We start from the raw sequence: 57,671 nt of genomic DNA, 5'->3' as shown, positions 1-57,671 counted from the left end.
CCCCAATTACTTCTTTCGTTCCCGTTTTCGCAATATTTCCGAGCGCCTTTTCTTCAATGGTCGACAAACCGCCGGCAATGTTTCCTTGCGTCGGCTGCGATCCTAAAAGATCAACACCCTTCGATTCAATTTCACCCACATAGTCATTGTAGATGGCCATAAATTTTTCTTTCAGCTCCGGTGTTGCCATTCGCTCGCGAATTAAGTGTTCACCGCCTGTCAATTCAGACGTTTCGCCGAAAAAGACGGTTGCGCCGGCATTCACTAAACGATCAACTGCTTGAGAAACAGTCGGGCAAGAACCGAGCCCTGTCGTCGTATCAGACTCGCCGCATTTAATGCTGATTGTCAAGTCTTTCAATTCAATTGGCTCGCGTTGCAATTCAGATGCCCACTGCACATATTCCTTCGCTTTCCATGAAGCTTGGCGAATTGTTTCTAAATCGCCGTTTCCTTCGATGGAGAAGTAAGAGACTGGTTTACCTGTTTCGGCAATGCCCTCGGCAATTTTCTTTGACCAGTTTTCTTCAATCCCGATAACGATAACAGCGGCTACGTTAGGATTGGAGCCTGTACCAATCATCGTTCTGAAGTGAAGATCTAAATCAGGACCGTATTGAAGACGGCCATATGCATGTGGAAGGGCCAATGTGCCTTGTACTTGTCTTGCTACTGCTTCACAAGCCGCGTTAGAAATATCATCAACTGGTAAAATAATGACATGATTACGAATGCCGACTTTCCCGTTTTCTCTACGATATCCAAAAAGTTGTTGTTCCATTTTTACCACCTCGCCGTTTTAATGTTATGAGTGTGAACATAATCGCCAACTTGCCATTCTGTCGTCGTCAAACCGATTTGGATGCCATATTTCAACACAGGCTCACCTTCGTTGAGAGACACTAACGAAATTTTGTGGCCAAGCGGAATGTCCCCGTTCGAAACTACTTCCACTTCTGAATTATCATCCATATAAATACCTACAACTTTTTCGCCTTCCTTAATAGGACTTGTCGCTACCCCAACATGATCGCCCTTATGATGAATTAAAAACTTATGAGTGCTTGTTGTGTTTAAATCTTCGGAGCTCTTTTCGGTAATCGTGCTTGTTTGACTGTTATTAACCATTTTAAAGCCTCCTTTATTGGTTGAGTGACCCAACCACCTCTTATATACTTATTAAATCACCGTTTCCTCTTTATGTCAATGGTGTTGTTTAAATTTTCTGATATTTTTTCTTTATACAGCGCAAAGGGACATTTCACCTTTTAGTACTTTTCCGACCTCTTTGGCCACAAGCAGCGATGTCCGTATTTGAGATTCTTCCGTCAACCCGGCAATATGAGGTGTTATGACAGCGTTTTCACAAAATAACAGAGGATTTGACTCTATAATTGGCTCGACTTCCAGCACATCTAAAAAGGCCTGGGCAATCGTTCCACTATTCAAGGCTACTGAAAGAGCAGGTTCATCAATGATGCCTCCGCGCGATGTATTAATAATCGATGCCGTCTTCTTCATTGACGCTAATTCACGACTGGAAACTAAATGCTTCGTCGCAGGTGTGAGCGGGACATGAAGGGACACAAAATCAGCCTTTGCCAACACTTCATCTAAAGATTCCTTCACTTCTACACCCGTTTCCGCTAAAATGTGGTCGTATTCGGTAATGAACGGATCGTAGCCGATGACTTTCATTCCGAACGCATTCGCTCTTTTCGCCACCCGATGAGAAATTTCTCCAAGGCCAATTAGCCCAATTGTTTTTTGATACAATTCTGATCCCGTGTACGTCTTTCGGTCCCAATTTCCTTTCCGAATGTCCGCATCAGCTAAATGGAGCGGGCGGCTTGTGCTCAGCATTGCCGTCATTACATATTCCGCAACCGATGTTGCATTCGCATGGCGGGCATAGACAACTTTCACACCCCTTTGCTTTGCAGCTGCAAGATCGATGTTATCCAATCCGACCCCTAGGCGGCCAACTACTTGTAAACGCGGACCTGCATCTAAAAGCGCTTCATCCACTTGCGTTTGATTCCTAACAATAAGCGCATCGTAATGTTTCACCTTTTCCATTAATGCATCCCGGTTTTTCCACAAACTGTCATCATAATCGACTTCCCACCCTTGCCTCATAAGCTCCTCAATGCCCTCTTGCCAAATGATCTCAGTAATCAATACCTTCATAACGACACTCCTTCCCCTTGTTTAAATACGCGGTTCCCCCTCCTGCTGTTCATAAGCTGTCACTCCACCAACTGGTTAGGTGACCCAACCAATTTCTACTTCTATTAAACCACTCGCATTCTCTTTAGTCAATATTTTTGGAATATTCAACCTTTTAATTCTACAAAAATAGGAAAAAGACCTTTAAGGCGTGAAGGGATGTATGGAGGAAATTTTTAATGACGAAACTTGAACACAAAAAAGCTGGATCGATCGTCCAGCTTTAGACTCATTTAACTACGTTTAGACGAACTAGAAAATCTATTGTTTGAAGTGATGAAGCATATGAGTTTTTATCCCACTACGTTCAGTTGAACTTCCCCCACTTTACCACCGATATGCTAATTAAAGTGAGAGATTCCTAAGTAATAAGATTCTATTGAATCCTAATTGATTAGGCTATCCCTGTCGTTCCAACAGTTAGAAGTCTTATAGCCTCATTTTTAAGATTGTGCCCTGCGTTAATATCCCTGTCATGGTGTGCACCGCAGGAAGGACAATCCCACTCACGAAGGTTTAGGTTCTTAACGTCTTTATTTCGATAGCCACAGCATGAACACAGTTGAGAACTTGCAAAGGTTTTAGATACAACCACTACATCTTTTCCATACCATTTTGCCTTGTACTCAAGCATTGTTCTAAACTTTGACCACGACACTTCACTTATGGCTTTGGCTAATTTATGATTTTTCATCATATTTGACACTTGCAAATCCTCAACCCCTATAACATCGTGGTTTTTGATGATGTGAGTAGAGATTTTTTGCAAATAATCTGTTCTTGCATTGGTGATACGTTCGTAGATCTTGGCAACCTTCATACGCTGTTTATTCCAATTTGAAGATCCTTTTGCACGTCTAGAAAGGATACGTTTTGCTTTTGCTAATTTTTCTTCTAATTGGACAAACCATTTCGGATTACGAAATACTTCTCCTGTACTCAACACAGCGAAATCTTTTAATCCAACATCCACCCCAACAGAAGAACCTGTTTTCGGTAATGGCTGCACTTCGGTTTCTGTAAGAATCGACACAAAATATTTTCCACTTGGATTTCGTCTAATCGTCGCATTCAAAATGCGCCCTTCTATTTCACGACTTTTTGCAAAACGAACAAGACCGAGTTTTGGCAATTTAACTTTATTGCCTACGATGGCAATATTCCCCTTCGTTTGCTTAGTTATATAGGACTGCACTCGATTTTTTTCGACTTAAATTTTGGTGCTTTGTTTTGCTTTTTAAAGAATCGAGTATACGAATCAGCCAAGTTTTTAAGTGATGATTGAATAGCAATGCTGTCAACTTCTTTTAACCAGACTAACTCTTTCTTTAATTGTGTTAATTGAAAAGAACAACTGTTATAAGTTAATCCTTTGCCCGTTTCTGTGTAAGTATTCCTCCACTTTGCAAGAAAGTAATTGAATACAAAACGTGAACAACCAATTGTTTTAGCAATGAATACTTCTTGTTGTTTGTTTGGATAGATTCGAAACTTATATGCTTTTTTGACTAACAATGATTTTCACCTCACTTCACGCCTTAATATATATCGTTTTTTCAATCTCTCTTTAGAAAACATTTCACTTCAGTTTCTACAACTTTATACGAACATATATTCTTCCACACTATTAAAATAACATAAAATTTACCATAAACAAACCCCCTTTACCATATTTAGTAAAGGGGGACGTTCATATTATTACACCTGCAACGATTGCTCTAACACCAATTTTTCACGGTATAGCTTGGCTGCCTGCACCATGACGCGGAGGGCGGCGATGGTTTCGTCGACTCCTCTCGTTTTTAGTCCGCAGTCGGGGTTTACCCAGAATAGGCGGTAATCGAGCGCTTGTAAGGCACGGTCAATGTTGTCAGTAAGTTCGTCTAATGTTGGGACGCGCGGGCTATGAATGTCATATACGCCGAGGCCGATTCCTTTTTCGTATTGGTAGTTTTCAAAGGAAGAAATAAGCTCGCCGTGGCTTCTTGATGTTTCGATTGAAATCACATCGGCATCAAGAGCGTCGATCGCTTCAATAATATCTTCAAAGCTCGAATAGCACATATGTGTATGAATTTGCGTTTCTTCTTTCACTGATGATGTGGACAGCTTAAAGGCTTGAACAGCTGCTTTCAAGTAAGCTTCGACTTTTTCTTCTTTTAATGGCAAGCCTTCTCGCAATGCTGGCTCATCTACTTGAATCATCGTAATGCCGCTCGTTTCCAATGCTTCGACTTCTTGACGAATCGCAAGCGCCAGTTGGTTCAATACGTCGACACGATCAATGTCACTGCGAACGAACGACCAATTTAAAATGGTCACAGGTCCTGTCAGCATCCCTTTCACAGGCTTCGTCGTCAATCCTTGAGCGTAAATCGTTTCTTTGACCGTCATCGCTTCTTCAAGGAATACGTCTCCAAAAATGACAGGCGGTCTGACACAACGAGAGCCGTATGATTGTACCCAGCCGAACGTCGTAATGGCGATACCGCCAAGCTTCTCTCCGAAAAATTCAACCATGTCCGTCCGTTCAAATTCGCCGTGGACCAGTACATCTAATCCGATTTCTTCTTGAATATCGATCCATTTTTTAATTTCAGCTTGAATGTACTGCTCGTATTGCTCTGTCGTTTGTTCACCTTTCCGCCATTTTAAGCGCTGCTGACGCACTTCTTTCGTCTGCGGGAAGCTCCCGATTGTCGTCGTTGACAGCAGCGGCAGACGCCAGTGGGCTTTTCGCTTTGAAGCTTCTACGCGAGATGTCGAGTAGCTCGCCAAATTAGCGAGAGCCTCTTTCACTGCCGGCACATTGCGAAGCGAAGAATCATTCAATAGATGAACAGCTTCATCATGTTTGGCCAACTGTTCGCGTGCAGCCGTCCCATTAGAAAATTTCGTGAGCAACACAATTTCATCGAGCTTTTCATCCGCAAACGATAACGCTTGTTTAACCGCTGGCTCAAGGTTCTCTTCATTTTTCACCGTCACGGGTACATGAAGCAGACTGCAAGATGGCTGAACGATAAGTCGCTCGCTGCCGACGATGTTTGTCAACGTGTGAATGAGTTCGGCTTTTTCTTCAAGACCGGCTTTCCACACATTTCTACCATCAATAATACCCGCTGCGAGTACTTTATCTTCTGGAAAACCAACTGTTTGAAGCTTTTGTAAGTTGCGGCCAGCATCATGAACAAAGTCAAGGCCGATAGCGGCAACAGGCAACTGAACAACCGCTTCATATTGGTCGACACTTTCATAGTACGTTTGCAAAATCACTTTAATCGTTGGAACTGCTTGTTGGATCGCTATGTACACTTCTTGAAACTCCTGTAAAAGCTCGTTGCTTACGTTTTTCACTAAAATCGGTTCATCGATTTGAACCCACTCTGCTCCCGCTTCCGCTAACTGCTTCAATACTTCAATGTAAAGCGGGACAAGCGCTTGCACCCACTGTGAACGTTTCGAGTCGTTGCTTCCTTTTGACAGTTCCAAAAACGTAATCGGCCCAAGAATGACCGGCTTTCCGTTAATGCCTAACTTTTCTTTTGCTTCTTTATATAAAGCTAAAGGACGGTTTTCGACTAACTCAGGTGTTACATCTTCCAATTCAGGTACGATGTAGTGATAGTTCGTATTGAACCATTTCGTCATCTCGGATGCGACTTTTCCTTTGCTGCCGCGTGCGACTTCAAAATAGCGTTGAAGCGGCTTTTCATCTGTTTGGAATCGTTTTGGAAGAAGGCCGAACATAGCCGCCGTATCCAACACGTGATCATAATAGCTGAAGTCGCCGACTGGAATTAAGTCAATTCCTTTTTCCTGTTGCTTTTTCAAATGTGACAAGCGGATTTTCTCCATCTGGCTATTGAATTGTTCTTCCGTAATTTCTCCTGCCCAAAACGTTTCCAATGTTTTTTTCCATTCACGATTTTCACCAATTCGCGGATATCCTAGATTTGAACTTTTAATATGCATGCTGATGCCTCCTAATTTGTATTGTGTCGTCTCCATGAAAAAAGCCTCCCTTTTCTTAAAAGAGAGACTGATGATAGACATAGTTAACTAGAGTCGAAACAACTAAAAGGCTGCGACATATGGCCATCACTCCTCCCTATTTCGCGTAGGTAATAAGCGCATACAACAGGCAGGTCTCCTGACTTAAGTTCACCGCTCTCCATCCCTTCCCGCTTCATGACAATATCCATAACGCAGTGGTTCATAATGGATTGCTCCCTCTTACAGTGGCGCGACCGTGCCGGATTTACACCGGACTTCCCTTTTCAGTTAAAAGCAGGGGTTTCCCGTTTTAACACCTATTGCTTGAACGTTATTTTATTTTTAGAATATTCCCAATAGAATATCGATTGAGATTAAGAGTATACTATCTTTCCTATTTTTGCAAGTTTTTTCGTGAATAATTTTCAGATGTTTTTTTGTAAGCCCTCTCATTCTTTTTCTAAAACCAATCTCATCCCAATCACTTTCATCATCGTTAGCGCTGCCAAAAAATAGACCAAACTATCAGTCGGTTTGTCCCTTTCAAACATGCTGCTTTTTTCATATACATAATGAACTTTGAGAATCTGTTCAACAAGAATGTTAACAGAGGCTACTTTTACAAGGAGGCTGTATTCTTTATGGCAAATGTTCTGCTTCTCACAACAGGTCTGATGAAAGTCCCTGGAAAGATAACGGGTGACTCAGTCGGAGGTCCCCCTGATGTCATTCACATTCTAATGAAAAATCCGACTGATACTGATATTTCTATACAATTATTTGCCGAAGTGTGTGACAGTACAGGAGTTGAGACTATGTTTCCAGATACTGTACAACCCATCCCTCAAAACAGCACTTTAACAAAAACATTTTCGCTTTCTTCAGTCGCTAAGCCTGGGGATACGCTTCGCTTTTTTGCGAAAGGAAATCTTGATGAACAGATGGAAAGACTTGAATTATCATTTGTCGGTCAACGGTCGTGTGATGAGATGAATGAACCGACCTTGCTTTTCCGTAATGCCGACCTGATCGAAATTGAAATTCAGCAAGATCTCCTCACTGCTTCCAAAGTCAATCCTTGGTCCAATTAAAAAACGAAGCCCATCACTTTTTGAAAAAGCAATGGGCTTCGTTTCATCTTATTCCATATAAAAATTAAAGAACGTTCAGTGTCACTTCCATATTGCCTCTTGTTGCTTTGGAATATGGGCATACTTGATGGGCAGCTTCTGCAAGCTCTTGTGCTTCTTCTTTGCTGACACCTTCTACTTTTACATCTAATACAGCTGCTAAACCGAAACCGCCGTCTGTATCTTTTCCGATTGAAACGTGTGCTGTTACGCTTGTTCCTTCTACTTTTACACGTTTTTGGCGAATCACAAGGTTTAAGGCACTATCAAAGCATGCTGAATATCCAGCTGCAAATAGCTGCTCAGGGTTTGTTGCTGCTTCTCCGCTTCCGCCTAGTGCTTTTGGCATTTTGACATCTAAATTGATAATGCCGTCTTCTGATTGTACTTTCCCGTTACGTCCACCTGTTGCGGTTACTGTCGCTGTGTATAATGTTTCCATTGTTCATTCTCCCTTTCGTAATTGAGTTGTAATTGCATTGAGTTGCGTAAGTAATTGTAGATAATCCTCTTTCGTAATGCCAAACGACGGCGCAATCGCTTTTGGGATGCATGCGGCCTGTTCCTTTAACGACTTTCCTTTATCTGTTAAAGAAATGGCTACTTTCCGCTCATCCTCTTTTAAACGAACTCGCTGAACGAAGCCGGTTTGCTCCATTCGTTTCAGCATCGGTGTGAGCGTCCCTGAATCTAAGTACAGCTTCTCGCCAAGCTCAGATACGGTCCGCTCATCCTTTTCCCAAAGAACGAGCATCACTAAGTATTGGGGAAAAGTTAATTCCAACTCTTCCAAATGATCGCGGTACAATTTCGTAATTTCTTTTGAGCAAGCATAGACCGCAAAACATAGCTGATTCTCCAGCTTTAAATATTGTTCTTCATCCATTAAGGTGGCCATCCTTTTTCTTTTTAAGTTGTGCACAATTTAATTTTAAACAATTAATAGAAAAAGTCAACTTTTATCCCTTATTAACGGATAGTAAGAACCTATCGATGAAAGTTTCCCTTATCTCTCGCCCTCTCTTACGATGTACCCATCTGGAAGTAACTATTCAAACAAGAATTTTTTTCCTATTTTGTGAAAACTTTTTGAACAAAATGTTGCAACTTTGTGAACATTATGATATATTTAACTCATAAGAAAAAAGGGGATGATCAAATGAAACGCTTAAACGGTCAAACAAACCATATGACGGAAATGTGCAGATCCATCGCAACGGTTCAGCTCATCATCGGCGGAGTATTATTTCTATTAAGTTTTCTTGTAAGCGATTACAACCGCGATTTCTTCCTCACTATGTTAAGCCTAGGCGTCATGGGATCAGCCATGGTCATGTTCGGATTCGGACTATTCATGGGACTCCTCGAAGAACACAGCGTTGTTGCCGAAAAAAACACTTACTACTGACTAATATAAATAAAAGGCCGCGGATTATACTCCGCGGTCTTTTTGGTTGTGTTTTTTCAAAATTAGATCGATTTCATTAACCTACTAAAACATCTGAAAAACACCAAAAAGAAACGCCCGAACATTCACATTCAAGCGTTTCTTTTTCAACTTGGATTGAATTATTTCTGTATGGGTTTACTGGCTATGATACGCGTTAACTCTCTTATGCTTTGCAGTTCTTCTACGTGATGAACCGCATGGAAAAGTTCATGAGCCGTCTGTTCCCCAATCAATGGAGCGGTGAGCCAAAAGAACTTTTCTTTCTTTTCTTCTGCTGTTAATGGATAATCGTAATCTCCCCTTGCCTGCATGACAGGTGATTGGTAGTGTTGACCATCTGTTGTAACAATTTGAACGATGCTGAGCGCTTTTTTCGGGAAAGCTTCATTGAGCGCTGGATCAATGACCACTTCCATTTTATCCATCATCTTTAAGACAGCTGGGTCATCCAAGCGCTGTAAGACTTGTTCTGGCCCTACTTCACCATACACGAGATAAGCGGCTGGCGGAAAAAATAAGTTGTACTGTGCCTCTTCTGTCGTGTTTGGATAGTCTTGTAATAAAGCGGCGGATTCTGTGAATGTATGAATGATGATTTTTTCAATTTGATCACTGACAAGCGAATGTGACGCTTTTATCGCTTTTACTCCTTCAATTGCCGGCTGTGCCCAACGGCAACAAGCATGCGGCTTATAATAAAGCTCCTTGACACGATAATGATGACCGAGCTCTTCTGTTAATGTAGATGCTTCATCCATCGTAAATAATGATGGGATACCCGTGTAACCAGCTTTAGCTAAGTAAGTAGCACTGACACCTGTCATACACCCCCAGTTAATGCCATCTTTAAGCATTGAAGGATGTTCAATGCAGCGCATCATCGGAGAGTAAGTTCCAAAATACTCAGCATTTCCAAGTGCGTGTTCTGTCTCAGAATGTGACAAGCTTAAAATGCGTGAAACACCTGCGGCTGCTCCAATAGCTCCCCATGACCCTGTACAATGGTATTCAGGGCGCAGTTCATGTGCTAACATGCCGGCGCGAATTCCTGTTTCATAGCCGACAAGCAACGCATCGAGAAACACTTTTCCGCTTGTATCCTCTTCTTCCGCAGCCGCAAGCACAGCGGGAACTATGACTGCGCTCGGATGTCCTTTCGTTAAGCGATGGCCGTCATCTAAATCGAGTTCGTTCGCCATCGTCGCATTAACAAAGGCCGCCCCTGAAACCGATAACGTTTCAGGAAACAGAAAGAGTGAACTTCTTCCTGTCCCCCACTGGGATACCGCAAAGGTTCGTGCAATGTCCGCCGCCTCTGTATTTTTTCCGGCAATCGTACAAGCAATTACATCAGCAAGCGCTTCTTTTACTGCTGTTAATGTACCTTCGTCTACATGGTCGATGGATTCAGACTGAATGTAAGACGTTAATGCGGTATTTTCTTTCATCTTACTTCAACAACCCTTCTGCCGTCAGCCATTCTCTTGCCACTTCATTGACATCTTCATGCTCCACGTCCACGCGGTAATTTAACTCTTTCATCGTTTCTCCATCTAAGCGGTCCGCCATTTCGTTGAGCAGCTCGCCCACTTCGGGATGTGCTTGCAATGTTTCCTCACGCACAACCGGTACGCCGTTATAAGCAGGGAAAAATTGCTGGTCATCTTCTAAAGCAATTAAGTTAAATCCTTTAATTCGTCCATCTGTCGCGAACCCAACCGTCACGTCCACTTGGCTTTCCTTTAACGAATTATATAAAAGACCTGTATCCATCTTTACAATATTTTTAGAGGGAAACGAAAACCCGTATTTTTTCTCAAGTGCTTTCATTCCATCTTCACGGGCGTAAAATTCAGAGTTAGTTCCAAACTTTATCTTGCTAGAATCCTTGTTTATTAGCTCCGCAAGATCGGTAATAGATTTAATCCCTAATTCTTTCGCATAGTCGTCACGCATTAAAATCGCATAAGTGTTGTTAAATTCTGCTTTATTTAACCATGTGAGTCCATTTTCTTTATCCATTTCTTTTACTTTTTCATAGGCTATTGCTGGATCTGTTTCAACAGGCTCCTTCAAGTACACCATTAAAGCCGTACCTGTGTACTCCCAATAAACGTCAAGCTGACCATTTTCAAGCGCTGAACGAGCAACCGTACTTCCCATGCTGCTTGCTTCGTCAACCTCATAACCTTTTTCTTTTAAATAAATAGACGTCATTTTCGTTAAAATATGCTGTTCCGTAAAATCTTTCCCACCGACAGTAATCTTGCCTTTTCCTTCTGCTCCCCCCGTTGATTCTGAACCACATGCCGCAAGAAGCGTCATTGCCAGTACGGTTAACATAGCTATCATCCATTTTTTCATCATTTCTCCCCCTTATCACTTTTCTATGAAACAAACTAGAACGTCTCCGCTTTTCGTTGTAAACCTTTTGGGATTACAATTTTCTCAACACCGCCTAATAGAAAATCAATGGTTACCGCAAGCATAATAACTGGTAAGGCGCCTGCAAGCATGATGCCCGTATCATAAAGAGAAATTCCCGTAAAAATCAGATCACCTAAACCGCCGCCGCCAATTAAAAACGCAAGGGCTGCCGTTCCGACATTAATAACCGTCGCTGTACGAATTCCAGCTAAAATGGCGTATGAAGCATTCGGAAGTTCAAGCTTCCAAAGGATGAACCGTGGTGTCATCCCCATCCCTTTCCCGGCATCAATAATGGCTGGATGAACAGAATGAATACCAGCAATTGTGTTGCGTAAAATGGGGAGAAGTGAGCTGAACCATAATGCAAACACCGCTGTTTGCCACCCCAATCCTAAATAACTCATCACAAGAGCTAAAATCGCAATACTTGGGACGGTTTGCCCGACATTGGCAAAGTTGACGACAAGAAACTCAAGTTTTTGAAACTGTGGTCTCGTAATGAAAATACCGAGCGGAACGGCACAAGCGATGGCTGCCAGTGATGAAATCGCTACCATTTTCAAATGCTGACCCGCGAGATAGATGAGATCTCCAGGATTTTCGACAATAAATTGAAAGGCACCAGATGTAAAGGCGTACGCTACTAACGCGATAATGACAACAAACAGTCCTGCACGAATGATGATTTCCACTTTATTTTTTCTTTCCATTTCATCACCACCTTCATTGAACAATCGTTTTTAATTTAGACGGGTGTATGCCTGCTAATAGTTCAAAGTCCGCAATTGTCATAATGCCATGCGGCTGCTCCTTTTGGTCGATAATGATTGCTTCACCCGTTGGAGAAGATAATAACGCGGATAATGCAGTGCGCAAATCGGTATCAATCTTTATAGGTATAGGGTTCCCTTCTGTAGAAGCCATTGGTTTACGGTTCATTTTTTTCATTTTGTTCAGCAAATCTTTGACGGTCAGTAACGTCAAGCGCTTAATCTCACGGTCACTTCCAATAAAATTTTCCACAAATTCATTCGTCGGATTAGACAAAATGTCATCAGGTGTTCCGTACTGCATAAGTTGTCCTCCGTGAAAAATGGCAATTTTATCACCTAACCGAATCGCTTCATCAATATCATGGCTGACAAACAAAATCGTTTTTTGAACATCCTTTTGAATCCGCAAAAATTCATTTTGCAAATGGTCGCGAATGATAGGGTCCAACGCTCCAAAGGGTTCATCCATCAGCATAACGGGCGGGTCTGCCGCCATGGCTCGAGCCACTCCAATTCGCTGTTGCTGCCCGCCTGATAGTTCCCATGGATAGCGTTTTCGATATTCTTCTGGGTTCAACCCCATCATGTCCATCAATTCGGCATATCTTTTTTTCATTTTGTCTTCATCCCAACCGAGCATTTTCGGGACAACTTTAATGTTTTCTTCAATCGTCATATTTGGAAACAGTCCATTTTGCTGAATAACATAGCCAATGGATCGCCTTAGCTCAATTGGATTTAAGGAATATATATCTTTTCCACCAATTTCAATTGTCCCTTCTGTAATGGGAACAAGCCGGTTCACCATACGAAGGAGTGTCGTTTTCCCACAGCCGGATGGTCCTAAAAAGACACAAATTTCGCCTTTTTCCACTGTCATGTTAATATTATCAACCGCTTTTACTTGTTTGTCAGCACTTTCATACACTTTTGATACATGGTTAAACGTAATCATTCAAACACCATCTCCTTTCTTATTTTGAATGGGCTGTTTTTGGGGAAACACGTTTTTGCACCACTCCGAGTGCATAATCAGCCACAATGGCTAAAAGTGAAACCGAAACCGCTCCTGCTTGAACCATGGCAGTATAGCTTGTTGAAATACCGCGGGCGATATAAACGCCGAGCCCACCTGCACCGATATAAGCGGCAATGGCTCCAATCCCAATTGTTAATACCACTGCCATGCGAATTCCCGCCATAATGACTGGGAGAGCGATCGGAATTTCCACTTTTCGCAGCCGTTGCCATGTTGTCATCCCCATTCCAATTGCCGCATCACGCATATTCGGGTCTACATTTTTGACGGCAATAAATGTGTTCCGGATAATTGGCAATTGGGAATACAAGACGAGCGCAATAAAAGCGGGCAAAAAACCAATCCCTTGATTGATAACCGATAAAATCGGTATCATAATGCCAAACAGCGCAATACTTGGAATTGTCATCATAATACCGGCAACCGTCAGTACGAGATTGGACAATGTTTCATGCTGAGTAATATAAATACCAAACGGCACGCCGATGAGAATCGCTGTACTGACTGCCAACCCGACTAGTTGAATATGCTCCCCTGTCATCATTAATATCTCGTTCCAGTTTGAAGAAATAAACTCGAAAAATTCCATTCTTGATAGCCCCCTTTCTTTTCTTCACCATGTTTTATACGGTTCACTTATTTATCTTGCAAGTATCGTGCCAATATGAAGGTGAACCATATTTCTACTTTTCTCTACACATACATTTGAAAATTCAGAAATTTCGTTAAATATTTTTCTATTGTCGTTAAAAAATTTTAACAACCAGTCAAACTATCCCTTCATTGAATTCCGCATGCTTCCGCCAGTACTTCGACGATATGGACAGCTTCCACTTCCTCTCCTAAGCCGCTCCGTTCGACACCAAGCCGCATTTGCAGTAAACAGCCTGGGTTTGTCGTTACAATCGTTTTCGCTTTTGTTTGCTTCGCATCGTTCATCTTTTCATCTAAAATGGCCATTGATTCATCAAAATGAAGAAGGTTGTAAATACCGCCTGATGCACAGCAGCGATCGCTTCCGTGCATTTCCACGTATGTCGCCCCAGGAATGGACTGAAGCAATGTTCGCGGCTCGTTGACAACCCCTTGTACATTCCGTAAATGACAAGAGTCTTGATACGTAATCAACCCGCTCCATTGTTTTGAAAATGGCAGCGGTCCAAATTGTACGAAAAGTTCTGTCACATCGCGCGTTTTTTTTACGAATGCTTCTGCTCGTTCTTTCCATTCTGGCATTTCTTCAAACAGATGGTTATATTCACGAAGCATCGCCCCGCAGCCACCCGCATTATTCACATAGTAATCAGCACCAGATGCTTCAAATGCGGCAATGTTTGCTTTCGCCAGTTCCCTTGCTTCATTTGTTAAACCTTGATGGGCATGAAGGGCCCCGCAGCAGTTTTGCTGTTTCGGAATGACAACTTCACAGTCTGCCGCTTGCAACAATTCAATGGTCAAGCGGTTAATTTTAGACATCATCGCGTCCATAATGCATCCAGGAAAAAAGGCGACAACGGCTTTTTTCTCCCCTTTAGAAGGAAAAGTTTGACCGTACCGATATCGTTTAAGCGGTGTTTCCAATGTTGGCAAAACGGCTTCAAATTGTGCCATTGGCTTTGCGACTTTACTGAGCACCTTTGTTTTTCGGACAAGCTTATTTAAGCCTGTTTTTTGATACAACCATGTTGCATTGCCTAATAAGCGTAAACGGTTTTGATATGGAAATAGATGGTTTAATGTCACACCACGTACCATTGTCGGCAGCGGCGTACTGCTTTTCTTCTCTTCCTCATGCTGACGTTCCGTAATCACTTCTTTTGCCGCTTCATAAATACGGCCGTATGGTACATTAACTGGGCATGCCACTTCACATGCCCGGCAACCAAGACATAAATCAATGGATTCAGCGAGGTCACGCTGAATATCGATTTTCCCTTCTGCCGCCATTTTCACCAAGTTGATTCTGCCGCGCGGCGACTGTGATTCCCGCCCCATCGATTCATATGTCGGACAAGCTGGTAAACAATAGCCGCACTGTACGCATTGATTGGCGGCATCATAAGAAAACGTTCGAAGCTTTTCCGCATATCGGTCCGTCAGCAAGCGCTCTTTTTCCAATGTTGTTCCACTCATGTTAGCACCACCTTTGTCTGTCCAGGCTGCGGAAAGATCTTCCCTGGGTTTAAAATATTGTTCGGGTCCCATGCCTCTTTAATTTTTCTCATCATGAACAACCCTTCTTTTCCAAGCTCCATCTCCATATATGGTGCTTTCAGCGTGCCGATTCCATGCTCCCCTGACAATGTGCCGCCAAGCTCGACGGCCGCTTCAAAAATATCGCTGACTGCCTCTTCGACCCGCTTCATCTCCTCCATGTTTCGTTTATCGGTAATAATATTCGGATGCAAATTCCCGTCACCCGCATGACCGAATACAACTAAATTCAAGTCGTATTTCTCGCGAATGCGATGAAGTTTTTCCATCATCACCGGAATTTGGCTTCTTGGAACGGTCGCATCTTCTGAAATTTTCGTCGGCCCCATTTGGGTGATCGCCGGAGACACCATTTTACGCGCTTTCCAAATGTCATCACGCTCAGCATCCGTTTTCGCCACTGTCACCTTTGTCGCTCCCTGTATCCGGCAAATATCCTCACATTTTTGAATTTCTTCTTCAATGGCGGCAGGATGACCGTCGACTTCAATAATGACAATGGCCTCAGCATCGATTGGAAGACCACTCGGCTTATAATTTTCGACAGCGCGAATGCACGCATTGTCCATCAGTTCCATGGCGCTCGGCAAAATTCCGGATGACAAAATGTTTGTAATAGCATGACCAGAGTCAACAAGACGTTGAAAAGATGCTAGCAGTGTCTTTCTCGCAAGCGGCTTCGGGATAAGTCGTAAAATCGCTTCTGTAACAATGCCAAGCGTTCCTTCAGATCCAACGATAAGCCTTGTTAAATCATAGCCTGTCACATTTTTGACCGTCCGTCCTCCTGTGCGAATAATCTCACCTGTCGGGGTCACGACTTCTAAGCCGATGACATACTCTTTTGTTGTGCCATATTTTAATCCTTTCGGCCCGCTTGAGTTTTCAAGCAAGTTTCCGCCAATTGTTGAAACGTGGGAGCTGCTTGGATCTGGCGGATAAAATAGCCCCACTTCTTCTGCTTGCTTATGAATATCCCCTGTAATGACACTTGGAGAGACAATGGCAAGCAAGTTTTCTCGATCGATCACAAGCTTCTTTTCGAATTGTGACAAATCCAGCAACATGCCGCCTTCAACTGCCAAGGAGCCTCCGCTCAAGGAGGTAGCTGCTCCCCGTGGATAAACGGGCACTTTGTATTCGTTTGCCAGTTTAACAAGCCCGGCAATTTCTTCGGCATTTTTCGGCTGAATGACGATATCGGGCAAATACTCCCCAAATGAGGCATCATAGCTATACGAATATCGTTCTGCCAAATCGGTTAAAACGCGCTGTGTCGGAATAAGTGTTTGAATGTCCATCAAGAGTTGCTGTTTCATCATGTTTCACCTCCGCTTTTAAATGCCAAGAAGCGCCCTTGGATTGTGAAGAATCATCGTTTCTACTTCCCGTTCCGTTATCCCCACCTCTAGCATCTCGCTAACGAATCGGCTTAACGCTTCAATCGGCGGAATGTTGTGTTCTTGCCCGTAATCGGTCACAAGTACACATGACTCAGCCCCAATCTCCCGAATCGTTTCTGCCATTTTGGCTACTGATAAATCTTGAAAATCTTCGCTGCAAGCTAAATAGCACTTCTCAAGAATGGCACCTTTTTTCGCAAACTCCTTTTGCATATCAAGAGGCACGGGGGCAATGCCTAAATCGACATGCTGAATCACTATTTTTTCAATGCGATGCTCTTTTGCCGCATCGATTAGCACTGCCACTTCCTCTGCTGACAAATGTCCTGTCGCTAGCGCTATATCGGCTTCGCCAATAAGCGCTAAAATTTCATGAACTTCTCGTTTAATTTGCTTTTCCTCATTCCAAATCGTCAACCCTTGCTCTTCATTTTGAATCGGGCGTTCACTATTAAAAAAACGGGTTTTCTTTTTACCAAAGTGGCAGCAATGCTGATTAGCTGAAATGGTTGGCATCCAAATGATTTTCGCTCCTTGCCGAATCGCGGCATCGACTGCTTTCGGTGATAATCCTCCCGTAAATTCGTTTAATACAAGACCGCCATATACATGAAGACCAGGTTCCTTAAGTCGAATTAGTGAAGCACGGTCAACCGTCGATGCTTCATGTGCTTTTAATACAACACCCGCCATCTTCGCTTTTTTCACATCTTCCACTAGCTCCCAATCATTTTGCTTTCTTGGAAAAATACTCGGATAACTATGGCAATGTAATTCAATGGATCCTTCTAATAATGAATGGTACGTCATTTCATTCTCTCCCTTTCATGCTTTCTTTTTCTTAAACTAAGATGCAAGAACTATGCCAAGTAGGAATGCCCCTATTTTTCCTGTTCACACCGGCAACTAACGAGAAGCTGTCAAAAATTTTTTCCAGCTTGAAAAGATTTTTAACGTCATCCATTTTGTACAGACCATCAAAAAAGACCTGTCACAAGAACCTTCTTTTTACAGGATTCTCGTGACAGGCCCTTTTAAAAAGAGGAATCCATTGAGATACTGCTGCTCTCTTTTCCGTCCTCTTCTTTTGGCTGTTCAAGATATTTATTCAATTTATAAAACAGTCTTTGTCGTGAAACACCGAGCTCTCGGGCAGCGGCAGCGATTTGGCCATGATGCTCCTCGATCGCCGTTAAAATCAACTGCCTTTCAATTTCTTCTAATTTTTCAGGAAGCGTTTTTCCGTTTTCTTCTGAAAGCACCTCGAAAGCCGTATTCACTTCGCGGACATTCTGGATTTCACGCGGGAAGTCGCGAATGGATAACTCTTCACCTTTACAAAGCACAACCGCACGCTCAATCGCATTTTGAAGCTCTCTGACATTCCCTGGCCATTCATAGCTGACTAGAATGTTCATTAACTGAGCGGAGACGTTGTACTGTTTGTTCATTTTTTGACGATGCTTTTCTAAAAATTCTTCAATGAGAAGCGGAATATCATCTTTCCGCTCCTTTAAAGATGGAATATGTATATCGACAATGTTGAGACGGTAATAAAGGTCTTCACGAAACGTACCCTCTTTGACCATTTGCTTTAAATTTCGATTCGTCGCGGAAACGATTCGGACATCTACTTGCTTTATTTGGCTGCTACCGAGGCGCATAAATGCTTTTTCTTGAACGACTTGAAGAAGCTTTGCCTGAAGCGGCATCGATACTTCACCAATTTCATCTAAAAAAATCGTCCCTGTATGTGCTGCTTCAAATTTCCCCGCTCTGCTAGCTGTCGCTCCTGTGAATGCTCCTTTTTCATAGCCGAACAACTCGCTTTCTAGCAATTGCTCTGGAATGGCGGCACAGTTAACCGCAATAAACGGGGCCTTCTTTCTGTCGCTTATATTATGGATCATCTTCGCAATCATGCTTTTTCCCGTTCCGCTTTCCCCGTGTAGTAAAACCGTCGCATCTGTTGCCGCTACCCGCTCAATGAGTTCATATATTTCCTGCATCTCAGGACTTGTGCTAATAAAGCCGTTCGATGATTCGAGCTGCTTTATTTGTTCTTTTAAATGAAGATTTTCTTCTTTCATACCAAGCCAATTGTAAGCCTTTTCAATAACCAATTCAATTTCATCGAGCTTCGCTGGTTTCACGATATAATCAAACGCACCTGCCTTCATCGCCGACACTGCGCTTTCCACATCACCGTAAGCGGTCATAATAATAAACACTTTTTGAGGATAAAGCGAAATAAATTCTTCTAATAGCTTTAAACCGTTGACATCTGGTAAGTTTAAGTCAAGGAACACAATCTCTGCATTTTGTTCCATTATTTTCTTTCGAGCTTCTTGTCCATTCGCTGCAATGGTTACGTCATAATTCTTTTTTCGAAAAGATAGTGATAAAGCACGTAAAAGTCTAATTTCATCGTCAACAAACAAGAGACTCTTTCTCATCGTTTTCCCCCTTTGGCAATTGAATATGAATGATTGTTCCTTCACCTCCCTTGCTTTCAGCCCATATTTTCCCGCCATGGTTTGTCATAATTTCATGGGCAATAGATAGTCCAAGTCCTGTTCCTTCCGACTTTGTCGAGTAAAAAGGATTAAAAATCCATTTCAGCTTCGATGGCGCGATGCCTTCTCCCGTATCCGCAACAGCCAAATTCCAACATCCAGCTCCCTCTGTCAATTCAATATGAACGTCTCCGCCATTTTCCATCGCTTGTAAGCTATTTAATAACACATTTAATAAGACTTGCGTCAATTGATGCTTATCCCCAAGCACAAACGCTTCTTCCACCTCGTAACGACTCGTCACCTTGACGTTGTACTCATTACATTGTCTGCGTAATAAATGCAGCAGTTCATTTGTCAACGGAATTAAATCTGTCAACACCTTCGCTTCATGCACATCATTTTTAGCAAACTTCAAGAAATCTGTTAGCAACTTGTTCATGCGCTCTGAAGATATTAAAATATCATCTGTCAGTTCCTCCACAATCTCTTTTTCTTCCATTTCATCATTAATCTGCAGCCGGATTGTTTCAGCCGCGACTTGAATGATGCTTAGTGGATTTTTAATTTCGTGCGCAATACCTGCCGTCAGCTGCCCGAGGGAAGCAAGCCGCTCACTTTGCTTCACATACTCTTCAAGCTTTTTAATCTCACTCACATCACGAATCACAAGAAGGGAACCTAGATGCTCGTTTTGCTCCCCTTTAAAAAGTGAAGCGTAAATACGTACATCGTGCATATTCTTATCTTTATCGACAATATAGCTCTCCGCTTCTTCAAACGCTTTTCCTTCCTTCAGCGTTCTTAACACGATAAACTCTTGAATGTCATGTTTAATGGGAAGTTCAAAAATCAGCTTTCCGACGACCTCTTCACGCGTATAACCCATTAATGTTTCTGCCCCTTTGTTAAACGTCATAATCCGACCGTCTTGATCGGTTGTAATGACACCGTAAGGGATGGATTCTAAAATATAAAATAAATTCCGTTCTTTTTCACGAAGATCTGTCGCCATATCTGACAAGACAAACGAAAGGTCTTCTATCTCATCATTTGTTTGAATGCTGTCGAACACTTTACGCCTTCCCTCCTTATACTCCTTCACTTGCTGAATGAGCATCATGACAGGTCGAATTACTCTCCACGAGCTAAAAATGGCAAGACCTAGTGCGATAACCGCTACGATAATAACGCCTTGAAACAGCAAGAGCGTCACTGACCTTGCAGGACTCAATGCTTGATAGAGGGTTTCCCCTACGATTAGTCCCATGCTTCCAAGCAACAGGGGCCGGTAAGAAACGACCATGTTTTCATCAAAAATGACCCCGTCCCATAGACCGAACCGTTCTTTTTTTAAATGAAAGCCGACTTCATGCTGTTCGATGGATGTGCCGATGTACTGTTTATCCGTATGGGCAATGATGGTCCCATTCCGGTCTAAAACAGCATTCATCCCTTCACCGCCAATAACGAATTTATCTAATTGGTTCGATAAAATACTTAAATTCAAATAAGCAATGATGGTCCCTGCGTACCTTTCCTGTTCATCAAATGCTGGGTAAGCGATTGCGACCGTCTTTCGCCCGTCCGGAAGGGAAATCAGATTGGAAATATAGCTTGTTTGACTCCATGACAACCGATGCAAAATTGGCTCTATTTGTACAGAGTGTGAAAAAGAAATGTCAGGAATGCGTAGCACTTGCTTATCTTCTTGATACACTTCAATGAATAAATAAAGCGCATTTTGTGAAATGATTCTTTCAATTTCCATCTCATAAGAGCTTTTCACACTGCCACCAAGCTCGCTCACAACAGGCGACACTTGTCTCATATCAGCAATGGCATGCTGCAAAATTACTTCAATTTGTGCTCCGAGCGTTTTGGCAATGAGGCCATCGCGATATTCCATTTGCTGGCGCACTGACTTATTCATAACATTTACCGCTACGAAATAAAGAGAGGTCAGCACAAATAAAATCACGACAAGCACCGTAATAACGTAACGTTTCGTCAGCCTTGAATGAAAAACTTTCATCCATACCCCCTCAAATCTATGAATCAATTGATAAGAAAGAAAGTACTTCGTTCCGATAACAGAACGAAGTACTTTATACTATTAGCTAAACAATAGCCGTTTTCCTTCTATTTCCCCTTATTTCGGCATATTTCATCATGAGCGGTTGATAATGGTGAATGCGTCGCGACAATAGAAGCTTCTCCTGTGTAAGCCACCAATCACGGTTATAATTTGGAATCGTAACAAGCCGCGCCTCCTCTTCATAAGAAGCAGCCACAACCGGAATAGGTCCACCGTAAATCGGATCAGGCGTATAAAGAGCACTTCCCCCTTTATAGCCGAGACTTGTACCGACGAAATTGGCGACAAGTGTGTTTGTCTGTGAAAGTCGAGCTGTGATATCCCACGTAATCATCGCATTTTCCGGGAATTTTTGTTCCATCATCTTTTCATGGAGCGACAATGTCCCGCCAAATTCACCATGCCAACTTGATGGAATAATAATGATTTCAGCATGTTTAACAGCCATGACTCCAGCTGTTTCAGGAAATGCGGCATCATACCCGACCATCATCCCGACACGACCGATTGTCTCAATATGGGTCACAGCAATGTCTTCACCTGCATGTGCCCACCGTTTATCGCTTTGCGTTAAATGAATTTTACGTGCCTTCGCGGCAATAAGGCCATTTGACGAAAGCAGACAAACGGTATTATAAAGCTGCGCTCCTGCCCGTTCAATCATTCCGAAGACGAGATGGACACCGTACTCATGAGCGAGTGCTTTCATGTCTGCCACGGTTTCACCTTCCATTGTTTCACTGAGCTTCTCAATTTCTTCTATCGATAAACTCTCTACTGGCCCTGTTAACGAAAGCTCAGGGCAAACGACGAGAGATAAAGCACATTCCTTTTTCTTCGCTGTGTCAGAGGCTTTCGCAAGAAGCGCTTTGATTTTGTTTACATTCGCCTTTTTATCAGCGATTGCTGGTGTATATTGGAGTAGCGCGGCCGTCGTCTGACTGCTATTACTGGCCCATTTTGCATATTCCCACGGTCCATCATAGAGGAGAAGCTCATGATATACATACGGTTTCCGCTCCTTTAACCGCTGTTTGGCCTCATTGTCATATTCAAAAGGGTCAATATCAGCATACAAAATGGCGCCCTCTTTCTTCGCATCCTCTTTTTTCACATACGAAGTTTCCCCAAGCTTTTTGCCCGTCGGAGACCAAATCGCACTCGCCCCGATCATATGGTAGTCCTCTTCTGTATTGGAACGGTTTGCCCCTACAATATACATCCCGTTCATTTCCGCCCATCCTTGCAGCATGGAAAGAGAACCTCCCGTTGAATTCGTCGGAAAACAAAGAATATCAGCTCCGCTAATAGCAGCGATTCTGGCTGGTTCAAAATAAGTCGAATCCATGCAAATAATCATCGCAATGTTCCCGATGGCTGTTTCATAAACAGGAATGCCCATATTGCCCCAGCTCGCCCACCCGTCTTCTGCTGCCCATTGATGTGTTTTGCGATATTTTCCAATATAGCCGTCAGGACCAATGAGAGCAGATGAATTGTAATAAAGTCCATTTTCTTCATCGACTTCTGCCATTCCAATGACAATGTGAGTTTCATAGCGTCTAGCTACTGCCTCGAACGCCCTTGTCGTTTTCCCTGGAATCGTATCGACGAACGGACGGATGTCCGACCGGCTTCCGTAATAATAGCCAGTTGTCGCCATCTCTGGTGTGACAATAAGCTTTGCTCCATTTTCCGCCGCTTCTGTTACAACTTCCAGTAACTCTTCAATGTTTTTGTTTAGCTCCTTTAAATAAGGATTGAATTCAATACTCGCTGCTTTAAATGAATGTTTAAGCATGCACACAACCCCTCCTTTTATGAAAACCTTGAAAAAACAGATGGCATTCAATATGCCACCTGTTTTTTTGCTTTATTTATACTTGAACGGCTCTTTTCGCCGCTTTACTTCCAATATGAATTTGAAAAAAAGTTTTCAATTGGACGATTAACTCTTGAAACACTTCATGCTCATGGTACATAAAGTCATTATGCTTGCCGTCAATCACGTAAAGCTGTTTTGGTTCGTTCGCCGCATGATATAGTTCCGATGACTCTTCAAACGGATGCAGTAAATTGTCTTTTCCGTGTGCAATAAAGAGTGGAACCGTTACATCTTTCACCTCTTTTTCAGCATTCATTCCGATAATAGAGTCTGTAAACTGAAGAACTGTTTGCTTTCCAAATGGCGATAGGACTGCAAGCTCTTTATCGACATAATCAGCTGTCGCTGGATCAAGCGGGTAATGAATGAACGGATCGGCCAGCTTTGATTGTCCGGTTAGTACACGTTGCTTTCGGTCTTCTTCGACCATTCGTAAAAGGTTGTTCCATTCTACATAAGAATGGATGGAGCGCAGCCATCTTTCCCCATTGTAAAAGCCATTTAATCCAGCAACAGCCCGAACACGCTTGTCTCTTGCCGCGACACGAACAACATTGGAAGCACCCATGCCCCAGCCAATTAATCCGATGTTGTCTGCATCCACTTCTTCTTGCAGTGAAAGGAACGTAATCGCATTTTGAATATCTTCCACTTGCTCATTTAAAATTACCCGACCTTCTTCTCCTTCGCTTTTCGCGAAACTGCGATAATCGAACCCTAAGCAAATATAGCCTGCTTCCGTTAAATTGCGGGCAAATAATTTCGGATAAAATTCATTGAACCCTTGGTAGCCCGAGTTCGGAATAATGGCAGGGCGTTTTTCCCCCTGTTTGTAATCATCCGGAAAATACAATGTCCCATCTAGTTTATATCCTTCACTATAAAATTGAATGTGGCGCTCGATCATCTTTTTCTCCTCCAATATCATAAAAAATGAATTTCACTATTACATTCTTGCAAGGAGTGTGCCAACTTCTAAACTTAAGTGAACCTTTGAGGGATTAAGGGGGAAAGAACTGCTTGTGAACGCCCTTCCATTAAATAAAATGATGTCAAATAATGAAGTAAAATATATAGAAAAAGCGGAGAAAATTCCGTTTTATAGAATACAAAACAGAAATAAGATGGAATAAATTAGATTAGTTGTCAAAATTTTTTGACTAAAGTTTCGAATATTTTGACAACATTACATCCTCAATAAAACATTATGAAAAAGAAGCACTAATCCCCCTTCCCGTTTTTTGTTAAAATAGACTCAAGGAGGGTTTGTAATTATGCATATCTTTTTTCGGATTTGGAGGAAGTTGAGCAAATTGAGCTTTGCGACGATTTTGCTCCTTTCGGCGGCTATCATTTCCTTTGGAACATTTTCCATTCATCTGTTGGAGCCTGAAACGTTTCCGACGCTGTTTGAAGGGTTATGGTGGACAATGACAACGTTAACGACAGTTGGATATGGGGATTATTATCCGCAGACAACAGCAGGAAGGCTTGTCGGGATGTTTCTATTTTTATTTGGAATCGGGATTATCGGACTTTTGTTGTCGAGATTAGTTGACTCAATTTCAACATACAATCGATTGAAAACGGAGGGAAAATTAGTGTACAAACGCCGAGATCATTACATTTACATCGGATGGTCAAACAAGACGAAAGATGCCATCAAAGAAGTGCTCGCCACAGAGCCAGAGGCGGAAATCGTCCTCATTGACACCCTTCCATCCGTGCCGTACGAACATGAACAAGTTTTTTACGTTCAAGGGGACCCGTCAGATGAATCGACGTTATTAAAAAGCAATATTTTGCATGCGAAAAGAGTGTGTATTTTTTCTGATTCATCCATTGACAATTCCACTCTCGCAGACGGCAAAACATTGCTTATTGCGGCAGCGGTTGAAGGGATTTCGCATACATATGAACAAAGTATCCATACCATTGTGGAGATTAGCAAAGAGAGTCATATTACGAAGTTCAAACATATTAAAGTCGATGATTTCATTTTATCGAATGATTCCGTTTCCCGCTTAATGGCTAAGGCTACGCTTCATCCAGGAACGACAAACATTTTCCGTCAGCTGCTTAGTAAAAAATACGGCAGCAACATTCACGAAATTCGCCCGCAGTCAGAATGGAAAACCGTACGCGATGCTTATTTAGCGCTGTTCGAACAAGGAGTTGTTCTTATTTCCATTAATGAGGATATGAATTTTTTAAGCGACAAAGAACGACCTTTGCGACAAGAGGATACACTGTTTATCGTTTGCGAGGATAAAACGGCGGCTGGATTAGTGTAACAGCCCTATCATCGCTCATTTTTCAAATAACAATGTAAGAACATAAAAGGAGAACACAACATGAAAAGCATGCCTGCTGCTTTAAAGCAAAAGCTCAAACAGTATGACAAAGCAAACCAAAAAGCGAAAGAGCTTCATCACGAAATTTCCATGATGATGGATCAATACGGTGTCCCTTATGAACACCTAACTGGAATGCACGAACTAGGGTGCTACGAACCGACTACGGAAGCCCTGACGTTTATTCATAACTGTGAAGGTGACATAGAAGAGAACATTAAAGAAATTGAAAAAGTCTTTTTATATTTTGCGAATAAAGAGAATGAATAGGTTGATGTTTAAGTGAGGACCTCAAAAAGACAGACCAAAATTGAAATTTAGTCTGTCTTTTTAGTGTTTAACCCTCACATATTTAATGCGGGACTTCTCCCCTTTGAAACTGCTGATGCACGAGCATGCGATAAAAGTCATGTGTGTTCATCAGTTGTTCATGTGTGCCGATTCCAGTCACTGTGCCGTCTTGCATGACGACGATTTGGTCAGCTTTTAAAATCGTTGACAGTCGGTGTGCGATAACAAAGGACGTTCTTCCCTTCATGACGGTGTCTAACGATTGCTGGACGAGCTTTTCGGATTCACTGTCGAGGCTTGCGGTCGCTTCGTCAAGCAGCAAAAACTGTGGGTTGCGTAAAATCGCTCGGGCAATCGCAATTCTTTGGCGCTGGCCGCCAGATAAATTAATCCCCCGCTCCCCGACCATCGTGTCATATTTTTGCGGAAAGGCGTCAATGAAAGTATGCGCGTTAGCAAGCGTCGCTGCTTCTTCCACTTCTTCATCTGTCGCTTCTCGGTTCAAACCGTACGTAATGTTTTCCCGAATCGTTCCCGCTAGCACCGGAGAGTCTTGCGGCACATAGCTAAACAGCTCTCGCCACGTCCGAAGCTGAATGTGTTCGCTTTTTGTGCCATTCAATAAAATTGCCCCGTCTGTCGGCTCATAAAATCGCTCCATCAAAGCAAACAGCGTTGATTTACCAACACCGCTTGGACCAACAAAGGCGGTTACTTTGCCTGGTTCTGCGGTAAAATCAACATTTCGCAAAATTGGACGATCTTCTTCGTAGCCAAAGCTGACGTTTTGAAAGGCGAGCACACCAGCAGATACATCTGTTTTCCCCGTTTCGTACTCTTCTTCTTGTTCATCTAAAATATGAAAAATACGTTCTGTTGCCCCTTTCGTCGTTTGAAAGCTTGTGACGAAACGACTTAAAGAACCGACTGGAACCATAATTTGAAACAAATACAGCACAAAAGCAACAAGCTCCCCTGCCGTAATATCTCCCTGACTGACACGAAATGCCCCGAAGCCGACGATGGTCACGAGCAGCCCCGTCATCGTCGCGCTCATTAATGGCGATAAAATCGCTTCAATTTTCGCTTTTTGAAGCCCGAATTGAAACAGCTTCGCAAACGATTCTTTTCCTTTTTCAAATTCGGTTTGTTCTGTATTGTATGCTTTAATGAGTCTAATTTCACTGAGCATTTGCGCCAAAAAGGCAGTCAGTTTCGACATTTGATCTTGCTGATTTCGCGATACTTTGTAAATTTTCCGCCCCATTGGCATCACAATAAACACCATCACCGGAATGGCCAGCAATAAGATGAGCGTCATCGGCACGTCTAACGTGAACAAAATGCCGACCGCAATCGTAATCGACAGCAAATTCGTAATAAGATCAATCATTTCTGTCGACAGTAAATTCATCACGATGGTTGTGTCATTTGTAATCCGGCTCACCATTTCACCAGAACGGTTACGGTCATAGTAAGAAATCGGCAATCGGATGAATTTTTGCCAAACGGCGGTACGGAGCCGCTCAACGACTGTTTGACCGATTTGCGCCAATAAATAAAGCGAAAAGGCGCTTGTAACAATTTGAATAATAAATAGGCCGATCACCTTCCAAATAAGATCGGACGGTAAACCGTTGGAAAAGGAATCGAGCAATTGCCGCATGAACAGCGGAATCGTAAGCGAAATACCTGTATTCACTAACGATAATAACAGCGCCGTCAAAAATAGACCCCTCGGCGGATTCGTCAATGCCCAAAGCCTTCGAAATGGAAAAGTTGGGTTCTTCTTCATCTGTAACTCCTTTGTCTGAAACATCAGTAGCTTTCATTCTATCCTACTTATTGTTCCCATCGCAAAAAAGAAGCATCGTGTTTTTTGAAGTATAGATATTCTACTTAATCACTCAACACAACTTCATTTGATTCAAAAACATTGACAATGGGTATTCAGACCACTTGAAGGGGCACCTAAGCGGATGCCATATAAAAACGCTTAGAGAAATCTCCAAGCGCTTTTTTCCTTCTGTTCTTATCCACTTACTCCTCTACCCTCGCTCAATGATTTTCAGGGTTGATTAATGACACCATATTTTTCTCTTTTTCAAACAGGCGGTTCTACAAGATTAGTATTTATTTACTTGCATGTTCAGCTTGACAGATGCCCGGTCATCTTCCCATTGCACTGATACCGGATGTTCAAAAAAACCGGAAAGCGGCTCTTCCTTTAGCACCTCTTTCGTATCTCCCGTCTTGTATACTTCTCCACGGCGAAGAAGCAATGTCTTTGTAAACACCGGCATAATTTCTTCTAAATGGTGTGTAACATAAATAAGCGTTGGACCATCGGGTTGCTTGGCTAATTCGTTAACACTTTCGAGCAGCTTTTCTCTTGAGAACAAATCAAGTCCGTTACATGGCTCGTCCAATATTAAAATAGCCGGTTCCGCCATGAGTGCTCTTGCAATGAGTAGCTTTTGTTTTTCTCCCTGTGAACACGATGCATACGTACGATTAACTAAATGGCTGCATTCCATAATATCCATCAGAGAGAGCGCCCTTTTCAACTCTTCTTGCCTAACCTGTTCATACAAGCCGATGGATGCATGCTTCCCACTGATGACGACTTCTTGCGCTAAATCATGTCCATAAAGCTTTTCTTGCAAAGATGAACTGACCCACCCGATAGATTTCCTCAGTTCTGGCAAATTAGCTCTACCAAAACGTTGGCCAAGAACTTGAACGTGTCCCTTTGTCGGCCAAATATATCCGTTAATAATATTTAATAATGTCGTTTTTCCCGATCCATTCAAGCCGAGAAGCGCCCAATGTTCGCTCCTTTTCACTTGCCAACTGACATTATTAAGCAAATAAGCTTCTTCTCGTTTCAACGATATTTTTTCTATATCAATTACATCTTCCACAGCACGAATCCCCCTGTTTTCTACCCTTTTCAAGTAGACTAAAAATTTAAAATCTTCCATTTTATATACATTATTATATGTAAAATTAACTTTTAAAGGAAGGATTTCGCTTTAGCAACCAGGGAAAACGTTAAAAGAGCGGCTAATTCACATAACAACAAGCCCCCCTTTTAAAAAGGAAGGCTTGTTAGTTAAAGTATATCTATCGTTAGGTTTATCTCATATTAGGCTTCTGGAAATAAACGTTTTAACGCCTCTTTCATTTCCGGCTTCACGTTAATTTTACTGCGTGCTGCCTTTGCTTTTTCTTCTGCTTCTTCTAACGTTTTTGCTTCTCCAAGCGCAAGCAATGTTCCGATGGCTACTGTGCCTGTGCGGTTGCTTCCGCCAGCACAATGGAAATAAACCTTTTGGCCATTTTCATATGCTTTCACGACTTCGTTTACCGCTTTTTGAATGGATTCATCTTGCTGTTTTGCATCATCGACAATCGGTACGTGAATGCGCAGTTCAGGTGCTTGGTGCTCCATTTCTTCGGCACGCAAGTCAAAAATAACTTCCGCTTGTTCCTTTTCCATCATGTTACTTACAGCGTCTGCTCCACCAATGAAAATGCGATCTTTAATTAATGCTTGATAGTTATTGTTTTCCATCGATTACTCTCCTGTTTTCGCGAAGCGCTCAATACGCTCGTTAATTTCATCACGTACACGTTGGAAAAATGCCCATTTCTCTTCTTCTGTGCCTTCTGCTTTAGCCGGGTCATCAAAGCCCCAATGAACACGTTTCACATATGGCGGTGTTACTGGGCAATGATCCGCTGCATGGCCACATAATGTGACAACTAAATCTGCACGATTTAAAATGTCTTGGTCAATGACATCCGATGTTTGATTGGAAATATCGATGCCTGCTTCTTTCATCGCTTTTACGGCATTTGGATTTAATCCGTGTGCTTCAAGACCAGCACTGCGCACTTCCCACTCATCGCCTAAATGATGTTTCGCCCAACCTTCTGCCATTTGGCTGCGGCAAGAGTTTCCTGTACATAAGAAGTAGATAGTTTTTTTCTCCATGTTGTTGATCTCCTTTTATGAAAAATTTACATATATTATGCGATTAACAATAACCAAATGTATAGCCCTAAAAGGGTGATAAATAACGTTGGAATCGTTAAAATAATTCCTGTTTTAAAGTACGTCCCCCAGGAGATTTTTACTCCTTTTAATGAGAGAACGTGTAGCCATAATAAAGTGGCCAATGAGCCGATTGGCGTAATTTTCGGTCCTAAATCTGACCCGATGACGTTTGCGTAAATTAACGCTTCCTTCATCGTCCCTGTCGCATTTGTTGCTTCAATCGCTAAAGCGTCAATCATAACTGTCGGCATGTTGTTCATGACCGATGACAAAATAGCGGCGATAAAGCCCATTGCCATCGTTCCAACAAACAATCCTTGGTCGACAGCCATTTGAATGACATCTGCTAAAACATTCGTTAAACCGACGTTACGCAAACCGTATACGACGACATACATTCCGATGGAGAAAAAGACGATGGCCCACGGTGCACCTTTTAGCACTTTGTTTGTATGTACCGCAGGGCTTTTTCTTGCCATAAGCAAGAAGAAAATCGAAACGATACCCGCAATAATGGAAACTGGAATGTTCAAAAATTCACTTACAAAATAACCCATAAGCAAAATACCTAGAACCATCCATGATAAGCGAAACATTTTTTCATCGCGAATCGCTTCTGCAGGCTTTTTCAACTGAGTTAAATCATACTTCGTTGGAATATCCTTACGGAAGTATAAATAAAGAACGATAATACTCGCTAAAAGCGAGAAGAAGTTCGGCACAATCATGCGCGAAGCAAATTCAGAAAAGCCAATGCCAAAGAAGTCTGCTGATACGATGTTTACTAAGTTACTGACTACTAATGGCAATGACGTTGTATCGGCAATAAATCCACTCGCAATAATAAACGGAAAAACTTTCGCTTCTTCCAGCTTCAATGCCCGAACCATCGCTAGAACGATTGGAGTCAAAATTAACGCAGCTCCGTCATTCGCAAAAAAGGCTGCCACAAGCGCCCCAAGAATGGATACATAAACAAACATGCGGACACCATTCCCACCAGCCGCTCTCGCCATATGAAGCGCGGACCATTCGAAAAAGCCAATTTCATCTAAAATTAATGAGATGATAATAATGGCGATAAATGTTAACGTCGCATTCCATACAATTTGTGTTACCGTTACTACATCATGAAAGTCCACAACACCGAGCAATAAGGCGAGCAGCGCCCCGCCGCAAGCAGACCAGCCAATTGATAAATTTTTAGGCTGCCAAATGACGAGCGTAAGTGTCACTAAGAAAATCAATGATGCTAAAATGATAGATGTCAATGTACAAACCTCCACTACAATTAATCACATGTAATACGCAATCCTTGTCTTTTCAATTCTTCTAAACGTTCTTCTTGACTTGGGAGATAATCTAGCAGGCTTTGTACAAAATCATAATGTTCACTTTCTCGATTCATGGAATAGTGAATCCACTGCCCTCTCCGGGTTTCTTTCACCAGCCCCGCATCCTTCAGTTTGCGTACATGCTGGCTAATGGCCGGCTGACTCGTCTGAAAAATAGCGACAAATTCACATACACAATATTCGTTGTTTTGCAGCAGCTTCATCATCGTCAATCGAGTTTTATCACCAAGCAGCTTTAAAATTCCTGCCGCTTTTTCCATTTCAATCTTTGATTTGACTGTCACCTTTCGCTCACCTCCTAATCCATCATGATTATATAACAATACACTTATATAAGCAAACATTTATTTCAGACAACATTTTATACAAAAATTTGAATTTCCACCATTTTACCTAATGACAAATGTTGTCTAAAAGGGTAGAATCCTTTTGTTGATAAATATTTTAGTAGTTTTCGAGAGGAGAAACGCTGTGAAAAAATTTCGTGTCTTTTTAGCAGGACTTGTGACTGCCACTTTACTTCCTTTTAACGCTGCTTTTGCTGCGGAAAAAACATTGGATATGTACATTCCGGAAGATGTTGATTCAGAATTAGTTCCATTTGCTTACGAGGAAATGGATGATTTTATGTCGGCTGATATCATTGATGGAACCGTTGATGAAGAAGGCTATGTATATGTAAAACCTTACGACAATATTACACGTGCCCAGTTCGTGAAAATGCTCGTCAATGCACTTCAATTAGAAAGTAACGGAACGGCTAAAACGTTCTCTGATGTGAAAGCAACAGACTGGTTTGCCCCTTATGTAGATATTGCAAGCAGTCTTGGCATCGTCAATGGACACAACGGCGAATTTCAACCATACGCAAAGATTAAACGTAATCAAATGGCCGCTTTTATTCACCGCGCGGTAAAAGCAGACGTGACGTTCAATCCGATTGGCAAAACGTTTACCGATGTACCAAAGGACGAATTTTACACGCCGATTCATGAAGCAGCCGCAAATGGAATCATTAATGGCTATGGCGATACATTCAAACCTTATGCTTTAGCAACTCGCGCTCAAGGGATTTTGATGATCCACCGCGCAATGAACCAACAAACATCGGACCTTCCGAACGAAGAAGAGCTGGAAAGCTTTTTACGCAACCATATTCTTGCTGAAAATAACGCAGCAGAAATGATGGATATCCCTGAACTAACAAAGCTATATAACGATCACACAACAGGTTACTACCGTGCATTAGGCCTTGATTCCCTCACAATGTATGAAGACATCTATGGGGAAGAAATGAGCATGACGCCAGATGAAGAGTTCAATGTTGAGATGATTTCCATGAGCAATCATTATGCAAAAGTAGAAGTGACCGATATTCAGTATTATATGGAAATGACATTCGGTACAGACCGCTTTACGATGGATATTGACATGTCTGGTGTGTATTCTTTAAAGAAAACGAAAGACGGCCAATGGAAAATTTATAACTTCATTCCTTACGATGAAGATGTAGAAGACATCCCATTTTTAGCTGTTAACTAACACAACGAGAGCACAAATCGCTTACATGCGGTCTGTGCTCTTTTTTTGTCCTTCTCTCCACTCTTTCCTTATACAAGCTCTTGCTCCCACGCATATACTAAAGCGTACAAGGGAGGTGAACAGAAATGGTCTTTATTTTCGGCTCTGTGAAAATTGGCAAAGTGGAACGAGGCGGGATTGTCAACTTCGGGAACTGTTCTTCCATCCCTTTGCAAGCAGACAGCTCTTCCGCCCATTCTGACACGCCAACACTGTCTCTAATCCCACCGCCTTCAGCCAGTGCCTCCGCCCCGCTCATTTTTCCTTCAGAATGATTGACGTCCTCTAAAAAACAGCTTCCGTACGTCAAGAAGCTGTTTTCATAATTCCCCACGGCGTCTTAATTTATATTCAAGGAATATCCGCTCTAAAAACTGGTTCAGCTGCCGTTCGATTTGTTCCCGCTCAGTTGGACTTGCTGCTTGCATGATTTTCTTTTTAAGTTCTTTTACATACTCCTTTTGTTCTTTTGTCAAATGTTGTGACAGCATCATTCCGCTCCACCCCTTTTTCTCTTATTGAACCAATGAAACGAAAAAGAAGCAAAGGAATTGTTAGCTTTCCTGACACACAATTATGAAATAAATGGGAAAAAGGCTAACTTACCCTTTACATCTGAGACATTGGTGGAACCGTATCATGTACATATGGAGGGGCTGGCGCAAGCTTTGGCTTTTGACCGTACGGACCTGGCTGATCGACATAACGGAACATTGAACGCCCATCCATACTTTGACCGTTTGCCCAGCGGCCTGTACTGCTCGCCTCTCCTCTTGATAAATTATACAAATCATAGGAAACCGCTTGTTTTTCAAACTGGCGCGGGAAAGTCGTCGGCACGACAATATCCCCTTCCCGCTGTTCAAGTTCAGCAATTGCTGCTGCCCACTGGTTTTGGTGAGCCGTATCACGGGCAATTAAAAAAGAGAGCATATCTTTTACACCTGGATCATCTGACATTTCATACAATCTGACCACTTGAAGGCGACCTTGCGATTCCGCGTTTAAATTAGCCCGAAAGTCAGCGAGCAAGTTGCCGCTTGCGATCGTATACTTTCCGTTCCAAGGATTCCCTACACTGTCAGCAGGAAGCGCACCAAGTCCAGCGACGATGAAATGCTGTGGATTCATGCCGCCCATAACCGCTGCTAATGCAGGGTCACTTGCATACGCTTCTTCCTGCATGTTCACTGGTGCTCCCTCAAGCAAACGGGCAATCATCGTCGCCAGCATTTCGACATGCGCAATTTCCTCTGTACCGATGTCATAAAGCAAATCTCGGTATTTAGCATCTGCCCGACAATTAAATGCTTGAAACAAGTACTGCATCATGACCGATATTTCTCCGTATTGGCCGCCGAGCACCTCCTGAAGCTTTTTCGCATACAACGGGTTCGGACATTGGGGCTTAGCAGGATATTGCAGTTCTTTTATATGATAAAACATGCGTTTTCCTCCTTTAAATAGGCCTACGTTGAACATCATATTCAGCTCCCTACCAAAAGAGCCTGCTTTTATGACTGAACTATTTTTAATCATTGTACGAAAGACAGCACGTTGAAATGTATATAATGAAGATTTTCACGATTGCCTTATCACCTTGTATATCTTTAAGCTTGATGAACAAAATACAATTTGACATTTCCACCTATACTAAATTAAAATGTAACCATTAAAGTTACAGGTTGACGACACCGCACACTTTAAAGGAGGAATAAACATGATTTATAACATTACAGCTGCTACGGGGCAATTAGGTACGTTCATTACAGAAGAAGCGCTCAAACATATCCAACCAGAAGAACTCGTTCTTTCTGTTCGTAATCCTGAAAAAGCCGAGAGTTTTCGTGCAAAAGGTGTGACCGTTAAAAAGGCAGACTATCAGTCAGAACAAGAATTAACCGAAGCCTTTACAGATACTGATATCCTCATTTACATCCCTAGCATTACGTTTCCGAATTTGCCGAAATTAGAAGAATTTGAAAATGCGGTTAACGCTGCTGAAAAAGCGAAAGTGAAGCATTTTATATCCCCTTGCCCCTTATATACCAGAATTAGTCGAAAGAAAACGACTCGTTTACCCTGCAAGTGACGGGACAATGTCTTTCACTTCAAGAGAAGATCTCGCCAAAGCTATCGTGCAAATTGCTATAAAAGAAGAATTGCACGGTCAGCGCTACACACTAACAGGCACGAAAGCTTATTCGATGGAAGAGCTCGCCCATGTGATAAGCAGCGTAAGTGGAGAAAAAGTTGTATATGATCCGATGAGTGTCGAGGAATTTGCTGAAACGTATGACCAGCCTAAGGGCTTTGGCACTGTGCTTGTTTCTTTATATGTTGCTGCCGCTCAGCATCTTATGGGAGAAGTCACGAGTGATTTCAAACACATTACAGGAGCCGATTCAGAAGAATTAGAGCATTATTTAAATCGAACATACAAAAAGTAACAAAAGACGGTCTGAAAAAATCCCTTTTTTTCAGACCGTCTTAATGAAATGAGCCCTTCCGCTCAAGAAACCGAACAAGTCGCTCGAAAAACACGACATTAATCCACATAATCATTGTATAAAATAGACCTGAATAGTATAATTTCCATCCTTTATACGTAAACAAATGAAAATATACCGAGATAGCCTCCAGCACGATTAACAAAATCGAACAACCGACGATGAACCATACTTTATTCGGCTTGAACGTTTTATACACATGCATAAGAAATAACACAAATCCGGGATAAACAAGATTTTGCAGCAAAATATCGGCCGCTTCCCCGCTATTTCGATCCACCGTATCATAAAAATCATACGGCGGCATCGCTAAAAAATAGTCTCCGATGGTTGTCAGCTGTAAATTAAAAAGCGAGATACAAATCATTTCTGTCCAAAGAAACGTTCTATGTTTCACCGTAACATAATAAACACATACACAAACAATCACGGTAATGGCTAAGGTAAACCATTCATTTTCGTCAAATTGCTTCGGCAAAATTGGTTGAATGGCATCTTCATATATATTCCTCATTCTTTAATCATCTTTTCTTTTCGCAGAATGTGTGGCACTCGCTCGACAAACAGCAGCGAGCATGACAACACTATCATCGCAAACACAAAATCGATCGATGGATACCAGCTCTTTCCTTCTGACTCCAATAGCCCCGTTAAAAGCAAGATTTTCTCAATCCCCACTCCGCCTGCTACCCATAAAAAACAAACACTGACTTTCGCAGACAACGCATGAGAGCCGCGCATGAAATAAAACACCCACATCAAAAGGACAGGAAAAATGATGCCATACTGCAACCTGACCGCCCAAAACGGCAAATGCTCCTCCACCACTTTTAAACGTTGATACGGCGAAGAAAGCATAAAAAAGAATTGCTGGACAATATAAGAAGTGAAAAGGAAGTAAATAAAAATTTCTAATGAATCAAAACGACGCCTTAGTAGACTTAACGACGCAAGCAAGACTATCGTCAATAAGCCTATTACGAAAAAAATCATGAATGCATGTCACCTGCCATCATTTTTAATCATCTCCATGGCCTTTCTCCCAAAACAGGCAGCTTTACCAATAACGTGTGCTATTTTTCATTAATCTATCCCGTCACGAGAAAACTCAGCCACTTTAGCGCAACAAAAAAAGATTAAGGATGGTCCCTAATCTCTCGTGCGACAAAAGCTTCAACTTAGTCCACTAACAGTTGGTTTTCTTTTGCTTTCAGCGCAGATTTTTGCTTGTACATCTCTATATCGGCCGCCTCAATCATCTCATCCAACGTCACGTTCACTCCAGATTGATATGGATACAATCCATAGCTGACCGAAATACGATACGGTTTATCGGAAGAGTGATTTCGTTGTTCAAACATTTCTGTTATGTTCGTCCATATTTTTTGAACATCGGAAAGTTGTTTATGGAAGAAGACCACCATAAACTCATCTCCGCCAAACCGGAAGAAAACATCATGTTCGTCAACGTGCTGTTGAAGAACCTCACAGGCTGCTTTAATTAACTCATCCCCTTCAGCATGACCGAACGTATCATTGACTTGCTTCAAATTATTAACATCGATAAAACATAACACAAACTCCATATCGTGTGTTTTCGCCATTGTTAATGCATTGTCCAACATCTCGATTCCGCTTCTTCTATTCATAAGCCCTGTCAGCATATCCGTCAAAGCGTATTCTCTAAGGTCTTCCTCTATTTTTTTGAAATCCGTGATATCGGTTATCCCCGTCAAAATATGCTTTTCATCGGCATAATCAATTAATTCACAATTAATCGAAATCCATATTCGTTCACCTGAAGCAGTTTTTTGCTCCATAATATGATTTCGAATGCTTTTCGTTTGCAACAGTTGTTCTATAAGAGTACGTCGCTCTTCTGGCTTTTTATAGAAAAGTGCCGCTTCAAAATCATCCATTCCCTCAAACACAGGCTGATATAATTCTTTTGCCTGTCGATTCATTAACACTAGCTTCCCTTCCTTTATCGTTGTAAGAAACAAAGGATAGGGGTTAACGTCAAACAGTCTCCGAAAGTTTTCTTCGCTTTCTCTCAGTTTTAGTTTATTCATGAAATCATTTTTTCGATAAGAGAAAAAAGCGAGCACCAGTAAGAATGCGACGATTACGGTGAAAGTTGTATTAATTTGCTTGGTCAGAAGTGTATACGCATCTTGACTCATAATGGAAAGTCCTACAAGAAAAATCGTATGATTCAGTAAAAAAATAACTAATAAATGCTTTGGACGAACGTGAAAAATGACCGCCGTACAAATTAAAATAATAACATATGCATCGATATTCCCCGTTAACCGCTGACTGTTAACAGAAGCAAGTGCCCCCGATAAAATATAGAAGGTAACATATGCATTAATCACAAAAACAGACGAGCTCGAACTCCAAACAACCTGCTTTCTTGTCGTGATATAGTGCAAGCCTAAATATAAAACCGATACTAAAAAGCCCGCTAAATGAATCGCTGTCAATGTCCACCAAAATAGACGATCATCAATGTCGGGCAAAACGATAAAGTCGATGTAAAAATAGTATGGATATAAACACACTAAAAAAATGGATACCATTTTAATTCGATGCAGTAATATACGATTATTTTCCGTATAAAAATCACTGCTATTGCCTGACTCACTTAGTTTGAATAGATTGATCAAGCGATTCGACAGTTGCGGAAATCGATAAGCAAGAGCACGCAAAAAAATCCAACCTTTACATTATTCTTTTTGTCATTTTAGCATGATATTTCCAAAAAGAATATCTTTATTTCCACGTGCTCTCTTCATCTCTTGACAGGCAATTTGTTTACAAATGTTACTACTTTCTCCTTTTTTAAGCTGGATGGAAAGTTGGCATCAAACTTACACTAACAGTACTAACAATTTGTCTCGCTTAAGAAAGGAGGTTTCGCCTTGACTTTTATCGATGAACTATATGAAGCGTATAAGCATCAACTGTCCGGGCAAGCGATTGACGCCGAGCTTTTAGCTGCATCCGTGCTTGATGAACTGAATCGCGAAGATATCTTAGACTTGCTTCGTGAGTTGAAAGATGAAGAGTTATTCGGTTTATTCGGTCTGTATTTAATCGACAGCCTCAAACGAAAAATGCGTAAGGACAAAGTAAGCCGACAGCCCTTTTACGATGATTATACTCCGAAAACCATTCATTAAACTGATGGAAAGGGTGTTTGACACGAGGTTGTTTCCCTCGTGTCAAACACCCTCCTTTGCTTACTTCTCGTAGCCCTTTTGCGGAATGTGCAATTCTTTGTCCCCTTCTAATTGAACGATTCCGTCACTTGATCCTGCCATGTATACGTCGCTTACTTGCTCTTCTGTTACATTCATATGGCCAGTAGCCTCTTCATTGTGCGACAGATGCCCTGCTTTTTCATTGTTCATCGGCATATTCGCTTTCTTGTTTTTCATGTTCCTTTCCACCTTTCATAAATGATTACAATATGTAGGATTGGTTAAATTGAACGCTTTTATGTTGAAAACCATTTCTTCACTAAATAATAACTGTATATAAAAAAAGTCGTCGCCCATACTATTTGCGTATGACCAACAACGATGTGGAGAGGATGACATTCATGCAAAACAATCAACCGATGAACAATGGCCAAACACATACGAATATGCACACAGGGCAAGTACCACAACAGATGAACCATGGCGGTCATGAAATGTTTGACGTTCACGAGCTTTTAGCTGGAACGATTAATACACTCGATCAATATATGATGTTCCGCCAATATGTTCAAGACCCCGAGCTCCTGGACATTTTAGATCGCCAATATGAGTTTATTCAAACGGAATATAATACGATGGTAGAGGCATTTACGACTGGTCAAAAGCCAACCGTCTCCACGAAAGTTTATATGATGAAACAAAGCAATGATTTCGTGTACGGCTTAAAACCGTCTCAACCAAAGAAGCCAAATCAATCGCTTGCTGATATTAAAGACCAAGGTATTTCCGGCCATATGCTCGGACTTATGAAATCAAGTGCTGGATTAAAAGCGATGACTGCCTGTGAGATGACCAACCCCGTCATGCGACGCGTCGTCGCAGATTCCATTCCGAACTGCATTGAAATGGCGTATGAAATTTCGTTGTATCAAAACAAACGTCATTATTACCAAGTACCACAGCTTGCCCAACAAGATATGCAGCAAATGCTGAATGCCTTCGCTCCTGCCCAAGGACAGCCGCAAATGCCGCAACCGAACAAAAATACGATGCATTAACGTACAAAGGGAGTGTCTGAAAAGAGAAACACCACCTCTTTTCAGACACCCCCATCTTCTTTACTTTTCTAACGATTTATGGACCGCTTCCACAGCATGAATCAAAGCAGTATCAAACAAAGGAATTGACACATCTTCTTGTTTAATTAATAACCCAATTTCTGTACAACCTAAAATGATGCAGCACTTTATGCATCGTATTCGTACAAATCACAATAAAGTCAGCCCCTGCTTTTTCTAAAGAAGATGCCGCTTCTCCTAATTGTTTACCGGCACTTTCCCAATCTCCTTCAGCTTGATGCCGTTCAATCTCGCTAAAGTCCACACTATATAAGAGGCATTTCGCAGAATGCAAGCCGCCTAATTGTTTTTTCACTTCTTCGTTCACTATTCGGTAATACTCCGCTGAAGACTCCCAGCTCATTCCACCTATAAGACCAATCGTTTTCATTCATCTAAAACTCCCTTTGATTTTTGAAACTATCATACTTTCTTTTACCTATAAAAATCAATCTAGAACATTCAAGTTGTCTCAATCAATGATTGGGATGCTTTTCGAGGGAATGTATACTCTCTCTTGGGGAGCATGTTTTTATACTATACATTTTCATTTAGAACATAGTTTAATTTAAACGAATAAATTTTTACACTGTTATGTCGTTGCAGTTTCTTCCGATATCCACATATTAACTAAAAATATAATGAAAAGCGTTCGGTGTCACTGCCCATTTGTTCAAAAAAAAAGAGGTGCCGCAGCTACCTCCACTATTAGACTCACATCCCTGTTCATGCAACAAATGTGGCCTCTATTATCCTTGAATGTCTTCATCACTTTTGTATTCTAAAATATCTCCAGGCTGACATTCCAAAGCCTTACAAATCGCCTCTAAAGTGGATAATCGAATTGCTTTTGCCTTTCCATTTTTCAATATAGAAAGATTAGCCATCGTGATCCCAACCTTCTCCGAAAGTTCCGTCACGCTCATTTTTCTTTTAGCTAACATGACATCAATATTTATTATAATGGCCATTGTTTCCACCTCACACAGTTAAATCATTTTCTGATTTTATATCAATTGCTTCTTTTAAAAGCTTTTGAAGAACAGCAGCAAACACTGCGATTACCATAGAAGCAAAAGCAGGAACTAACCCGATAATGATTGCGCCTGGGGCATCGTCTAGTTCCGCTATGAGAAAAACAAATGGCTCAATTACGATATATACGATACTAATTGTAATGGCACATTTCTTTATAGCCTTTAAAGCTTTTACCGATAATTCCGAAAAAGCTTCATGTTGGTCAATATAAATCAAAAGCTTAAAAGCATGATACAATGCAATAAAAAATGGGATTGATGAAATGTACATACCAATCACAATTGGATACAGTATATAGGTATAATTAGGATTTATTGGATGATTAAGTAACCAATACAACCCAATTATACCTAAAGCAAGAACCGGCGTTCCAATAAGAAAAACAGCTATCTTTAAAAATAATGTTGTTCCTCTTTTCATAAAAAGCACCTCACTGATTTATTCTCACTTTGAATCTAACATGAAATTTATCGTTTTACAATAAAAAATTATTCTTTTGAATTATTTTATTATCGTTATAAAATTGTTATTTTTATTTCAGGCAACATAAAGCCTCAAATCCTTTTCATGATAAATGATTCAACCAACCAGCCTTTTCGCTTTCAAACACTCCTTCTCATCAAGAATATACTGATTGATTTTTACCCTCTGTTAAAATTATTGTCATGAAAAAAATCGAGATGCTGAGTGAATTACCCTTTTGAAACCTATAGACAACACGAAAAAGGACATGGATGCCCATGCCCCTTTCCTGTTATTTTAATTGAGCTGTTCTCGTTAAAAACAGTGCAAATTGACCTCTTGTTACTTGATCACCTGGTTTGAAATAGTCTGTAGCAATCGTCACTTTGTTGTTAGCCAGCATATTGATGCTGTCGTAAAACTCACTCGACTTGCTGACGTCTTTAAACGCATAATTCGTGACAGACGGCTTGTACCATTTTGCATAAGAGCGCGTCAACACTGCCGCCATTTGCTGTCTCGTTAAAGATTCATATGGACGGAAGGCTCCGCCTTTCCCCATGATTCCGTTCGCTTCCAAAATGACCATCTGCTCATAAAATTCATCGTTCGGATCAAGGTCTGTCGACTGTACCTTATATCCTTCTGGCTTCGTTAATCCAAGCTCATTTACAAGAAGTTTAGCTGCCTGGCGTCTCGTCAGCGAGCCTGCGGCTTATACGTCCCGTCCGGGTATCCATTTAGCACGCCTTTCGACTGAAGGTACGTAACCGCAGACGTCTGTTCTTCGCCCGCTTTCAAATCAGAAAACACACTCACATCCCCTTTTCTTACATTTGAAGACGCGATATACCCTTCCACGCCATTCCCCTTTACTTTATACATCGAGTAATGGTTCGATTGGCCGTTTTGTTCTTTCTCGTAAGGTCCACTAACAATTTCAACCGGCGTGTAATGCGGTACCGTTGTCGTCACATTTCCATCGACACCATCCCGTACGTTCGAGTAAGAGGCTTGATGATTAGTCGTATAGACAACATCCCCCGCTTTATACACTTGAGTTGACGGTGTATTCAACTCAGGCCATTCATAATTCAGCTTGTCTTTTGGAAAGCTCATTAAATATGGCTTGTCCGGATTTGGATATTCCACCACGAACCCCGGAAAGTCTTTTACATCGCTAAAGCTTCTATCTTTAATGTGCTGAAACACTCGATCTTGATACGTTTGGTCGCTCAACTGCGGGTCATTTTTTTGTGACAATCCGTTATATGCCATCACCGCAAAATACCAGTTTTCAAGAATCATAGGATCGGCATCATTAACTTTGGGAATGTGACTGTAATTCCATTTGCTCTTTAAAATTCTTGCCCCAACATCGATATTGTATGCCGTATCATATTTTAACCGCTCAATATCCGCTCGTTCTTTCAGCATTTCAGCCAAATCCTCTGCCGATGCGGTAATTTGCATCATCCCAATGCCGCCATCTCCCGTCACAAGCGGTGTACCATCCTCATTAAATTGCATCATTTTCGTCTCAGCCATCGCAATAGCTTTTAAAATTTCAGGAGGAATCCCATATTTAATCGCTGTTTGCGTCAATAATTCTTTTTTCTTCACATATGAAAGTTCCTCACCAACAGACTGCTCAGCTGAAGAAACGGCCTCGGCCTGTGCATTCGTGCTTGTTGGAACCGAAACAATCGTCCCCATCCAAACACTCGCTGCCAATAAAGAAATCGCTGTTTTTTTCATGATTTACCTCTCCTTTCCCACCCTATCATTCTACCATAAACTGTTAGAATCACTAAATACCAGCCTACCAATCTAGCATAATCAGGAAAAAAGCCCTGTCCAGAATACCTCTCCCTAAGCGAATCGCACCTCCCCCACAAAGGAGGTATCTCTGTTTACGTTTTGAAAAATTGACATCACCAGCTTTTCATCTGTTCAATCTCTTCATCTTCCACTCCATAACGCCCTCATCCCCATCTCATAAAAAAACGTTCACAATCGGTTATCCAGACCTCTCGACTCCACCCCTAAAGGTTCACCTAAGCAAATGGGACATGACGGCTCTTTCGTCATGTCCCATTTTCTAGATCGATCTATCCTTAGTGGCATTGCATGATGAGCCATGATTGAGTAAAATCTGTTGCCTCCAGCCCCTTCTTCGGTACACAGTAATACAACATCCCCACATCGCCCCAAAGCATATTCAAATTCTCCTCATCCGTATCCACTTGAAACAAAAGCGTCCACTCTTCTTTGTTTCCGGAATAATACTCGCACTCTTCCAGCACATCATTTTGCACTTCCCACGGAATACCGCCCATTTGATGATGCGGGTTGTAGCCATTAAACTCCGTCAGCAAATCATCAAGCCGGTCATATAATGCATCATCTTCTGGCTCAATGTCGACATAAGCGAGGCGTTCTCTTCGCTTAAATGTAATCTGGCATTGCGTATACACATCTGGTGCCTGTACAGTAGAAGGCGTAAGCTCCTCTATTTGTCCGTCAAAATAAAGAACGCGCCAGCCATCTTTTTGCTCCTTCTCTCCCCAAATAATCGCGTTATCCTCTTCTGTATCATCCGCATTATCATAATAAAAGAAATACAGCATCCCGCTCATTGGCAGAGAAAACTGCTCTTTCCATTCCGGCTGCAGTTCCGTTAAATTCCATTGTCCAATAAAATTTAACGGATAGCCGTGATACATCGGATACTCCCAGCCGCTCGGCAAGTCAGGATTTCCCCCCATCTTTGACGTCCCGACCGGCAAGGAAGGCGCCGGAGTTGGCATTATCGCTACACACGAATACAAACTTGATTCGATCTCGCGTTGAAATGCCTGCAATCCATATTTCTCCACTAATTCATGTAATATTGCTGTCATCATTATCACCCCAACTATGTAAAAAGAACATTTGTTCCACCTTTATATTAGTCTAGTTCCATTTCTTTGTCACGTCTTTTCGATTCATCGACAGCAAAAAAAAAGAATGCCGCATGAACAACTACCTGTCCATACGGCCTTCCTTATTAGAAATGTATGACGAAATTAGTCTTCTTCGTCGCCGAAGAAATCGTCAAAAAATCCGCCTTCTTCTTCTCCTTCTACTTCGCCGAATGCCTCGTCGACGCCGTCCATCATTTCATCCATCATTTCCGCTACGAGCATCCCGCCGAATAATCCAGCCGCCATGCCGCCAATTGCTCCACCTAACCCGCTCTTATGATGGCCGTGATGACCGTGACCAAGACTCATGCGGTGTGATTGATATAAATGCGCTTGATCAAGCGTTTCTTCCATAATTTGCTTCAATGTATCCGCCAGTTTTTCCACATCTTCCATCAATGTGTTGGACAAGAAAATTTCACGCTTTAGCTCGACTTCTCTACCGAATGACGGCACATCAAGCTCCAATAAAATTCGAATACCGTCTTGTTCAATCGCCGCTTCAAATTCTACTTCCTGCACGCGTCCAGCTAAAAAGCTTGTCGGGAACCATTCAAATTCCTGCTTATAGCCGTCAAAATCTCCAGAACCGTGCTTTTCACGGAAGCCGAGACGACTGAATGCATCAAATAGCGTATAAAAATGAGCCGGTGCTAAAATGCGGATGGTATCATGGTCAGCACTGTCAACACCGCCAGCAATATCTAAATGTGTTTTAAAATGATACGACACATTGCCTGCTGAAATCGGCAATCCTTCTGGAAGCTTATATGTAAACGGAAATTCTTTCGTTTCATTCGCATGAATAACGAACGGCTGGACAACGGGAATCGTTGCAAGCTTATGTGTGTATGTTTGCCCTTTTTTAGACACAACTTGAAGCCAAAGCTCAACCGCAATGCTGTTCATCTCCTGCTCGACCGTACCACCTTGCACACGAATCGTACCGTGGACAATTTCATTCATCGTATATTCCGGATTTGGCAGCATTAAATCTACCTTTGCAGAACCGACACCAAGTTTTGCCATAAATTTTTTAAACATGTTTTCTCCTCCATTTTTACAACAAAATGATTTCTATTTCATTATACGAGATACTAAGACTTTTGTTTCATTTTCTTCTATAATAAATTGATCTGGCAAATTCGACATAACCAAAGAGCGGTCATGCTGGATTTGCTAAATAAGAAAAAAGACAGATTAGTCGAGTCTCCACTTTTCAAGGAGAAGCGTTCGAACAGCCTGTCTTTTTTCTTTAATGTTAAAGACCGATTGATTGCTTTGTCCGCTTTTTCATATAGGACGGCTTCACTTCTGCAATTAAGATGGCGGTCATAATGAGTATAGCTCCAACAACCATGCGGGCAGTGAGTACTTCGTGTAAAAACAGAACAGACAGCACCATCCCGAAAAACGATTCAGTTGATAAAAGAATGGCTGCCTTTGCAGCGGTTGTGTATTGATGGGCCGTATTTTGCAGTAAATAAGCGATTGCGGTAGAAAAAACAGCTAAATACACAATCGAATACACCGCTTCTTTTTCGATCGCTGACGGGATGTCACCTTGAATGAGCACGACCGCTGCACTAATGAAAGCGGCAGTAAGAAATTGAACAATCGTCAATGAAATCGCGTCTTCTTTTTGAACAAATAAATTTGTATAAAAAATATCAAAGGCAAAACCAACTGCACAGGCAAGTGTCAACAAATCCCCGATGTTGAGCGTCATTGAGCCTTGTAAGGATAAAAAGCCAATGCCGACAATCGCTACCACTGCTCCTATCATTTCATACCGGTCAATTCGGCGTTTGTAAAGAAGATACGCAATAATTGGTACAATAACCACATTCACCGCTGTTAAAAAGGCGTTTTTCGATGGAGTCGTATATTCCAACCCAACTGTTTGCAGTGCAAAGGCTATGTATAAAATCGCTCCTAAAATCGCCCCTTTCCACACGACCGATTTTTTAAAGGTTTTGATTTTATAGCCAAATAACGCGGTCAAAATACATGTTGCTAACACAAACCTTCCTGCCATCACTTGGTAGGCTGTTAAATACTCTAAGGCAATGGCGGTGACAACAAAACCGCTTCCCCAAATAACCGCTGTGATAAGCAGCATGGCGTCACCCATATATGTTTTCATTTCGTTTCCCTCCTGACTACAATAAGAATAGCACGGGCGAAACGACTATAATTTAATAACAATTCCAAACTTTTATACTTATTTTTGGACGGATTCCAAAACACCGCCCGTTCCTTCTAATTCTTTATGCAGCAAATACAGCTTCACTGCTGCGGATAAATGTGCATAAAATAAAAGCTCATTGCTGCTTGGCTCGATTAATTGACGAATTTTCGCGAGACGATAACGAATGGTATTTGGATGACAATAATGCGTAACAGCCACTTCCTTCACATTGCCTTGTTTGAGCACAAACGTGACAGCGGTATGCAGTAAATCTTCATCGACCTTTTCGTCTAAAAGCGGCCCTAAATATGTATTCACATAACGATAAGCAAATCCGGCATCCTTCCGGTAAAGCTCCATAAGCAGCTTATCTGAGGCAAGCTGTTCATAGCGGCAAGTTCCTACACCGGTTATTCCTGCCATCACCCGCGCATAATAAGCTTCCCGCACCGCCAAATGCAGTTCTGTATGTGTCATATACCCTTCACTATACCCAATTGTCCACTCATCTGCAGACATTCCATAAAGGGCCATCCATTCTTTGACAAGCTGTTCAACTGGAAAGGATTCCGATGAATCGGTGACCAACATGAACACACTTTGCTTATAGGCACAAACGAGCCCGCACTTTGGAAAAGAATGAAACCGGAAAAATACATCCATCCATTCAGAATCATGACATCCTTTCCTTTGAATGTTCACCGCTGTTACATATTTCTCAAACGGCTCATTCAATTCATGCAAAAACGAAAGAAGGTCTTTTTCTGACACTTCCTCTTCAATGAAAGCTTTCATCGCCTTTTCGAAAAAAAGCTCCCGATCGCTTTGTCTAATCCGGTTCATCACTTCAAAAATAACTTCCTCAAAAAATTCATCCCCGCCAAAGCATAAAATCGGGAAACGGTGCTCATTGGCCAATGCGAGAACTTCTTGTGGCAACTGTTGAAAAATAACTGGTTTATATGCTAACGCGCTAACCTTTAGTTCAATCAGCTTTTGTACCATATCGATTAAGCTTTCCGGCTTTTCTTTCGCAAATAATAAGCTGCTGAGGACAAGGCTATGAGGATTGAAGGCAATGTCTCTCACTTGTTGAATGCCTGCTGCAAATTCAAAATCTAAAATTTCAATGCTTTGAATGTTATTGTTTAATGCGCGGCTGCCGGCTACAACGGAAAACTCTTTTAACGCAGGCAGCTCTAACACACTCTTTACGGTCAATCCCATAAACATAACCCTTTCTAAACCTATCGATCTCGTCGTTTTGCTTCTCTATACTGAAAAGCCTTTCATTTCAGTTGCTCTTTTATTTCGTCAATTGTAAAGCCTTGCTCCTTCAATTGCTGAATAAGAGCCAAACGCTCCAGCGACTGTATTTGATGATAGCGTCTCGTCAAACGCGCCTCCTCTTGCACAAATGGGAGAAGGCCTTGTTCCGTATAATATTTCAGCGTACTGTAACGCATGTCTGACAGCCGGGCAAGCTCGCTAATCATCACGTACTCCGACGCCAAAATTTTCTCGATGCTTCTTCTTCTCGACATATTGAACTCCTCTTGTTACACCATGACCGCAATGAAGACGGCATCCATTTCAGAAATGAGCTGCTGGATACGCTTAATCGTTCTCCATTCTTCCTCGTAGACTACTTGCAGCTCTTTCAGCCGGCTTTTCAGCTGGTTTTGTTCATAGTTCGAAAAATAATGTTTAAGCATTTTCGCTTTTTCCAGCAAAAAGCAAAGAGCCGCCGTTTCCTTTGTGACCGTTCCCTCTTCTAGCAACTCGGCCCGAATTTTTTGTACGATTGGGTCTTGAGCATCCTGTATGACGATTGGCTTGCGGCTTTTAAACAGGCCGAGGGTACGTTTTTCCTTTATTTCGAGCAAACGATGCTTCATTAAAGATGCCGTGACCGCTTCATATACATAGCTTCGCTTCTTCCTATCATTATAAAAAACAGTCATCCACTTCTTGAACTTTTGCGGCTTTTTACTTTCTTTAATGAGCCGAAGTAAGCGGTCTGCCGCTTCATTTTCCAAAGGCGCTTCTTCCTTGATTGTAACGGCATCCTTCTCATCCAGCTCAATTTTTCCCTGCAAGCTTAAATCAATGAATAAGGCACCAATACTGAACAATTGAATTGTTTTTTCCTTCCCGGCAAAATTTCCGGGCGATTGATTATATTTCCAGGCAGTTAGTGAAAACTCTTCGGCAATCGTTAAATCAGGCAGCATAGCACATCCCTCACTTTGTGAATTTTTCACATTCAAGTTACTACTTATCACTTACTATTTAGATTGTATACTGAATGTGAAAAAAAGGGCAACAAAAAAAGCACCGGTCTTGTTCAAACAACCAGTGCCTCCCTTTTTATAATAAGCTAATAACAGAACCGCCAATTGCTGCTACTACAACGACAATCCACGGTGCAATTTTCCAATACACAAGCAACGTGAACGCTCCAAGTGCCAGCGCAAAATCAGCTGGTCCCTTAACCGCACTTGTCCAAACCGGATCATAAAGAGCGGCTAATAAAATCCCGACAACTGCCGCATTAATGCCCATTAATGCCGCTTGGAAAGCAGGTCTTCGTCTTAATGCATTCCAAAATGGAAGCGTTCCGAGAACGAGTAGAAATGACGGAAAGAACATGGCGATCGTTGCGACAATTGCCCCTTGCCAGCCTGACATAATCGTTCCTAAATAGCCGGCAAATGTAAAGAGCGGGCCTGGCACCGCTTGTGTTGCCCCGTAACCAGCAAGAAATTCTGCTTCGGTCACCCAACCTGACGGAACAACCTCACGCTCCATCATCGGCAAGACCACATGTCCGCCGCCAAATACGATTGAGCCGACGCGATAAAACGTATCAATCATCGCGATCCATAAAGACGGTGCTACTTGGCGTAAAAGCGGCAAACCTGCAAGCAAAGCAAAAAACAGCACCCATGCTATAATACCTGTTGATTTGCGAATCGTAATCGCCATATCTTCTACTGGTTTCATCTCCGTCTGTCTGTACAGAACATAACCAATGATACCAGCGGCGACAATCGTTAAAATTTGGCCGAGAGCACTCGGATAAAATAATGTAACGAAAGCGGCGATAACCGCCATTGTAATTCTCGTGCGGTCAGGCGTCAAGTTTTTCCCCATGCCAAGCAATGCTTGCGCAACAACCGCTACCGCCACGATTTTTAATCCATGAATCCAACCGGCATCTGCCGCGTCAAATCCTTGTAACACGTAAGCAAAAATAATAAGTGCAATAACAGAAGGCATCGTAAAGCCAATCCATGATAAAACTCCGCCCATAATGCCACCGCGTACCATTCCGATGGAAATGCCGACCTGACTGCTTGCAGGTCCAGGCAAAAATTGGCATAGCGCCACTAAATCCGCATAGCTTCGGTCATCCAGCCAGTTCCTTTTCTTCACATATTCATCACGGAAGTAACCGAGATGGGCAACAGGTCCGCCGAATGACGTTAACCCGAGCTTCGTGGATACAAATAAAATCTCAATCCACCTTCTCCATAGTGATGTCGATTCATTCATGTTCTGTTTCCTCCTCTTCCTTCAATACTTCTTTTGCCAGCTCACGGATTTGCCGCTTCGCTCCTTCGAGCACTTCACAGCCTTTTTCCGTCGCCCTATAATACTTTCTTACTTTGCCGTCCACCACTTGCTCCGTCTTCACTAACAGCCCTTCTTTTTCAAGCTGATGAAGCGTCGGATAAATCGTGCCCGGACTAATTTTATACCCGTGAGAGGCGAGTTCCTCCATCATATACGCCCCGTAAATCGGCTCGATTTTCGCGTGGTATAAAATATGAATTTTAATCGACCCTAAAAAAAATTCCCGCAGCACCCTCTATACCTCCTCCTGATATCAATTTCTGATATCGGATAATGATATTATAGCAAAAATTTCCCCTCCTTTTTGTAAAGTGTTTGTTAACTTTCCTTTCGTTATCCACGAAAGGAAAGTTGAGCCATCAATAAGGCTACGTATGCGCGGCAGCCTCATTTTTCTTCCCGACGAATGGCCGGATTAAGTTCAAGCAAGGTGTCAATGAACCGTTCTTTTTCTTTCGGTGATATGATAATCGCATAGCCGCCCACCCCTTCCTTGCGATACGTAATTTGCAACCGATTGATAGACAGCGCCGGACTTGAAACAGGATTCCGTGTCGGCTTAATAGACTCGATATCCGCCACAGGAATTCGCCACCTAAACGATCCTGCCTTCACTATTAGTATCCCCTCTTCCACACTATATGAAGTGGTCGCGACGATCCATATTAAAAACACATTCACGGCCAGTAAAACAAAACCGCTGAAGATGTCACCTTCCTCCACGATTCTTTCCACACTTGATGCGATCATTAGCACAAAAGTAACCGTGATGATGCCCATTAATATAGGTCCTTTTTTCGATGGAAACTTCATTCTTCTCCTCTCCTTTCGTCGTATTCTTTCTATTAATATATACGAAGGAAAAGAAGAAATGTTTCACTCCATTGTCTTACCTCTTTACTGTTCAGTAAGCCATTCGTTCATCATATGAATGATGAGATTTTGCTGGGCTTTGGCAGAGATGGTTGCTTGGTTATCCCCTTTTTGAGGGCCATACATGCCAAATTGCGCATGATTGCCGCCTTTGACTTCATAGAGAACCGTTTTCTTCGATAATAAAGATTCCGCTTCTTCTATTTTCGCCACTGTGGACAAACCGTCGTTCTCGGCAAAAATAGATAAAATCGGAATATCGGTTTGGGCAAAATTTGTACGATTGCTCGGATAGGACGCTAACAAAATGAGTCCATCAACCGTTGAACGGTTTTCATATACAAAAGAAGCCGCTACAACGCCTCCTAATGAATGGCCACCGACATACCACGTTTCAATCGAAGGATATTCGTTAATCATTTCCCACGCTTTATCCGCCTCAAACATCGGCAAATTAAATCTCATCTTCGGAATCCCGACGAAATATCCTTGACTTGCAAGCTGTTCACCAAGATAGCTGTAAGCTTCCGGATTAACCTTCGCGCCCGGATACAAAATGATCCCTACTGCCTTGCTTTCTGTCGGCTGAAAAACAAGCCAATCTTCTTCATAAGAAACGTCATGTACTAAACGATTCAACTCTTCAGACGGCTCATATGTTTGCTGTGACCAAATCCAAAACGCGGCACAGCCGATGATTACAAGTGCCATCACACCCACAAGTCCGTATTTCATAAATTTTCTCACGTCAAGCCTCCTAGCGCTTCCTGACAAGCTCATTTTTTTAGTATTTACCTTCCTACTAAAAAAATCAACCGTTTAGAACTGAAGGAGCTATCTTGGAAATTCCAACCCCTTTAACGAATCGCTGTTTTTTATTTCAGACAAAATGGACCGTTTCTGAAAACGAGTCGTATTCCTCGGTTTTCGTAACGGTCCATTTTAAGGAGCTGTCTGAAATCTCGTTTCAGCAGCACCGCTGCCTATTCATTAGCGTAATTGAGCTGGCATGCCTTTTAATGCACCCATGAATTCGTTGAATTCTGGAATGTTCATTTGCTGAGCAGAGTCGGACAATGCGACAGCTGGATCTGGATGAACTTCTGCCATTACACCGTCTGCACCAATCGCAATCGCCGCTTTCGCGCATGGAAGCAATAAGTCTTTTCGGCCTGTTGAGTGTGTCACATCGACCATAACTGGTAAATGCGTTTCTTTCTTTAAAATCGGTACAGCTGAAATGTCTAATGTGTTGCGCGTTGCACGCTCGTATGTGCGGATACCGCGCTCACAAAGGATGATGTTGTTGTTTCCACGTGACATAATGTACTCAGCTGCATTAATGAATTCTTCAATCGTTGCCGCTAACCCGCGTTTTAATAAAATCGGCTTATTAACTGAACCGGCTGCTTTCAACAGCTCGAAGTTTTGCATGTTGCGTGCTCCAATTTGAATGACATCTACATATTGCAGGGCTGTTTCAATATCTTGCGGTGTGACGATTTCACTGATGATGGCTAAATCCAACTCATCTGCTACTTGGCGTAAAATTTGCAACCCTTCCTCACCTAGTCCTTGGAAATCGTACGGAGATGTACGAGGCTTGAACGCACCGCCGCGCATTAATTTAATGCCTTGTTCTTTCAAGGCTAAACCAACTTGCTTCACTTGCTCGTAGCTTTCTACTGCACAAGGCCCCATTACGAAATGAAGGGTGCCATCGCCGACTTTTTCACCCTTAATGTCGACAATGGTGTCTTCCGCTTTTTTCTTACGAGATACAAGCAATGCTTTACGGTGGTCATCTTCTTGCAGCTCTAAGCTTGCTTTGAAGATTTCTTTGAAAATATGCTGAATCGTTGATGTTTCGAATGGACCGTCATGATGCTGAGCAATCATATCTAAGGATTCGCGCTCACGAACAGGGTCAAAGCGTTTCGTGCCTTGCGTTTCTTTTAATTGCCCGATTTGCTGAGCAATCTTTCCGCGCTCATTCAATAGCGCTAAAATTTGTAAGTTTACCTCGTCAATTTGTTTACGTAATGTTTGTAATGTTTGGTTTTCCATGTGATTCATCCTCCTAAATTGTCAATGATAATAAAAAAGTCCCTACTGGTTGTTGCCAGTAGGGACGAATTTCTTCGCGGTACCACCCTAATTATGAACCATTATTTGTCCATTAGATTGATCCCGAAAAAAACAAAACGCCCCTACTGTTAACCAGTAGGGACGAGATTTCTCGCGGTACCACCCTAAATTATGAACATATGTTCATCGCTCTTTCAACATAACGGCTGTTGACCGTCTTTTTCCCCGCGTTCCTACGCTTCGAAAAAGATGCTCAAGGGGTGAATTTCATGCTCCTTTTTGTACTGATTCGCACCAACCATCAGCTCTCTGAATACAGGGAAAGTTACACTACTAACGTCCTATCATCGCTTAGCTATTTAAATTTTCATTTTTTTCGAATTATATTGTCTTTCTTGTTTTGTATTATAGTGCGGAAACAAATGGCAAGTCAATAGATTTTTAGAAAAAATTTTTTGTAAACGTTTTATTATTCAGTAAATTCTTTTCGGCTATGCACAAGTTTATTTTATTAAGGGGGTGTGAAACGTGGAATCCCCTCTTTTTTCGTTATTGCATTTTCAATTGAACCGCTTTTAGCTTTCCTTCCATCGAATGAACTTTATCACGACGGTCATCGATGCGAATATTTGTGCACACGCGCTGTAAGCCATGTTGAAACGGCACTTCATGGATTTCTTGAACAATTTCCAATAAATCTTTTAAATCCCCTTCAATGAGCGTACTCATAGGCGTCAATTGATATTTAATGCGCCCTTCATGCTTTTGAAGCACAGTATGTATTTCCGCTACGTACTCGCTCATGCCCGGCGTACTTGTACCGAGCGGGATAACGGTAATATCGATAATAGCCATTTGTTTTCCCTCCGCTGATCATCTTTATGCCCCCATGCCGTTTTACTAAAAACCGCACAAAACACTTATTTATCATACCATACAAAAAAGAATCGGTTCCATTGGCCTTAGAACCGATTCTTTTTTGTATGTTGCGTTTATCTAGCCGAAAATGGGGAATAGACTTCTACACCCCTTTTTTCGTTAGCCTTCACCAATATGCTTGAATGGCTGAAGGCTAATTTAACATAGATTCGTTGCCTCGTATTTTTGCAATGAGACGCCATTATACAAAGCTTTTGCTACCGATGTAACGCTCCGACCAATAAGAGCTGCTCATTGAGGCAACACTTACCCCTTTTGACGAAGAACTGTGGATGAATTTACCGTCTCCAATGTAAATGCCGGCATGTGAAGGGCCTTTTTTATATGTTTGGAAAAAGACAATATCCCCAACTTCCGGTTTGCTCACCTTTGTTCCTTGCTTGTAAATCCCTTCAACCGTTCGAGCTAAATCTACACCCGCTGCTTTTTCATATACATGGTTTAAATACCCGCTGCAATCAAAGCCTTTCGGTGTCGTTCCCCCCCATTTGTAAGGTGTTCCCGCATATTTTTTTGCTTCTTTGACTACTTCAGCACTTTTATTGACAGTAGCAGAGCCTAATAACCGAAAAACGGTTTTTCCCGCAATGCCGTCAGCAGGCAGCTTGTTCGCTTTTTCAAAACGGTATACCGCATCTTTCGTGATATTCCCGTAATATGTAGTCGTATTTCCCTTAAAAAATCCTTTTTGCTTTAATGCTTCCTGAAGCTGTTTTACATCAGCATGGTTCATACCTGGCTTTAATGTCATGTCACCCATTTTCGCATGGCCGATCGTCGGCAATAGCGTCAGCGATGAACATAATGCCAAGGAATATATCAACTTTTTCATGAAAAATTTCCTCCAAAACTAGAATCTGCTAAACAAGAACGCTTTCATTCTATCAATGAAATGTTACAGTGAAAGAACGGTTATATTACAGAAATGTTACAAAATTCGACATATTTCTATGTACCCACAACGGAAAATAGGCAAAGGTCGCGGGTTTTTGTTAATAAATGAAAAAAGGGTATGGGAAAAGAGGAAAATCACCCTTTTCACATACCCTTTTTAATCTTTTTTTCATTTCTTAAATAATGCCGAGAACATCAAGGAATACGATGATGATCGCGATTGGTGCCACAAACTTCAAGGTTAAAAGCCATAGTGAGAACCATGATTGAACACTACCTGCTCCCTGCTCTAATTCATTCATAAGCAGCTTCTTGTCCATTTTCAACGGAATGAACAGCGCAATTAATAGCGCACCAACTGGCAATAAAATATTACTTACAAGAAAATCGGCTAAGTCAAAAATGTTTTTTCCAAACATCGTCACTTCGCCTAAGATTCCAAAAGAAAGAGCAGATGGAATTCCGACTACAAAAATAAGCAATCCAGACATCCATGACAATTTCTTTCGTTTTTGCTGCTCGCCTTTTGCCAGCGATGCAACGATGATTTCAAGCATAGAGAATGCCGATGTTAATGTTGCGAATAAGAAAAGTGCTAAAAATAGCGTTAAAAACAAGCCGCCAAACGGAATTTGGCTAAAAATCGACGGTAAGACGATGAATAAAAGTCCAGGTCCTGCTGTTGGCTCCACACCAAGTGCGAACACAGCTGGAAAAATCGCCAAACCGGCAAGCAATGAAATGATAATATTCAAAGCAGCAATTGACACCGCTGATTTTGGCAAGTTTTGATTTTTATCTAAATAGGAGCTGTACGTGACCATTACAGACACCCCAACACTCAATGAGAAGAAGGACTGTCCGAGCGCAAATAACACCGTTTCCGATGTAATCGCCGAGAAGTCAGGCTTTAAGAAGAAAGCCACACCTTCCATCGCATTATCAAGCGTTAATGAACGAACGATAATCGCAATAAAAATAACAAACAATGCTGGCATTAAATATTTATTCGCTGCTTCAATCCCGTTTTGAATACCGCGGGCTACAACGACAATCGTAATGATGATGAATAAAAATTGAGCACCTACCGCTACTCCTGGATTAGAGATCGTTTGTCCAAATAACGTCTCATAATCGGACGTACCAGCTAATTTACCTGTCAGGCTGAAAAACAAGTATTGTAAAATCCAGCCCCCAACTACACTATAGAACGATAAAAGAATAAAGGACGCAACAACACCTAAATGGCCGGTAAACGATAAAATCGATTTCGGCGCGATCGCTTGATATGCGCGAATCGCTTCTTTTTGGGTACTTCGTCCAATGACAAATTCACCGATTAAAAGTGGTAATCCAAGTAATACGGTAAACAAAATGAACAGTAGGAAGAAAGCCCCTCCTCCGCTCGTTCCCGCCACATACGGGAGTTTCCAGATGGCGCCGATTCCAATGGCAGAACCGGCTGAAGCTAAAATAAAGCCCAGTTTCGAGGTCCATTGTTCTGATTGATTCATATGCATTTCCCCATCTCTATATTTTAAATATTGTTCCATCTTATACTAGATTGTTTTATTAGAAAAGAGGGAAAGTTAGATTTTTTTCACTTTTCGGTTTACATAATATTATTACGTTTAACTATTTGGCTGTCCGCTTGTAGTCTGTCGCTTGCGCAAATTCATCCTTTGTTCCGACGAAAAAATTTTCTTCCCCGGGATTGGTTTTACTTTCACGACCTTCTGTCGCTCCGTGAATCATTTCTCCCGGCGTTAGCTCTTTCCGCTCTCCGACTTCTGTCACATAATAATATTTGTTCGTTGCCCACCCTTCGTGGGTCACCGTCGATTTCACTCTACTTTCCCCGTTTTCATTCACCTTAATGACCGTATAACCGTCTTCTGTTGCTGTTTCAGCTCCAGCGTCTTTATCAAATTCCACTCTCACCCATCCTGTATAACCTTCTGGAATTAAATAAAGATTTGGCGCTACAGCATCATCCCCGCTGCATCCTGTCATCCAAAACATAAAGCAAACCGCCCATAAATAAAACAGCTTCTTCAATGTATGATCTCCCCTTCATCTAAGCTAATACGTTTATTGTTCAGCCTAAAGATGAAATCTATACGATAAGAAGCGCCTTTACTTTAAGAAGGCTGAACGAAAAAGGAGTAGTTTTTCCCTTTTTCGTCCAGCCTCGTCTATTTATCCCCTATTACCGGGCAGTAAGACCGCCATTGGTGGAAGTTTTTTATTATGCTTCCGTCACCGCGAATCTTTGAATACGAACGATAATGCCTGTAATAAGAATTACAACTAACACGGGTACAAGCCACCCAAGTCCTTGGCTGTATAATGGCAATGTTTTTTCATAAAACGATACAATCGACTGCATCCAAGTGAAATACGCAATGCCAAATAAATCACAAAACGTTTTGAGTCCGTCAATTGTACTAATCATCAATGTCACAACAATTGCCGACATATACACAACACGTGAATGATTAAACAACGGTGATAAAAACGTTAAAATCATTAACGCAATCGCAAGCGGATAAAGGAACATTAACACTGGAATGGAGTACATAATAATGTTCGATAATCCGAAGTTAGCAATCACAAATGAAAAGACCGAAAAGAAAATAACAAACACTTTATAGCTTACTTTCGGTAATAGCGTGTGGAAATACTCCCCGCAAGCTGTAATTAAGCCAATGCTTGTCGTTAAACAAGCAAGGATGATAATAACGGATAAAATGACCGTTCCAAGGCTGCCGAAATAGTGTGACGATGCATTGCTCAATACAGCGCCGCCTGTCTCAAAAATCCCAAATGCTTCTGTGCTTGTTGCGCCTAAATACGCAATCCCAACATAAATAATCGCAAGCAGCGAAATCGCGACAAGTCCTGATTTAATCGTTGCAGACAAGACTTCTGCTTTCGACG

The 57,671-nt window shown here is 41.9% G+C and carries 60 protein-coding genes, 2 pseudogenes, 1 riboswitch and 1 other annotated feature (2 of these 64 only partly in view); of the genes and pseudogenes, 9 read left to right on the top strand and 53 right to left on the bottom strand.

The features are described from left to right. From ACXAEO_RS09460 to metE, 5 genes and pseudogenes are all read right to left on the bottom strand, one after another. Window positions 1–781, bottom strand: partial view of a UxaA family hydrolase gene (locus ACXAEO_RS09460; RefSeq protein WP_474880211.1) — the 5' portion only. It extends 377 nt beyond the left edge of the window; only the first 781 of its 1,158 coding nucleotides appear in the window; its start codon is at window positions 779–781; its stop codon lies off the left edge, out of view. 2 nt (window positions 782–783) lie between these two features. Further along, the gene (locus tag ACXAEO_RS09455; RefSeq protein WP_474880210.1) at window positions 784–1,128 is read right to left on the bottom strand and encodes a UxaA family hydrolase; all 345 of its coding nucleotides are present in this window, start codon (window positions 1,126–1,128) and stop codon (window positions 784–786) included. Window positions 1,129–1,239: 111 nt separating this feature from the next. Then, on the bottom strand, window positions 1,240–2,190 hold the full coding sequence (locus tag ACXAEO_RS09450; RefSeq protein WP_474880209.1) for a hydroxyacid dehydrogenase: 951 nt from the start codon (window positions 2,188–2,190) through the stop codon (window positions 1,240–1,242). 433 nt (window positions 2,191–2,623) lie between these two features. After that, a pseudogene (tnpB, locus tag ACXAEO_RS09445) lies at window positions 2,624–3,744 on the bottom strand (IS200/IS605 family element RNA-guided endonuclease TnpB). 183 nt (window positions 3,745–3,927) lie between these two features. Further along, window positions 3,928–6,240, bottom strand: coding sequence for a 5-methyltetrahydropteroyltriglutamate--homocysteine S-methyltransferase (gene metE, locus ACXAEO_RS09440; RefSeq protein WP_474880208.1), 2,313 nt, complete (start codon window positions 6,238–6,240; stop codon window positions 3,928–3,930). A 115-nt stretch (window positions 6,241–6,355) separates the two neighbouring features. Continuing rightward, a riboswitch (cobalamin riboswitch) is annotated at window positions 6,356–6,561 on the bottom strand. Between the two features lie 305 nt (window positions 6,562–6,866). On the opposite strand from metE, the gene ACXAEO_RS09435 reads away from it, so the two are divergent. Beyond that, on the top strand, window positions 6,867–7,316 hold the full coding sequence (locus ACXAEO_RS09435; RefSeq protein ID WP_474880207.1) for a hypothetical protein: 450 nt from the start codon (window positions 6,867–6,869) through the stop codon (window positions 7,314–7,316). A gap of 64 nt (window positions 7,317–7,380) precedes the next feature. Here ACXAEO_RS09435 and ACXAEO_RS09430 read toward each other — a convergent pair whose 3' ends face one another. Beyond that, the gene (locus ACXAEO_RS09430) at window positions 7,381–7,797 is read right to left on the bottom strand and encodes an organic hydroperoxide resistance protein (RefSeq protein ID WP_474880206.1); all 417 of its coding nucleotides are present in this window, start codon (window positions 7,795–7,797) and stop codon (window positions 7,381–7,383) included. A 3-nt stretch (window positions 7,798–7,800) separates the two neighbouring features. Then, on the bottom strand, window positions 7,801–8,241 hold the full coding sequence (locus tag ACXAEO_RS09425; protein ID WP_474880205.1) for a MarR family winged helix-turn-helix transcriptional regulator: 441 nt from the start codon (window positions 8,239–8,241) through the stop codon (window positions 7,801–7,803). A gap of 273 nt (window positions 8,242–8,514) precedes the next feature. Here ACXAEO_RS09425 and ACXAEO_RS09420 point away from each other — a divergent pair, with 273 nt between their 5' ends. After that, window positions 8,515–8,763, top strand: a complete 249-nt coding sequence (locus ACXAEO_RS09420) for an MFS transporter (RefSeq protein WP_474880204.1) — start codon at window positions 8,515–8,517, stop codon at window positions 8,761–8,763. Between the two features lie 161 nt (window positions 8,764–8,924). Here the strand turns inward: ACXAEO_RS09420 and ACXAEO_RS09415 are convergent, their stop codons facing one another. The 12 genes from ACXAEO_RS09415 to ACXAEO_RS09360 all read right to left on the bottom strand — a co-directional run bounded on the left by ACXAEO_RS09415 (window position 8,925) and on the right by ACXAEO_RS09360 (window position 24,070). Then, on the bottom strand, window positions 8,925–10,253 hold the full coding sequence (locus ACXAEO_RS09415) for an MmgE/PrpD family protein (protein ID WP_474880203.1): 1,329 nt from the start codon (window positions 10,251–10,253) through the stop codon (window positions 8,925–8,927). 1 nt (window position 10,254) lies between these two features. After that, window positions 10,255–11,172 carry a glycine betaine ABC transporter substrate-binding protein gene (locus ACXAEO_RS09410; protein ID WP_474880202.1) on the bottom strand — a complete coding sequence of 306 codons (918 nt, stop codon included), beginning with the start codon at window positions 11,170–11,172 and terminating at the stop codon, window positions 10,255–10,257. A gap of 32 nt (window positions 11,173–11,204) precedes the next feature. Continuing rightward, window positions 11,205–11,945: an ABC transporter permease gene (locus tag ACXAEO_RS09405; RefSeq protein ID WP_474880201.1), complete on the bottom strand. Its 741-nt coding sequence runs from the start codon at window positions 11,943–11,945 to the stop codon at window positions 11,205–11,207. Window positions 11,946–11,958: 13 nt separating this feature from the next. Next, a complete protein-coding gene (locus ACXAEO_RS09400) occupies window positions 11,959–12,963 on the bottom strand; it encodes an ABC transporter ATP-binding protein (protein ID WP_474880200.1) in 1,005 nt (334 codons plus the stop codon). Window positions 12,964–12,982: 19 nt separating this feature from the next. Then, complete coding sequence (locus ACXAEO_RS09395; RefSeq protein WP_474880199.1) at window positions 12,983–13,636, bottom strand: ABC transporter permease; 654 nt, start codon at window positions 13,634–13,636, stop codon at window positions 12,983–12,985. A 191-nt stretch (window positions 13,637–13,827) separates the two neighbouring features. Next, window positions 13,828–15,180 (bottom strand): (Fe-S)-binding protein, encoded by a 1,353-nt coding sequence (locus ACXAEO_RS09390; RefSeq protein WP_474880198.1) that lies wholly within the window; start codon window positions 15,178–15,180, stop codon window positions 13,828–13,830. Next, window positions 15,177–16,580, bottom strand: coding sequence for an FAD-binding oxidoreductase (locus ACXAEO_RS09385; RefSeq protein WP_474884065.1), 1,404 nt, complete (start codon window positions 16,578–16,580; stop codon window positions 15,177–15,179). Before ACXAEO_RS09385 ends, ACXAEO_RS09390 begins: the two co-directional genes overlap by 4 nt. 18 nt (window positions 16,581–16,598) lie before the next feature. Then, entirely contained in the window at window positions 16,599–17,474 is an 876-nt protein-coding gene (locus ACXAEO_RS09380; protein ID WP_474880197.1) for a DUF6282 family protein, read from the bottom strand. A 224-nt stretch (window positions 17,475–17,698) separates the two neighbouring features. Next, window positions 17,699–19,120 carry a sigma-54-dependent transcriptional regulator gene (locus ACXAEO_RS09375; RefSeq protein ID WP_474880196.1) on the bottom strand — a complete coding sequence of 474 codons (1,422 nt, stop codon included), beginning with the start codon at window positions 19,118–19,120 and terminating at the stop codon, window positions 17,699–17,701. Continuing rightward, window positions 19,095–21,215: an ATP-binding protein gene (locus tag ACXAEO_RS09370; RefSeq protein WP_474880195.1), complete on the bottom strand. Its 2,121-nt coding sequence runs from the start codon at window positions 21,213–21,215 to the stop codon at window positions 19,095–19,097. Before ACXAEO_RS09370 ends, ACXAEO_RS09375 begins: the two co-directional genes overlap by 26 nt. Before the next feature lie 85 nt (window positions 21,216–21,300). Further along, on the bottom strand, window positions 21,301–23,079 hold the full coding sequence (locus ACXAEO_RS09365) for a nitrilase-related carbon-nitrogen hydrolase (protein WP_474880194.1): 1,779 nt from the start codon (window positions 23,077–23,079) through the stop codon (window positions 21,301–21,303). Window positions 23,080–23,155: 76 nt separating this feature from the next. Next, window positions 23,156–24,070, bottom strand: a complete 915-nt coding sequence (locus tag ACXAEO_RS09360) for an alpha/beta hydrolase (protein WP_474880193.1) — start codon at window positions 24,068–24,070, stop codon at window positions 23,156–23,158. Between the two features lie 367 nt (window positions 24,071–24,437). On the opposite strand from ACXAEO_RS09360, the gene ACXAEO_RS09355 reads away from it, so the two are divergent. Then, window positions 24,438–25,457, top strand: a complete 1,020-nt coding sequence (locus ACXAEO_RS09355; RefSeq protein ID WP_474880192.1) for an ion channel — start codon at window positions 24,438–24,440, stop codon at window positions 25,455–25,457. Between the two features lie 60 nt (window positions 25,458–25,517). Then, a complete protein-coding gene (locus tag ACXAEO_RS09350) occupies window positions 25,518–25,787 on the top strand; it encodes a hypothetical protein (protein ID WP_474880191.1) in 270 nt (89 codons plus the stop codon). A gap of 82 nt (window positions 25,788–25,869) precedes the next feature. On the opposite strand, the gene ACXAEO_RS09345 is transcribed toward ACXAEO_RS09350, so the two are convergent. The 6 genes from ACXAEO_RS09345 to ACXAEO_RS09320 form a co-directional block, all read right to left on the bottom strand. Beyond that, window positions 25,870–27,603 (bottom strand): ABC transporter ATP-binding protein, encoded by a 1,734-nt coding sequence (locus tag ACXAEO_RS09345; protein ID WP_474880190.1) that lies wholly within the window; start codon window positions 27,601–27,603, stop codon window positions 25,870–25,872. Between the two features lie 331 nt (window positions 27,604–27,934). Continuing rightward, window positions 27,935–28,732, bottom strand: a complete 798-nt coding sequence (locus ACXAEO_RS09340; RefSeq protein ID WP_474880189.1) for an ABC transporter ATP-binding protein — start codon at window positions 28,730–28,732, stop codon at window positions 27,935–27,937. Window positions 28,733–28,956: 224 nt separating this feature from the next. After that, the gene (locus tag ACXAEO_RS09335) at window positions 28,957–29,385 is read right to left on the bottom strand and encodes a protein-tyrosine phosphatase family protein (protein WP_474880188.1); all 429 of its coding nucleotides are present in this window, start codon (window positions 29,383–29,385) and stop codon (window positions 28,957–28,959) included. Between the two features lie 3 nt (window positions 29,386–29,388). After that, window positions 29,389–29,808, bottom strand: coding sequence for an arsenate reductase (thioredoxin) (arsC, locus tag ACXAEO_RS09330; protein ID WP_474880187.1), 420 nt, complete (start codon window positions 29,806–29,808; stop codon window positions 29,389–29,391). 35 nt (window positions 29,809–29,843) lie between these two features. Then, window positions 29,844–31,142: an arsenic transporter gene (locus ACXAEO_RS09325; protein ID WP_474880186.1), complete on the bottom strand. Its 1,299-nt coding sequence runs from the start codon at window positions 31,140–31,142 to the stop codon at window positions 29,844–29,846. A gap of 20 nt (window positions 31,143–31,162) precedes the next feature. Further along, window positions 31,163–31,486 carry an ArsR/SmtB family transcription factor gene (locus ACXAEO_RS09320; RefSeq protein ID WP_474884063.1) on the bottom strand — a complete coding sequence of 108 codons (324 nt, stop codon included), beginning with the start codon at window positions 31,484–31,486 and terminating at the stop codon, window positions 31,163–31,165. Between the two features lie 211 nt (window positions 31,487–31,697). Between ACXAEO_RS09320 and ACXAEO_RS09315 the strand changes: the two genes are divergently transcribed. Then, a complete protein-coding gene (locus ACXAEO_RS09315; RefSeq protein ID WP_474880185.1) occupies window positions 31,698–32,768 on the top strand; it encodes an S-layer homology domain-containing protein in 1,071 nt (356 codons plus the stop codon). 97 nt (window positions 32,769–32,865) lie between these two features. On the opposite strand, the gene ACXAEO_RS09310 is transcribed toward ACXAEO_RS09315, so the two are convergent. The 3 genes from ACXAEO_RS09310 to ACXAEO_RS09300 form a co-directional block, all read right to left on the bottom strand. Then, on the bottom strand, window positions 32,866–33,141 hold the full coding sequence (locus tag ACXAEO_RS09310) for a hypothetical protein (RefSeq protein WP_474880184.1): 276 nt from the start codon (window positions 33,139–33,141) through the stop codon (window positions 32,866–32,868). Next, a complete protein-coding gene (locus tag ACXAEO_RS09305; RefSeq protein WP_474880183.1) occupies window positions 33,128–33,301 on the bottom strand; it encodes a hypothetical protein in 174 nt (57 codons plus the stop codon). Before ACXAEO_RS09305 ends, ACXAEO_RS09310 begins: the two co-directional genes overlap by 14 nt. Before the next feature lie 115 nt (window positions 33,302–33,416). Beyond that, window positions 33,417–34,253 carry a manganese catalase gene (locus ACXAEO_RS09300; protein WP_474880182.1) on the bottom strand — a complete coding sequence of 279 codons (837 nt, stop codon included), beginning with the start codon at window positions 34,251–34,253 and terminating at the stop codon, window positions 33,417–33,419. Window positions 34,254–34,527: 274 nt separating this feature from the next. On the opposite strand from ACXAEO_RS09300, the gene ACXAEO_RS09295 reads away from it, so the two are divergent. Both ACXAEO_RS09295 and ACXAEO_RS09290 read left to right on the top strand, forming a co-directional pair. Next, window positions 34,528–34,899: an NAD(P)H-binding protein gene (locus tag ACXAEO_RS09295; RefSeq protein WP_474880181.1), complete on the top strand. Its 372-nt coding sequence runs from the start codon at window positions 34,528–34,530 to the stop codon at window positions 34,897–34,899. Between the two features lie 7 nt (window positions 34,900–34,906). Continuing rightward, the gene (locus tag ACXAEO_RS09290; protein WP_474880180.1) at window positions 34,907–35,257 is read left to right on the top strand and encodes a Rossmann-fold NAD(P)-binding domain-containing protein; all 351 of its coding nucleotides are present in this window, start codon (window positions 34,907–34,909) and stop codon (window positions 35,255–35,257) included. A gap of 40 nt (window positions 35,258–35,297) precedes the next feature. Here the strand turns inward: ACXAEO_RS09290 and ACXAEO_RS09285 are convergent, their stop codons facing one another. From ACXAEO_RS09285 to ACXAEO_RS09275, 3 genes are all read right to left on the bottom strand, one after another. Further along, complete coding sequence (locus ACXAEO_RS09285) at window positions 35,298–35,831, bottom strand: hypothetical protein (protein WP_474880179.1); 534 nt, start codon at window positions 35,829–35,831, stop codon at window positions 35,298–35,300. Beyond that, complete coding sequence (locus ACXAEO_RS09280) at window positions 35,828–36,310, bottom strand: hypothetical protein (RefSeq protein ID WP_474880178.1); 483 nt, start codon at window positions 36,308–36,310, stop codon at window positions 35,828–35,830. The genes ACXAEO_RS09285 and ACXAEO_RS09280 overlap by 4 nt, the downstream gene beginning before the upstream one ends. Window positions 36,311–36,495: 185 nt before the next feature. After that, window positions 36,496–38,028, bottom strand: a complete 1,533-nt coding sequence (locus ACXAEO_RS09275) for a GGDEF domain-containing protein (RefSeq protein ID WP_474880177.1) — start codon at window positions 38,026–38,028, stop codon at window positions 36,496–36,498. A gap of 213 nt (window positions 38,029–38,241) precedes the next feature. Between ACXAEO_RS09275 and ACXAEO_RS09270 the strand changes: the two genes are divergently transcribed. Then, window positions 38,242–38,502, top strand: coding sequence for a DUF6154 family protein (locus ACXAEO_RS09270; protein WP_474880176.1), 261 nt, complete (start codon window positions 38,242–38,244; stop codon window positions 38,500–38,502). Between the two features lie 60 nt (window positions 38,503–38,562). Here the strand turns inward: ACXAEO_RS09270 and ACXAEO_RS09265 are convergent, their stop codons facing one another. After that, window positions 38,563–38,760: a YozQ family protein gene (locus ACXAEO_RS09265; RefSeq protein WP_474880175.1), complete on the bottom strand. Its 198-nt coding sequence runs from the start codon at window positions 38,758–38,760 to the stop codon at window positions 38,563–38,565. A gap of 164 nt (window positions 38,761–38,924) precedes the next feature. Here ACXAEO_RS09265 and ACXAEO_RS09260 point away from each other — a divergent pair, with 164 nt between their 5' ends. Beyond that, window positions 38,925–39,581, top strand: coding sequence for a spore coat protein (locus ACXAEO_RS09260; RefSeq protein WP_474880174.1), 657 nt, complete (start codon window positions 38,925–38,927; stop codon window positions 39,579–39,581). 60 nt (window positions 39,582–39,641) lie between these two features. Here the strand turns inward: ACXAEO_RS09260 and ACXAEO_RS09255 are convergent. The 21 genes and pseudogenes from ACXAEO_RS09255 to brnQ all read right to left on the bottom strand — a co-directional run. Beyond that, a pseudogene (locus ACXAEO_RS09255) lies at window positions 39,642–40,032 on the bottom strand (aspartate/glutamate racemase family protein). 358 nt (window positions 40,033–40,390) lie between these two features. Next, on the bottom strand, window positions 40,391–40,612 hold the full coding sequence (locus ACXAEO_RS09250) for a helix-turn-helix domain-containing protein (RefSeq protein WP_474880173.1): 222 nt from the start codon (window positions 40,610–40,612) through the stop codon (window positions 40,391–40,393). A gap of 10 nt (window positions 40,613–40,622) precedes the next feature. Next, complete coding sequence (locus ACXAEO_RS09245; RefSeq protein WP_474880172.1) at window positions 40,623–41,099, bottom strand: DUF2975 domain-containing protein; 477 nt, start codon at window positions 41,097–41,099, stop codon at window positions 40,623–40,625. A 334-nt stretch (window positions 41,100–41,433) separates the two neighbouring features. Then, complete coding sequence (locus ACXAEO_RS09240; protein WP_474880171.1) at window positions 41,434–41,721, bottom strand: S-layer homology domain-containing protein; 288 nt, start codon at window positions 41,719–41,721, stop codon at window positions 41,434–41,436. A gap of 119 nt (window positions 41,722–41,840) precedes the next feature. Then, window positions 41,841–42,899: a transglycosylase SLT domain-containing protein gene (locus ACXAEO_RS09235; RefSeq protein ID WP_474880170.1), complete on the bottom strand. Its 1,059-nt coding sequence runs from the start codon at window positions 42,897–42,899 to the stop codon at window positions 41,841–41,843. 359 nt (window positions 42,900–43,258) lie between these two features. After that, window positions 43,259–44,044, bottom strand: a complete 786-nt coding sequence (locus ACXAEO_RS09230; protein ID WP_474880169.1) for a YwqG family protein — start codon at window positions 44,042–44,044, stop codon at window positions 43,259–43,261. Between the two features lie 165 nt (window positions 44,045–44,209). Then, a complete protein-coding gene (locus tag ACXAEO_RS09225; protein ID WP_474880168.1) occupies window positions 44,210–45,151 on the bottom strand; it encodes a sporulation protein in 942 nt (313 codons plus the stop codon). A 217-nt stretch (window positions 45,152–45,368) separates the two neighbouring features. Further along, window positions 45,369–46,253, bottom strand: a complete 885-nt coding sequence (locus ACXAEO_RS09220; protein ID WP_474880167.1) for a DMT family transporter — start codon at window positions 46,251–46,253, stop codon at window positions 45,369–45,371. 78 nt (window positions 46,254–46,331) lie between these two features. Continuing rightward, entirely contained in the window at window positions 46,332–47,525 is a 1,194-nt protein-coding gene (locus tag ACXAEO_RS09215) for a PucR family transcriptional regulator (RefSeq protein WP_474880166.1), read from the bottom strand. 62 nt (window positions 47,526–47,587) lie between these two features. After that, entirely contained in the window at window positions 47,588–47,842 is a 255-nt protein-coding gene (locus ACXAEO_RS09210) for a helix-turn-helix domain-containing protein (protein WP_474880165.1), read from the bottom strand. A gap of 15 nt (window positions 47,843–47,857) precedes the next feature. Continuing rightward, a complete protein-coding gene (locus tag ACXAEO_RS09205) occupies window positions 47,858–48,532 on the bottom strand; it encodes a GOLPH3/VPS74 family protein (protein WP_474880164.1) in 675 nt (224 codons plus the stop codon). Window positions 48,533–48,668: 136 nt separating this feature from the next. After that, on the bottom strand, window positions 48,669–49,856 hold the full coding sequence (locus tag ACXAEO_RS09200) for a chromate transporter (RefSeq protein ID WP_474880163.1): 1,188 nt from the start codon (window positions 49,854–49,856) through the stop codon (window positions 48,669–48,671). Beyond that, window positions 49,849–50,169, bottom strand: coding sequence for a PadR family transcriptional regulator (locus ACXAEO_RS09195; protein WP_474880162.1), 321 nt, complete (start codon window positions 50,167–50,169; stop codon window positions 49,849–49,851). Before ACXAEO_RS09195 ends, ACXAEO_RS09200 begins: the two co-directional genes overlap by 8 nt. A 155-nt stretch (window positions 50,170–50,324) precedes the next feature. Next, a complete protein-coding gene (locus tag ACXAEO_RS09190) occupies window positions 50,325–50,750 on the bottom strand; it encodes a PH domain-containing protein (protein ID WP_474880161.1) in 426 nt (141 codons plus the stop codon). An 84-nt stretch (window positions 50,751–50,834) separates the two neighbouring features. Next, window positions 50,835–51,557: an alpha/beta hydrolase gene (locus tag ACXAEO_RS09185; protein ID WP_474880160.1), complete on the bottom strand. Its 723-nt coding sequence runs from the start codon at window positions 51,555–51,557 to the stop codon at window positions 50,835–50,837. Window positions 51,558–51,800: 243 nt separating this feature from the next. Beyond that, the gene (locus tag ACXAEO_RS09180) at window positions 51,801–52,877 is read right to left on the bottom strand and encodes a bifunctional 3-deoxy-7-phosphoheptulonate synthase/chorismate mutase (RefSeq protein ID WP_474880159.1); all 1,077 of its coding nucleotides are present in this window, start codon (window positions 52,875–52,877) and stop codon (window positions 51,801–51,803) included. A gap of 155 nt (window positions 52,878–53,032) precedes the next feature. Continuing rightward, window positions 53,033–53,255: a binding site (T-box leader), on the bottom strand. 192 nt (window positions 53,256–53,447) lie between these two features. Then, on the bottom strand, window positions 53,448–53,753 hold the full coding sequence (locus ACXAEO_RS09175) for an MTH1187 family thiamine-binding protein (RefSeq protein WP_474880158.1): 306 nt from the start codon (window positions 53,751–53,753) through the stop codon (window positions 53,448–53,450). A 265-nt stretch (window positions 53,754–54,018) separates the two neighbouring features. After that, window positions 54,019–54,669: a C40 family peptidase gene (locus ACXAEO_RS09170; RefSeq protein WP_474880157.1), complete on the bottom strand. Its 651-nt coding sequence runs from the start codon at window positions 54,667–54,669 to the stop codon at window positions 54,019–54,021. A 238-nt stretch (window positions 54,670–54,907) separates the two neighbouring features. Then, window positions 54,908–56,245, bottom strand: a complete 1,338-nt coding sequence (locus tag ACXAEO_RS09165; protein WP_474880156.1) for a sodium-dependent transporter — start codon at window positions 56,243–56,245, stop codon at window positions 54,908–54,910. Between the two features lie 121 nt (window positions 56,246–56,366). After that, entirely contained in the window at window positions 56,367–56,789 is a 423-nt protein-coding gene (locus tag ACXAEO_RS09160) for a DUF6843 domain-containing protein (protein WP_474880155.1), read from the bottom strand. A 190-nt stretch (window positions 56,790–56,979) separates the two neighbouring features. After that, window positions 56,980–57,671, bottom strand: partial view of a branched-chain amino acid transport system II carrier protein gene (brnQ, locus tag ACXAEO_RS09155; RefSeq protein WP_474880154.1) — the 3' portion only. It continues 664 nt past the right edge of the window; the window shows 692 of its 1,356 coding nt (coding positions 665–1,356); its start codon lies beyond the right edge, outside the window; its stop codon occupies window positions 56,980–56,982.

Source organism: Bacillus sp. ABA4_010, assembly GCF_056159105.1.
Note: the sequence above shows the minus strand (reverse complement) of the source record. Positions and strands in the feature narration are given on the sequence as shown.

What these genes read in the sequence shown, in the direction of transcription:
- ACXAEO_RS09345 (WP_474880190.1), bottom strand. Translation starts at nt 27,603, where the DNA reads ATGAAGAAGAACCCAACTTTTCCATTTCGAAGGCTTTGGGCATTGACG.
- ACXAEO_RS09280 (WP_474880178.1), bottom strand. Translation starts at nt 36,310, where the DNA reads ATGATTTTTTTCGTAATAGGCTTATTGACGATAGTCTTGCTTGCGTCG.
- ACXAEO_RS09170 (WP_474880157.1), bottom strand. Translation starts at nt 54,669, where the DNA reads ATGAAAAAGTTGATATATTCCTTGGCATTATGTTCATCGCTGACGCTA.
- ACXAEO_RS09205 (WP_474880164.1), bottom strand. Translation starts at nt 48,532, where the DNA reads ATGCTGCCTGATTTAACGATTGCCGAAGAGTTTTCACTAACTGCCTGG.
- ACXAEO_RS09335 (WP_474880188.1), bottom strand. Translation starts at nt 29,385, where the DNA reads ATGGAAAACAATAACTATCAAGCATTAATTAAAGATCGCATTTTCATT.
- ACXAEO_RS09220 (WP_474880167.1), bottom strand. Translation starts at nt 46,253, where the DNA reads ATGAAAACATATATGGGTGACGCCATGCTGCTTATCACAGCGGTTATT.
- ACXAEO_RS09260 (WP_474880174.1), top strand. Translation starts at nt 38,925, where the DNA reads ATGCAAAACAATCAACCGATGAACAATGGCCAAACACATACGAATATG.
- ACXAEO_RS09265 (WP_474880175.1), bottom strand. Translation starts at nt 38,760, where the DNA reads ATGAAAAACAAGAAAGCGAATATGCCGATGAACAATGAAAAAGCAGGG.
- ACXAEO_RS09355 (WP_474880192.1), top strand. Translation starts at nt 24,438, where the DNA reads ATGCATATCTTTTTTCGGATTTGGAGGAAGTTGAGCAAATTGAGCTTT.
- ACXAEO_RS09300 (WP_474880182.1), bottom strand. Translation starts at nt 34,253, where the DNA reads ATGTTTTATCATATAAAAGAACTGCAATATCCTGCTAAGCCCCAATGT.
- ACXAEO_RS09250 (WP_474880173.1), bottom strand. Translation starts at nt 40,612, where the DNA reads ATGGCCATTATAATAAATATTGATGTCATGTTAGCTAAAAGAAAAATG.
- ACXAEO_RS09420 (WP_474880204.1), top strand. Translation starts at nt 8,515, where the DNA reads ATGAAACGCTTAAACGGTCAAACAAACCATATGACGGAAATGTGCAGA.
- ACXAEO_RS09290 (WP_474880180.1), top strand. Translation starts at nt 34,907, where the DNA reads ATGTCTTTCACTTCAAGAGAAGATCTCGCCAAAGCTATCGTGCAAATT.
- ACXAEO_RS09245 (WP_474880172.1), bottom strand. Translation starts at nt 41,099, where the DNA reads ATGAAAAGAGGAACAACATTATTTTTAAAGATAGCTGTTTTTCTTATT.
- ACXAEO_RS09210 (WP_474880165.1), bottom strand. Translation starts at nt 47,842, where the DNA reads ATGTCGAGAAGAAGAAGCATCGAGAAAATTTTGGCGTCGGAGTACGTG.
- ACXAEO_RS09360 (WP_474880193.1), bottom strand. Translation starts at nt 24,070, where the DNA reads ATGATCGAGCGCCACATTCAATTTTATAGTGAAGGATATAAACTAGAT.
- ACXAEO_RS09225 (WP_474880168.1), bottom strand. Translation starts at nt 45,151, where the DNA reads ATGTTTAAAAAATTTATGGCAAAACTTGGTGTCGGTTCTGCAAAGGTA.
- ACXAEO_RS09320 (WP_474884063.1), bottom strand. Translation starts at nt 31,486, where the DNA reads ATGGAAAAAGCGGCAGGAATTTTAAAGCTGCTTGGTGATAAAACTCGA.
- ACXAEO_RS09375 (WP_474880196.1), bottom strand. Translation starts at nt 19,120, where the DNA reads ATGAGAAAGAGTCTCTTGTTTGTTGACGATGAAATTAGACTTTTACGT.
- ACXAEO_RS09365 (WP_474880194.1), bottom strand. Translation starts at nt 23,079, where the DNA reads ATGCTTAAACATTCATTTAAAGCAGCGAGTATTGAATTCAATCCTTAT.
- ACXAEO_RS09165 (WP_474880156.1), bottom strand. Translation starts at nt 56,245, where the DNA reads ATGAATCAATCAGAACAATGGACCTCGAAACTGGGCTTTATTTTAGCT.
- ACXAEO_RS09190 (WP_474880161.1), bottom strand. Translation starts at nt 50,750, where the DNA reads ATGAAGTTTCCATCGAAAAAAGGACCTATATTAATGGGCATCATCACG.
- ACXAEO_RS09390 (WP_474880198.1), bottom strand. Translation starts at nt 15,180, where the DNA reads ATGAGTGGAACAACATTGGAAAAAGAGCGCTTGCTGACGGACCGATAT.
- ACXAEO_RS09385 (WP_474884065.1), bottom strand. Translation starts at nt 16,580, where the DNA reads ATGAAACAGCAACTCTTGATGGACATTCAAACACTTATTCCGACACAG.
- metE (WP_474880208.1), bottom strand. Translation starts at nt 6,240, where the DNA reads ATGGAGACGACACAATACAAATTAGGAGGCATCAGCATGCATATTAAA.
- ACXAEO_RS09400 (WP_474880200.1), bottom strand. Translation starts at nt 12,963, where the DNA reads ATGATTACGTTTAACCATGTATCAAAAGTGTATGAAAGTGCTGACAAA.
- ACXAEO_RS09200 (WP_474880163.1), bottom strand. Translation starts at nt 49,856, where the DNA reads ATGAATGAATCGACATCACTATGGAGAAGGTGGATTGAGATTTTATTT.
- ACXAEO_RS09305 (WP_474880183.1), bottom strand. Translation starts at nt 33,301, where the DNA reads ATGATGCTGTCACAACATTTGACAAAAGAACAAAAGGAGTATGTAAAA.
- ACXAEO_RS09350 (WP_474880191.1), top strand. Translation starts at nt 25,518, where the DNA reads ATGAAAAGCATGCCTGCTGCTTTAAAGCAAAAGCTCAAACAGTATGAC.
- ACXAEO_RS09405 (WP_474880201.1), bottom strand. Translation starts at nt 11,945, where the DNA reads ATGGAAAGAAAAAATAAAGTGGAAATCATCATTCGTGCAGGACTGTTT.
- ACXAEO_RS09425 (WP_474880205.1), bottom strand. Translation starts at nt 8,241, where the DNA reads ATGGATGAAGAACAATATTTAAAGCTGGAGAATCAGCTATGTTTTGCG.
- ACXAEO_RS09435 (WP_474880207.1), top strand. Translation starts at nt 6,867, where the DNA reads ATGGCAAATGTTCTGCTTCTCACAACAGGTCTGATGAAAGTCCCTGGA.
- ACXAEO_RS09180 (WP_474880159.1), bottom strand. Translation starts at nt 52,877, where the DNA reads ATGGAAAACCAAACATTACAAACATTACGTAAACAAATTGACGAGGTA.
- ACXAEO_RS09215 (WP_474880166.1), bottom strand. Translation starts at nt 47,525, where the DNA reads ATGGGATTGACCGTAAAGAGTGTGTTAGAGCTGCCTGCGTTAAAAGAG.
- ACXAEO_RS09370 (WP_474880195.1), bottom strand. Translation starts at nt 21,215, where the DNA reads ATGAAAGTTTTTCATTCAAGGCTGACGAAACGTTACGTTATTACGGTG.
- ACXAEO_RS09285 (WP_474880179.1), bottom strand. Translation starts at nt 35,831, where the DNA reads ATGAGGAATATATATGAAGATGCCATTCAACCAATTTTGCCGAAGCAA.
- ACXAEO_RS09175 (WP_474880158.1), bottom strand. Translation starts at nt 53,753, where the DNA reads ATGGCTATTATCGATATTACCGTTATCCCGCTCGGTACAAGTACGCCG.
- ACXAEO_RS09450 (WP_474880209.1), bottom strand. Translation starts at nt 2,190, where the DNA reads ATGAAGGTATTGATTACTGAGATCATTTGGCAAGAGGGCATTGAGGAG.
- ACXAEO_RS09380 (WP_474880197.1), bottom strand. Translation starts at nt 17,474, where the DNA reads ATGACGTACCATTCATTATTAGAAGGATCCATTGAATTACATTGCCAT.
- ACXAEO_RS09230 (WP_474880169.1), bottom strand. Translation starts at nt 44,044, where the DNA reads ATGACAGCAATATTACATGAATTAGTGGAGAAATATGGATTGCAGGCA.
- ACXAEO_RS09295 (WP_474880181.1), top strand. Translation starts at nt 34,528, where the DNA reads ATGATTTATAACATTACAGCTGCTACGGGGCAATTAGGTACGTTCATT.
- ACXAEO_RS09235 (WP_474880170.1), bottom strand. Translation starts at nt 42,899, where the DNA reads ATGAAAAAAACAGCGATTTCTTTATTGGCAGCGAGTGTTTGGATGGGG.
- ACXAEO_RS09410 (WP_474880202.1), bottom strand. Translation starts at nt 11,172, where the DNA reads ATGATGAAAAAATGGATGATAGCTATGTTAACCGTACTGGCAATGACG.
- ACXAEO_RS09415 (WP_474880203.1), bottom strand. Translation starts at nt 10,253, where the DNA reads ATGAAAGAAAATACCGCATTAACGTCTTACATTCAGTCTGAATCCATC.
- arsC (WP_474880187.1), bottom strand. Translation starts at nt 29,808, where the DNA reads ATGGAGAAAAAAACTATCTACTTCTTATGTACAGGAAACTCTTGCCGC.
- ACXAEO_RS09395 (WP_474880199.1), bottom strand. Translation starts at nt 13,636, where the DNA reads ATGGAATTTTTCGAGTTTATTTCTTCAAACTGGAACGAGATATTAATG.
- ACXAEO_RS09455 (WP_474880210.1), bottom strand. Translation starts at nt 1,128, where the DNA reads ATGGTTAATAACAGTCAAACAAGCACGATTACCGAAAAGAGCTCCGAA.
- ACXAEO_RS09430 (WP_474880206.1), bottom strand. Translation starts at nt 7,797, where the DNA reads ATGGAAACATTATACACAGCGACAGTAACCGCAACAGGTGGACGTAAC.